We start from the raw sequence: 54,994 nt of genomic DNA, 5'->3' as shown, positions 1-54,994 counted from the left end.
CTGCGTCCTGGCCCCCCGGTAGTTCCCCGGAAGATCGATCGGATAGGTCGGCGCCCCCGGGGAGCGCTGGAACAGCCGCGACGGCTGGTCGATGGCGGGGAACAGATGCTCGAACCGGCCGATGCTTTCCGACGGGCCAAGGAACAGGAAGCCGTCCGGCCGGATCGCGTAATGGAACAATGGCAGGACCGCCTGCTGCAACTTGTCGTCGAAATAGATGAGGAGGTTGCGGCAGGACACCAGATCGACCCGTGAAAACGGCGGGTCCTTCACCAGGCTGTGGTGGGAAAACCGGATCGCGTCCCGGATCTCGGCATTGATCGTGAAATGGTCGGTGTGCGGCGTCGTGTAGCGTTCCCGCAGGTCCGGCGGAATGTTGATGATGGAGGACAAGGGATATTGCCCGTCCCGAGCGATCTGGAGCATCTGGTCGTCGATGTCGGTGGCGAAGATCTGCACCGCGAACGGCTCCCCCCGCTGGCGCATCATGTCGGCCAGCAACATGGCAATGGAATAGGCCTCCTCGCCGCTGGAACATCCCGCCACCCAGACCCGCAACTCCCCGTCCGGGGCGCGGGCGTCCAGAAGAGGCTCCAATGCGTGGCGTCGCAACACCTCGAACGCTTCGGGATCCCGGAAGAAGCGGGTCACGTTGATCAGCAGGTCGCGGAACAGCGCGTCGCATTCGTTCCGGTCCTTCTTGACCCGTGCAAGATAGGCCCGCCCCGTTTCCAGACCCAGAACATGCATCCGCCGCTCGATCCGGCGGATCAGCGTGCTGCGCTTGTAGCCCGAAAAGTCGTGTCCGATGACGGTTCGCAGCGTCCGACACAACTCGTCCACATGGTCCGCCACAACCTCGGCCTGTTCCGCATCCTCGCCGCCACGACGGGCGTAGAAGCTGCGGATACATTCGGCGATCTCGCCCGGGTCGCGCACGAAATCGACCAGCCCCGTGCCGACGGCAGACAAGGGCATCCCGTCATACTTGGCGGTTTCCGGCGTCTGGACGACGCAGATGCCCCCATTCTCCTTGATGGCGCGCAGTCCCATGGTCCCGTCCGCGCCCGTCCCGGAAAGAATGACGCAAGCGGCCTGCGCCTGCCGGTCCGCGGCGAGGGAGATGAAGAAGTCGTCGATGGGCCGCCGCATGCCCCGCGGCTGCGCGAAATCGGTCAGTTCCAGCAGCCCACCCCGGATGGCAAGGCCCCGTCCCGGCGGAATGATGAACACCTTGTCGGCTTCCACCTTCTCCCCGCCTTCGGCCTGCTGGACGTCAAGATCCGTGCACCGGTCCAGAAGCTGGGCCAGCATGCTTTCATGCGTGGGATCAAGATGCTGAACCACGACAAAGCACGCCTGCGACGGCACCTTCACCGCAGCCAGCATTTCCCGCAGCGCCTCCAGCCCTCCGGCAGACGCGCCGATGCCGATCACGGCGGGGATCGGGGCGGCGTCGGGATCGCGAACGGACATCGATATCTGGTCAGCCACAAGGCGGGCTTTCTTCCAAAGAGGCCAGAAGCATCTTGGCCTGCGCGATCATCGTCGCGCTGTTGGCCACGGTCACGAGCGATCCATCCAGAATGGCGCCCGTTTCCGAAAGCACCGGCCGCAGCGCCGCCAAGGTGCCGCCCAACTGAGCCTCATACGCCGCCAGCCGATCGGGACGTGCGCGGCTGATGTCGAACTGCGAGGCGAAGATGTAGCGGACGCTGTTGTCCCGGTTGCGAAGCTTCGACATGTAGAGAAGATTGATGAACGGCGTCCCGTCCTTGCGGAAGTTCACAAGATCGATGCGAACGGAAGGCTGCTCCGGCGTGTCGAAGAACGTGTGGATCCGCGCCTTCGCGACCGTGTTGCCGGCATCCCGCTGAAGGAAGCGGCAGTTGCGGCCGATCACCTCCTCCGCGCCGAACCCGGTCAGGGCACTGAACTTGTCGTTGACGAGCAACAGCGGGCAGTCCCCGTCTGGCGATGCAAGTGCAAGCGCAACCTGCGAATTCAGCAAGAAGGTCTTCAACTCGTTCGGCACGTCTCGGCTCATGCGGGCTCCACAGAAGGTAGACGTGATATATACGATCCCCGCCCCACGGAAAAGCGCTTCGCCTTCAGCAGACCGTGTCTGCCTGACGCATGCCCCAAGGTTGCAAAGCGGCTTGCAGACCCGCCGTTCTGCTCGGCTCACGGTATGGCCATACCAAGATGATGTGGTCTTATCAGCAGCAAGATCGATGACAACCTTTTGTCCATCAGACTTTCGGGGCGCATGTTCCCTGGCCCATGCTGTTCTCTCTCTTCGCCAACTCGCTGAGACTTGGGGGCGTGACCGGACCGCTCCTGCGCCCATATCTCTGTCATGCGGAGCGTCGGATCGGGTGCCGCGTTGCAGGGGGTCCACGCGGTCCGGGCCAACCTGTCGGCTAAAGCAATGGCGACCTCGTCGTGCGGCCTTCGGGCGGCAGCATCGTATCGGCGCCGGGGATCGTCATGACGGTCGCGCAGTTTCCGGATTTTCTGACCTTGACGATCTCGGCGGAGATCGCCTCGATCAAGCCAGTACCAGTCCTCGCGAAGGCCGTCAGCATGGCACGCATCCGTAACGACATCTTGCCCAAGCTCGCATTCGAATAAAGGTTTAAGATGATCGTTCCGGCGTTAACTCAATCTTAGAGAGAACTTTTGCCTTGATCGGTTAGGGATGTGCGGCGGCCGCTTGCTGTAAGGGTCGCTCCCTGATCAGTTTTTGCAAGAGTTGAGCCGCATGAAGTATCGTCCCGAGATCGACGGCCTGCGCACCATTGCCGTTCTGCCGGTCATCCTGTTCCATGCCGGTGTTCCCGGCCTTGACGGGGGCTTCATCGGGGTGGACATCTTCTTTGTCATCTCGGGCTTTCTGATCACCACCATTCTCGTGCAGGACATGGAGGCGGGGCGCCACTCCCTCCTGACCTTCTACGAACGGCGCGCGCGCCGGATCCTGCCCGCCCTGTTCACCGTGATCCTCGCCTGCCTGCCCTTTGCCTGGATGTGGATGTTCCCCACGCAGCTGCGCGATTTCGGCCAAAGCGTCATCGCCACCGCCCTGTTCGCCTCCAACATCCTGTTCTGGAAGGAAACCGGCTACTTCAGCGTCGGGGTCGACCTCAAGCCGCTGCTGCACACCTGGTCGCTGGCGATCGAGGAGCAGTATTACATCCTGTTCCCCGTCCTGCTGGCGCTGGCCTGGCGCCTGGGCCGCAAGGCGGTGTTCGGCATGGTGCTGGCCATCGCCGTGGTCAGCCTGGGGCTGACGCAGGTCCTGTCCCGCACCCACCCGGACTTTGCGTTCTACCTGCTGCCCACCCGCGCGTGGGAGCTGATGTGCGGCGCCCTTGGCGCCTTCTGGACGCTGTGGCGCCGGCCCGCGCCCTCGCAGGCGCTGGCGCTGGCCGGCGCGGCCTGCCTGCTGGTGGCGTTCGCCGCCTTCGACGCCCGCACACCGCATCCCTCCCTCTGGACGCTGCTGCCGGTCGCGGGCACCACGCTCGTGCTCGTCTTCGCCCGGCAGGGCACGGCCGTGGCCCGCGTCCTCAGCCTCCGGCCGCTGGTGGCCATCGGGCTGATCAGCTACAGCGCGTATCTATGGCATCAGCCCCTGTTCGCCTTCGCGCGCCTGCGCAGCATCACCGATCCCACGCTGGTCCTGATGCTGTCGCTCGCGGTTCTCAGCCTGATCCTGGCCGCGCTGACGTGGAAGTTCGTGGAGGAGCCCTTCCGCCGCCACCAAGGCCGCCCGCCCCGCCTGCTGCCCCGCCGCGCCCCCCTGCTGGGAGCGTCCACCCTGGCCATCGTCGCCACCATCGGCATTGGCGGCACGTTGCATGCGATCAATGGCGCACCATGGCGCACGCCGGAAGCCGCCATGCGCTACCTGGCAGCAAAGGATGACTACAACCCTTTGCGCGATGTGTGTCTCCAGAACATAATAAACACAGACAAGATTCGTCTTCCTCCGGATCCTGTCTGCACATCGACCGTCAATCTCGGTGGACCCCGCTCCATCATCATCGGGGACAGCCACGCCGACGTCTTCGCATCTCCATTGCGCGAGGCGCTGGAGGCGAAGGGATGGCAGGTGACCCAAGTGACGGCCGGTGCCTGCGGGCCGATCCCGGGGGTCCGAAAGGGTGTTCGTAACTGTGCGGCCATTTACGACGCCGTGCTGGAGTATCTGAAACAGGAAAAATTCGATCTCGTCATCGCGGGGATGCGCCACCAGCCTGATTTTGCCACCGGCATTTTCGACAACGGCCAAGGCGGGCAGGATCCGGATTGGACCGTGGGTGGCACGACCCCGGTTTATGATGCCAAGACTCTTGGACTGGCCGGTTCCCCGACCCAGGCGACCTTCGCCGCCGCAGCCCTGCGCCGGGGAATGTCGGATCTGCTGGCGCTCGGAACGCCCGTCATCGTTGTTCATGCGGTCCCGGAGGCGGGTTGGAACGTGCCAGAAGTGGCCGCCAAACGCGCCTTCCACCTCGGCGAGCAGACGCCAGACGTGTTTACCGACCGCAGCGCTTATGACCAACGGGCCAAGCCTGGAAACGACATACTGGACGCCATTGCGGACCCGAACCTGTTCCACGTGCGTCCGGCTGATCTGCTCTGCGACGACATCCGCTGCACGAACGCCCGGAACGGCAACATCTACTACTATGACGACGATCACCTTTCCCTCGCGGGGGGAGCGTTGATCGCGAACGCCATCCTCGCACAACTGCCCGCTGTTACCCGGATCGCCGAGGTCTTCAAAGGCGATGCACTTGGCCAGTGAGCTTGATAACCGCTTCCTGCAAAGAAGGAAGCTGACAATCGTCGCGCCCAGGCCCTGCAAGCTTGGCCGCGGATAAGAACGGCCCGCTGACCATCGCCCGCAGATCCACGGCACCTAGATCATCACGGGATCAGCATTGCAAAGGAGATCGCCTTGGGCCAGCTTGTGGACGGAACATGGCAGACCGCGCCCGTCATCCCGAAAGCGAAAGGCGGGGCGTTCCAGCGTGTCGACAGCCGCTTTCGCAACTGGATCACCCCGGACGGCGCCCCCGGACCCAGCGGGACGGGCGGATTTGCAGCCGAACCGGGGCGCTACCATCTGTATGTCAGCCTTGCCTGTCCCTGGGCGCACCGGACCACGATCCTGCGAACCCTGAAGGGGCTGGAAGGGATGATCGGCCTGTCCATCACCCACTGGCTGATGGGCGATCAGGGCTGGACCTTCGCGCCCGGCCCCGGCGTCACCGGCGATCCGCTTCTGGGGGCGGAGTTCCTGCACCAGATCTACACGGCCGCCGATCCGGGCTATACCGGCAAGGTCACGGTGCCGGTCCTGTGGGACAAGGTGCGCGGCACCATCGTGTCGAACGAGTCCTCGGAGATCCTGCGGATGTTCAACAGCGCCTTCGACGGGGTGGGCGCGCGCGACGGCGATTACTATCCCCCTGCCCTCCGGGCCGGGATCAACGCCCTGAACGACCGCATCTATCCCACGCTGAACAACGGCGTCTACCGTGCCGGCTTCGCCACCACGCAAGAGGCCTATGAGGACGCCGTCACGGACGTCTTCGCCACGCTGGACTGGCTGGAAGACCGGCTGGAGGGCCGCGACTGGCTGGCCGGCGGTCAGGTGACCGAGGCCGACATCCGCCTGTTCACGACGCTGCTCCGCTTTGATCCGGTCTATCACGGCCACTTCAAGTGCAACCTGCGCCGGATCGTGGATTATCCGAACCTTTCGCGCTTCGTGCAGGCGTTCCACGCGCTGCCGGGCGTGGCCGGAACGGTGAACCTCGACCACATCAAGCGGCACTATTACCAAAGCCACCGGCAGATCAATCCGACCGGGATCGTGCCCATCGGTCCGGACAGAACGGCGCTGTCGCGCTGAGGCCGGGCTTCACTCCTCGGCGTAGCCCGTCATCTCCAGATAGCCTCGCCCCGGATGGGTGCCGGTGGCCCGGATCGGCCCCTCCCAGTACGGCACCGACAGGGCGTTCCACGACTGGTCGTTCAGCGCGCGCGTGGTGATGTCCAGACCCTTTGCCGGCAGTTCCAGACGCCACTCCACCGGAACCTCCCGCTCCGCGACCTTAGCCATGCGGAGAGGCGTCAGGCGCAGCGCGCCGGGGGGCTGGGGTTCGGGACGCCCGTCGGGGTTGATCCAGGTGGCGCTGACGAAATCCTCCGCCCCGCGCAGGCGAAAGCCCATCAGCCGCGCCCCGTCGTCGAAGGACAGGCTGAACCAGTCCCATCCGGACTGATCCTCCGCCAGCGGCTGGGACGACCATTCGCGGTCCATCCACGCCGTTCCCGTCACCGGAACGCGTTGCCCGTCCAGCACCACCTCCCCCTGCGCCGCATAGAAGGGCTGGGAATAGTAACGGCTGGCCTGACCCGCCGCCGATTTCACGGAATATCCGCCCTCCCCCTGCGGGACGAGGGGGCCGTTGGCCGTCAAAGACAGGCCAAAGGCAAAGCCGTCGCCTTCGGCGGTCATCCGGTCCGACAATTGCCAGTCGTCGATCCAAGCAAGGAAGGGGGCCGCCGTGACCCCTGCCTGACCGATGCCGCCCCGCGCGCGTCTTTCTGCGGCCAGATGGCGGCTTTCGCTGGTCAGGGCGGCATGGGCCAGCCAGATCTGTGGGCTGGCCCAGCCTTCGGCCTCGAACGGGGCAAGGGCGCTGCGGAACAGCGTCCACTGCGCGCCGTATGCGGTGCCGTCGGCGGCGGTCAGGTTGGCGGTCACGTACCACCACTCGATCCGGAAGGCGGGATGTGCACCAAGATCGGCGGGAAACTGGAAGGCCCCCCGCTCTGGCGTGGCAAACCCCTGCACATCGGTGCCGAGGCCTGCAAACCCCTGCCCGAAGGCGGGCCCCGCCAGCAGGATCAGCGCCACAGCCTTAACGTTCATGCGCGAACACCTTCAAAAGATCCGTGGGCGCGATCCGCGCCAGCCGGCGCACCGGCAAGGCGGCCGCCACCGCCGCGGCCAGAAGCGACAGAGCGCCCAGCCGCGCCCAGTCGGACGGGAACATCCGCATCGGCAGACGCCAGCCGAACGCTTCCACATTGATGACCGTCAGCAGCACCCAGGCCAGCGCCAGCCCCATGGGCAGCGCCAGCACCCAGATCAGGACGGCCAGCGCGAGGGTCCGCACGAATTCCAGCCATGCCAGCCGCCCCCGCGTCAGCCCCATGGCCCAGACGGGCGCCACCTGCGGCAGGCGCAATGATGACAACGTCAGCAAGCTCGCGAAGATGGCCAGCGACGCCACGCCCAACGTCAGTACGTTCAGCGCGCCCGTCACGGCAAAGGTCCGTTCGAACACCGCGACCGAGGCGTCGCGGATCGCCGCGCGGTTCTGGACGGCAAGGCGCGGAAAGACGGCGCGGATTTCGTCGGCCGGGATATCGGTGATCAGCGCGTAACGCAGCAGCGGCAGGGGATACAGCGCACGGTGCCGCGGCATGGACAGGATGACCTGCGGCATCGGGTTGCCGTAATCGGGATAGATACCGGCGATGACGCCCTGATCCACCCGGTCGCCGGGGGACAGGCCGCGCCGTGCGGCCAGCTGCTCGTTCACGAAGACATCGCCCGCGTCTAGACGCCCCCACGGATTGGGCAGCGCGCGCAGCAAGGGCCAGGCGTGGCGGAACAGCGGGTGATCGACCATGCCCACGACCTCGGTCCCGTCGTCGGTGGTCTGGATCATCGGCAGCGCCGTGCCGCGCCCGTCCAGCCAGGCCAGCAGACGGTTCGCCTCGGCCTCGTCCGCGGCCTCCACATACAGGTCCGCGGCAAGGCGCTGGTCGATCCATGTGGTGAAGGTGCCGCGAAAGCTGCCGACCATGGTGCCGACGCCGATGTTCGCGGCCAAGGCCAGAAGCAGCGCCATCAGGGCCAGCGACAGGCCCGGAAGCTGCTGGCGCGTGTCGGCCCAGAACCATTGCGCCAGCACGCCGCGCGACAGGCGCTGCCCCGCATGGGTCAGCCCCGCCAGAAGCATCGGCAGGATCAGCGCGCCCCCCAGAAGCAGACCGCCCAACACGCCAAAGCCCGCCCACAGCCCCGGCACCAGCAGCAACCCGCCCGCCCCGCACAACAGCAGCGCCCCGGCCAGCGCCTGCCCCCGCATGGCCCGGGCCGAGGCGCGCGCCCATGCCCTTGGCTGCGCCGGGGCCAGCGGCGGCAGGCGCCACATCCGCCACAGGCTTTGGCTGGCCGACACCAGCACGCCCAGCACCGCGATCCCCAAGCCCGACAGCCACCAGACCGGCCGCAGCGTCAGCCCGGACCCGACATCCGCCCCGTAAAGCCCGCGCAAGGTGGCCGCCACATCCGGCAAAAGCACCCCCGCGATCAGCCAGCCCAGCGCCACCCCCACCGCCCCGGCGACCAGCGCGAAGACCAGCAGTTCCGCCAGCAGCAAACCCGTCAGCGCCCGCGCCGACAGGCCCAGCGCCCGCAACGTGCGGAACATGCCGCGGCGCTGCTCGAACGCAAGGCCGATGGCGGAATGGACGATGAACAGCCCCACCGCGAAGGCCAGGTATCCGAAGGCCGCAAGGTTCAGGTGAAAGCTTCGGGTCAATTGCGACAGGTCGGTGGTGGCGGGCTGGATCAGCGCATAGCCTTCCGGCGCGGTCCGATCCCCGGTCAGCAGCAGATAGGAGATGTCGGGCCCCAGCAGGCCCGCCGCCACGCCGATATCGGTCAGCGCGATGCCCGGCGGCAAATCCGCCGGACGGGCACGCGGATCGTCCAGCGGGGTGGCGGACAGGATGATCCCTTCCCCCGTCAGGAACTCCGCCGGATCGCCCGTGGGCGCGTCGCCTTCGGGCAGGGTCAGCGGTTCGATCCCGATCAGGCGCAGGCTTTGCCCGCCAATCGTCGCCTCCCCCTCGATCACGGGGGACACGGGCCATCCCGCGCGGCGCAGCGCCACATAATCGGCCAGCGTGATCCGGTCCGCCACCAGACGCGGCAACCGGTCCTGCGACAGGGCCGATGCGGCGCGGTCATAGCTGGACCGCGCCTCGGCGTTGATGGCCTGCACGCCGGTCCACAACGCGGTGGCCAAGGCAAGCCCCACCATCAGCAGCAGCGCCTGAACCTTGTGCCGCCGCCAATGCGACAAAAGCGCGGAGAAACCGGTCATGCCAGCCGCCCGCCGCGCAGATGCAGGCGGCGGTCCAGCAAACCCGCCAGCCGCGGGGAATGCGTCACCATCAGCAGGGCCGCGCCCGTGTCGGCCACCAGCCGCAGGATCAGCGCCATCACGCGATTCCCCGACCCTTCGTCCAGGTTGCCCGTCGGCTCATCGGCCAGCAGCAGCGCCGGCCGCGCGGCAAGGGCCCGCCCGATCGCCACGCGCTGCTGCTGCCCGCCCGACAGCTGTTCGGGAAAGCGGGCCAGAAGCGGGCCAAGGTCCAGCGCTTCGGTCAACACCGCCTGCCACTGCGGATCGTGCCGCCCCGACAGCCGCGCCTGGAACGCCAGATTGGCCGCCACGTCCAGCGAGGGGATGAGGTTGAACTGCTGGAACACCAGCCCGACCGTCCCGCGCCGCAGCGCCGCCCGCTCGGCATCGGTCCGCCCCATCGGACGGCCCGCCACCTCGATCCGGCCCGCATCCGGCGCGTCCAGACCGGCGCAAAGATGAAGGAGGGTGCTTTTGCCGCTTCCGGACTCCCCCGTCAGGGCCAGGGTTTCCCCGGCCGCCAGCGACAGGCTGACCCCGTCCAGCACCGTTACCGGCCCTTCGGAGCTGGCATGGCTTTTGCGAATGTCGGTCAAGGACAGCATGGGATTCCCCTTCACCCCCCAACCTAGCGGCCCTGACGATGGGTGCCAGAAAATGGTCATCCTTCCGCATCCTCCGGGTCCTCTGTCGGACGCCCCTTGCATGTCGCGCGGGATCAAGTTTCATGAACGGTGCCTTTCCCCGCATCCAGACGGAGATCCTGCAAGATGCCGACGAAGAAGACCCTTTTGGCCGCCTTCCTGCTCATGCTGTTCACGCCTGCCGCGTTTGCCCAGTCGCACGCGGACCATTCCGGCCACGCCGACGGCCCCATGGCCGATTACATGCGCCCCATGGACACGATGATGGAGTCCATGGACGGCATGACCTCCTCGGGCAATGCCGATGCCGACTTCCTGTTGATGATGATCCCGCATCACCAGTCCGCCATCGACATGGCCAAGGTGGAGCTGGAGCAGGGCAAGGACCCCGAAACCCGCGAGATCGCCGAAACCATCATCGTCACGCAGGAGCGGGAGATCGCGGAAATGAAGACCATGCTTCAGCGTTTGGGTGTCGAGGCGCCGGAATAAGCAGATGACCGTCGCCAAGCGGAACGGCAGCGACGCGCCGTAACGGCACAGCGCGGCCAAAGCAATATTATTACTGAAACTCGGGGTTGTGCAGACGGAAAGAGGGCCTTAGGGGTTCGTAGGACAAGAATAATTCGGGATCGGGCCGGAATGCAGTCTGCTGTCCAGCTGAAACAGGTCGATATCAGCTTCTCGGTCAGTGGGAGGCCGCCGTTCCGCGCGGTGGCCGGCGCCGATCTGAGCGTGGCGGCCGGGGAATTCGTGGCCATCGTCGGCCCGACGGGATCGGGCAAATCGACGCTGCTGAACGCCGCCGCCGGCCTGCTGCGCCCGTCCGCCGGAACCGTCCTGATCGAGGGGAAGCCGCTGGACGGGCTGAACCGCCGCGCGGGCTACCTCTTTCAGGCCGACGCGCTGATGCCGTGGAAAACGGCCCGCGACAACGTCGCCATTTCCTTGGAAATCGCCGGCACGCCCCGGCGCGAGGCGCTGGCGCAGGCCGACGCCTGGCTGACGCGCGTCGGGCTTCATGGTTTCGGCGACCGGTATCCGCACATGCTGTCGGGCGGGCAGCGCAAGCGCGTGGCGATGGCGCAGGTCCTGATCCGCGATCCGGCAATCCTGCTGATGGACGAACCCTTCGGCCCCTTGGACGCCCAGACCCGGCTGATCATGGGCGACCTGCTGCTGGACCTGTGGCAGCAGGATCGCAAGGCCGTGCTGTTCGTCACCCATGATCTGGAGGAAGCGATCTCGCTGTCCGACCGCGTCGTGATCCTGTCCACCGGCCCCGACGCGCGCATCATCGGCGATTTCCCGATCCCGCTGGAACGCCCCCGCGACGTGTCCGAAATCAAGCTGACGGCCGAGTTCCAGAACATCCACCGGGACATCTGGCATCTGCTGAAAGACCAGGTGCTGAAAGCCTATGCCGTGAAGGAGCCCGCCCGATGACCCGCAGCCGCCTTCTGGCGCTTCAGGCGCTTGTCGCGATCCTTGCCATCGCCTTCTGGTGGGTGCTGACCAACACGTCGCTGTTCGGGGATCCGGCGCGGACGCAGTTCTTCTTCTCCACCCCCCTCGACGTGGCGCGCCAGATCGTCACCTGGTTCTCCAGCGGAGAGATCTGGTATCACCTCTGGATCACGCTGGTGGAGGCGGCCCTGGCCTTCATCATCGGCACGGTGGCGGCGCTGATCCTCGGCTTCTGGCTGGCAAGGCGTCCGCGCACGGCCGCCGTCTTCGACCCCTACGTCAAGGCCGCCAACGCCCTGCCCCGCGTCGTGCTGGCGCCGATCTTCACGCTGTGGTTCGGGCTGGGCATCTGGTCCAAGGTCGCGCTGGGGGTAACGCTGGTCTTCTTCATCGTGTTCTTCAACGTCTATCAAGGCGTGAAGGAGGTGAACCGCACCGTGCTGCAGAACGCGCGCATGCTGGGCATGACGGAACGGCAGCTTCTGCGTCACGTCTACCTGCCCTCCGCGCTCAGCTGGGTGTTTTCGTCCCTGCACGTGTCGATCGGCTTCGCCGTCGTGGGCGCGGTGGTGGGCGAATATCTCGGATCCGCGGCCGGCCTTGGTTACCTGATCGCGCAGGCCGAGGGGATGTTCGACATCGCAGGCGTCTTCGCCGGCATGTTCGTGCTGTCGGCCTTCGTCCTGATCATCGACGGGCTGGTGACGCTGGTCGAACGACGGCTGCTGGTCTGGCAGCCCGATCACGACGGGCATCATTGATTTCAAACAAGGGGGGAGACACCATGAAACTGACGGGACCCATCCTGGCCGCATTGCTGGCCAGCGCGCTTCCGGCGGCGGCGGACACGGTCCGGATCGCGGTCGGGGGCAGCAGCTGCATCTGCTATCTGCCCACCGTTCTGGCGGCAGAGCTGGGCCATTTCGAAAAGCACGGCGTGGATGTGGAGCTGATCGACTTCAAGGGCGGTTCCGCCGCCTTGAAGGCCGTGGTCGGCGGCAGTGCCGACGTGGTGTCGGGCTATTACGAACACACGATCAGCCTCGCCGCGAAGCAGCAGGCGATGTCGGCCTTCGTGGTGCTGGACCGTCTGCCCGGCATTGCCCTGACCGTGGCGCCGGGCAAGGAGGGGGAGATCACGTCCGTCAAGGATCTGGAAGGCCGCACGGTCGGCGTGTCGGCGCCCGGATCCTCCACCGACTTCTTCCTGAAATACCTGCTGGCGCGCGAAGGGCTGAAGCCCGACGCGGCCTCCGTCGTGGGCGTGGGCGTGGGGGCGACGTCGGTCGCGGCGCTGGAACAGGGCCGCATCGACGCGGCGATGACGCTGGATCCCGCGATCACCCAACTGAAGAACCTGAACCCCGACCTGAAGCTGCTGATCGACACGCGGCAGGAAGCCGACACCCGCACCCTGTTCGGGGCCGATTATGCCGGCGGCGCGCTTTACACCCGTCAGGAATGGATCGACGAGCACCCCGGGGAAACACAGGCCCTGGCCGCGGCCATCGTGGACACGCTGCACTACATCCACGACACCGATCCTGCGGAGATCGCGGCCCAGATGCCCGAGAACCTGATCGGCGACCCCGAGCTTTACATCGAATCCCTGAAAGCCAGCATGGAGATGATCTCCACCGATGGCGTCATGGATCCGGCGGCGGCCGAAGCCGTGCTGAAGGTGATGCAGTTCAACTCTCCGGAAATCGCGGCGGCCGGGATCGACGTGTCCAAGACCTACACGAACGCCTTCGTCGAGAAGACGAGTCAATAATCCCGACGGGCCGCCATTCCAGGGGGGGCCCGTCCGTCCCGAAAAACAAGCACGTCCTTTCCCGGAGAAACGGAAACAACAAGGGGCGATCGCATCGCAGGATCTTTTCTGCCCGCGACCGCGGCCGCGCAAGCCGCCCTTCCGCCCGAAGCTTTGTCTTGCCCGAGTCCCGGCCACTCCATAAGCTTTCCGCAGGATCGCACCCACAACAGCGCGAGGAGGCGCGGGGTGCGGGGTCCGTCAGGGAGGGGACATGAGGATTCTATTGGCGCTGTCGCGGCGCATCGACCAGCTGAACACGATCATCGGCAAGGCGGCCTCGTGGCTGATCCTTGCGGCCGTGCTGATCAGCGCGATCAACGCGGTGATGCGGAAGGTGTTCTCCGTAAGCTCCAACGCCTGGCTGGAGGCGCAGTGGTACCTGTTTTCCGCCGTGTTCCTTCTGGCCGCCGGCTACACGCTTCTGGCGAACGAGCATGTGAAGGTCGACCTGCTTTACAGCACCCTGTCGCGCCGCAAGCAGCTGTGGGTGGAGGTGCTGGGCACGATCTTCTTCCTGTTCCCCTTCTGCCTCATCACCATCTGGCTGTCCTGGCCGGTCGTCGCGGCCAAGATCGCCTCGGGCGAGGTGTCGAACAACACCGGCGGCCTTATCCAGTGGCCCGTCTGGATCCTGATCCCCATCGGCTTCGGCCTTCTGGCGCTTCAGGGCCTGTCCGAACTGATCAAGCGCATCGCGATCCTGCGCGGGGTCATTCCCGATCCGGTCCTCGTGGCCGACGCCGAAGCGGCGAGGCTGTGACATGAGCTTCCTTGCGGACAACCTCGCCCCGATCATGTTCCTGTCGCTGATCGTGGTGCTTCTGATCGGCTATCCCGTGGCCTTTGCGCTGGCCTTCGTGGGCTTCGTCTTCGGCTTCATCGGGATCGAGATGGGGCTTCTGCCCATCAACCTGTTCCAGGCCATCCCCGACCGCATCTTCGGCCAGATGTCGAACGAGACATTGCTGGCCATCCCCTTCTTCACTTTCATGGGCCTGATCCTGGAACGGTCGGGCATGGCGGAAAAGCTGCTGGACACCGTGGGCCAGCTGTTCGGGCCGGTGCGGGGCGGGATCGCCTTTGCCGTGATCCTGGTGGGCGCGCTTCTGGCCGCCACCACGGGGGTCGTCGCGGCCTCCGTCATCTCCATGGGGCTGATCAGCCTGCCGATCATGCTGCGCTACGGCTATGACCGGCGGGTCGCGGCGGGCACCATCGCGGCCTCGGGCACGTTGGCGCAGATCATCCCGCCCAGCCTTGTGCTGATCATCCTCGCCGACCAGCTGGGCCGGTCGGTGGGCGACATGTACAAGGGCGCGCTGGTGCCCGGCCTGATGCTGGTGGCCGCCTATGCCGCCTTCATCGCCATCACCGCGATCGTCAGCCCGCAGAAGGTTCCCGCCCTGCCAGCCGAGGCGCGGACCCTGCGCGGCTGGAAGCTGGCGGGCCGCGTGCTCACCTCGCTCGTGCCGCCGCTGATCCTGATCTTCCTGGTGCTGGGCACGATCTTCTTCGGCATCGCCACACCCACCGAAGGGGGTGCCATGGGCGCCGTGGGCGCGCTGATCCTTGCCGCGATGAACGGCCGGCTGACAATGGACCTGCTGCGCCAGTCGCTCTATTCCACCGCGCGGCTGTCGGCCTTCGTGCTGTTCATCCTTCTGGGCGCGCGAGTCTTCTCGCTGACCTTCTACGGGGTGAACGGGCATGTGTGGGTCGAACACCTGATGACCTCCATCCCCGGGGGGGTGCTGGGCTTCCTGATTGTGGCCAACCTTCTGGTGTTCTTCCTGGCCTTCTTCCTCGACTATTTCGAACTGGCCTTCATCATCATCCCGCTGCTGGCCCCGGTGGCGGACGCACTGGGCATCGACCTGATCTGGTTCGGGGTGATGCTGGCGATCAACATGCAGACCTCGTTCATGCATCCGCCCTTCGGCTTCTCGCTGTATTTCCTGCGATCGGTGGCCCCGACGCGCGCCTACCGCGACAAGGTGACGGGGGCCACGATCCAGCCCGTCACCTCGGGGCAGATCTACATGGGGGCGATCCCGTTCCTCGTGATCCAGCTGGCGATGGTGGTGCTGGTCCTGGCCTTCCCGCAGATGGTCACCCACTACAAGTCCGGCGCGGCGGCGGTGGATCCGGCCACGATCCAGCTGAACGTGCCCATGCCCGGCGCGGTCAATCCCTACGGCCCGGCCCCCGCCCCCAGCTTCGGCGGGCCGGCCAGCCCCGCGCCCACCTTTGCCCCGCCCGCGCCGCCCAGTTTCGGTGCGCCACAACAATGACACTGTTTTTGGGAGGAAACACATGACCATCGACCGCCGCAAGTTCCTGACCCGCACGGGGGTGGCCGGGGTGGCCGCCGCCGGGCTCGCCAGCCCCGCCCTCGCCCAGGCCCTGCCCGAGGTGCGCTGGCGCCTGACCTCGGGCTTCCCCAACAACCTCGACACCATCTATGGCGGCGCCGTCGTCATGGCCGAGGCGGTGAAGGCCATGACGGGCGGGAAGTTCCAGATCCAGGTCTTCCAGGCGGGCGAACTGGTGCCCGGCCCGCAGGCCATCGACGCCGTGCAGTCCAACACGGTGGAGATCGCGCACACCTGCGGCTACTACTTCACCGGCAAGAACCCGACCTTCGCCATCGGGTCGGCCATCCCCTTCGGCCTGAATTCCCGCCTGCAGAACGCGTGGCTGTACCACGGCGGCGGGAACGAGGCCTATGACAACTTCCTGTCCGCCTATGGCATCCTCGGCAAGCCGGGCGGCGGCACCGGCGCGCAGATGGGCGGCTGGTACCGGAACGAGATCACGAGCCTGGCCGACCTGAAGGGCGTGAAGATGCGGATCGCCGGCGTCGCGGGCGAGGTGATGTCGCGTCTGGGCGTCGTGCCGCAGCAGCTTCCGGGCGGCGACATTTATCCCGCGCTGGAGCGCGGCACCATCGACGCCGCCGAATGGATCGGGCCCTATGACGACGAACGGCTCGGCTTCTACCAGATCGCGCCCTACTACTATTATCCGGCCTTCTGGGAGGGTGGGCTGACCATCCACTTCTTCATCAACAAGCAGCAGCACGAGGCGCTGCCCGAAGAATACAAGGCCGCGCTGGACACCGCCTGCAAGGCCGCGAACATCAACATGCAGTCGCTGTACGACGCCAAGAACATGGCGGCGATCCGGTCGCTGGTCGGCAAGGGCGCGCAGCTTCGCCCCCTGCCCGCCGACGTGATGCAGGCCGCCTACAAGGCCACGTTCGAGCTTTACGCCGAATATTCCGAACGCTTCCCCGAATGGGCCGCGATCTATCCCGGCTGGAAGACGTTCCGCGACCAGGGCTTCGAATGGTTCCGCGTGGCCGAATACAGCTATGACAGCTACGTCTTCGGTGCGCAGGCCGCCGGTCAGTGACCCCGCAGGGCTCCGGAGAGATCCGGAGCCTTCACAGCTTCCAGAAGAACCAGCCGGTCATCCCGATGCCATACAGGATGATCGCGATCCGCAGGGCCTTTGCCGGGATCAGATGCGCGATCTGCGTGGCGGCATAGCCCCCCAGCGTGACCCCCACCAAGCCGATCGTGCCGTAATACCATGCGATCACCCCGCCCAGCGCGAACTTGATCACCGCCACCAGCGCCACGAGCGCGGAGATCCACAGCTTCAGCCCGTTCATCGCGTTCAGGTCCGCCACCCCGGCCAAGGCCAGAAAGGCCAGCAGCAGGATCCCCAGCCCCGCGTTGAAGAATCCGCCATAGACGCAGACCGCCGCCAGAAACAGCCAGACCACCACATGCCCGCCGCGCACCCGCTGCATCGCGGCGCTGACCTGCTTGCCGAAGGCGAACAGCAGCACGGCCACCAGCATCAGCCACGGCACGATTTGCGCGAACTGTTCGTCCGACACGACCAGAAGCAGCTCCGCCCCCAGCCAACCGAACAGAATTGCCACCAGCGAATAAGGCAGCAGCCGTTTGCGATGCTGCCGGATCGCGGGCCAGAACCCCGCCGCCCCGCTGACATAGCCCGGAAGCGCGGCATAGGTGTTGGTGGCATTGGCCAGCAGCGGCGGCACGCCCGCCAGGATCAGCGTGGGCATCATGATGAACGATCCCCCACCGGCAAGCGTGTTCACGGCCCCGCTCAGCAGGCCCGCCATCAGAAGCAGCACTTCCGTCATCGTCGTCGCATCCTCCTCCACCCACCGTGGACGATAGGCGGGGGCGCGGCCGAAGTCGATCCGCTTAGAGGGCGTCGCCCTGCCGACGGCCTTCGCCGTCCACCCACCAGCACAGCACCCGATCTTCGGCACGTTGCCGCGCCACATCCTCCTCGGGCGGGGCCACACGGGTGCGGTGGCAGACAAGGCCCGCGATTTCCAGGCTGCCCGTCACCCCATGCCCCAGATGCGCGCCAAGGACGCGGTCGATCAGCTTGGGGGTCAACTCCTCGGGCCGCGCGCAGGCGGGGTCGGCGATGATGTCGGCCATGCGGCGGTTGCGCGCCTCCTCCACCTCCAGCAGGGCGGCCACTTCGGCGCGGAAGGCGGGTTCCGTGGCGACATAGGCCTCCAGCGCCGGCAGGCGGGGGGTGGGCGGCTTCTTCAGCTTCAGCCGCCCTTCGCGATATAGCGTCAGCAGCAGGCGCCCGCCGATGGGCGACACCAGCGCCACCGGCGCGTCATAGAAGGCCAGTTCCCGATCCTCGGCCGACAGGCGCAGCGTGTGGGTGCGCCCGTCCAGCGCGGCCTTGCGCAAGGCGGCCAGCGCCGGGGTGCGGTGGATGTTGGGGATCAGGTCGATCACCGACAGGGCCGGCCTCATTCGGTCGCGGATCATCCAAAGCATCGTGCCATGTCCTTGCGTGCGGGGAAGGACGGTCTTACCCCCTCGGGCACCCGCCGTCCACCGCGCCTAGACCGGCAGGGCCATGACCATCAGCGGGATCGCGGCCATCGCGATCACCGTCTGCACCGCCGTGATCCCCGCCATCAGCGGCGCGTCCCCGCCCAGTTGCCGCGCAAGGATATAGGCCGAGGACGCGGTCGGCAGCACCTGGAACAGCAGCGCCACCGTCAGCGCCGGTCCTTCCAGCCCCATGGCGCGGGCCACCAGAAGCGTCACCACCGGCATCACCAGGAACTTGAACACCGACGACGACGCCACCGGACCGGCCCAGCACCCCGCCGTTCCGAAGTTCAGCGCCGCACCCACGCATAACAGCCCCAAGGGAAGCGAGGCACCGCCCAGCGCGCGTAACGCAGGCTCTACCCCAGGCGGGACGGGGAAGGACAGCGCCTGGAACGCGATCCCCGCGAAGGAGGACAGCACGAGGGGGTTCGTGATCATCTGTTTCAGGATGCCCTTCGCCGTCAGCCGCGCCGAGCCGAAGCGCGCGAAGACCAGCACGCACAGGATGTTGACGGTGGGAACGATGGCCGCGTTGCACACGGCCGCCAGCGCCACCCCTTGCGCCCCGAACAGCCCGCCGGCCAGCGTGACGCCCACATAGTTGTTGAACCGAACGCAGCCCTGGAAGACCGAGGTGAAGGCCGGACCGTCGATCCGCATCAGCGGCCGGCAGCACAGGACCGCGCCCGCCACCGCCACCGTGGACAGCACAAGCGACAGGGCCAGCGCCCCCACGGGAAGGCCGCCCAGATCGGCGGTGGCAAGGCTGTCGAAGAACAGGCAGGGCAGCAGGACGTAATAGCCCAGCCGTTCCGCCTGCGGCCAGAAGTCCGCCTTCACGAAATCCCGCCGCCGAAGGATCGCGCCCAGCCCGATCAGCAGGATGACCGGTATCAGGGCCAGCAACACATTCAGCGTCATCCGGCGACTCTCCCCCTCAAGACCTCATGGCCCTTCCCCCCGCCGACGACCGCCCGCGTCTGGTGACGTGCGACGCGCCGGGCCGCAACATCAAGTTCACGATCGTAAGGGCCTTCTGAGCGTTCCTGTTCTTTTCCTTGCCGCAGCCTACCTTTGGTCCTCGCCATGGCTGCGACGAGGTCCGTCATGAACGTGTATCTTGAAAAGATCGACCCGCAGCGCAACTGCTGCCGCTTCTACCTTCTGCGCATCGAGGCGGACCTGTTCGCGGGCCACCAGCTGATCGCGCAATGGGGACGGATCGGATCGCAGGGGCGCAGCACGATCAAGGGATCGGGGTCCATGGAGGCCTGCCGCGACCTGCAGACCCGCATCGCGCGGTTGCGCCAAAGGCGAGGCTATGCCCTGCCCTGAGGTCACAGCATCTGCCATATCAGCCGCAGCGCCATCGCGGTGGAGGTGACGACCAGCAGCGGCTTGATGACGTTGGCACCGATCCGCATCGCCAGCATCGCGCCCAGACGCGCGCCGGCGATCGCCGCCACGGCCATGGCCAACCCCGTCGCCCACAGGGGCGCACCAAAGGCCGCGAAAACCAGCAGCCCGCCCAGGTTCGACGCGAAGTTCAGCAGCTTCGTGTGCGCCGTGGCCTTCAGGATGCCGTAGCCCGCCAGCAGGACGAAGCCCATCATGTAGAAGGACCCCGCCCCCGGCCCGATCAGGCCGTCATAGCCCGCGATGATCGGCACGAAGAAGGTGGTGAAGGCCAAAGGCGTCACCCGCTGCACGCGATCCGTGTCCGAAAGGCCCGGCTTCAGCGCGAAGAACAGCGCGATCCCGATCAGGATCACCGGCAGGATCAGGCGCAGGGCGTCGGTCGGGATCCACCCCGCCACCGCCGCCCCCAATCCGCCGCAGATCAGCGCCACCAAGGCCCCCAAACCCTGCCGCCGCAGATCCACATGCCCCGCCCGCGCATAGCTGAGCGCCGAGGTCGCCGACCCGAAGACCCCCTGAAGCTTGTTCGTGGACAGCGCCGTGAATGGATCCACCCCCGCCATCAGGAACGCGGGAAGCGTGATCAGACCCCCGCCGCCCGCGATGGCGTCGATGAAGGCGCCCAGAAAGGCCGCCGCCAGCAAAAAGGCGACCAGTTCAGCCGAAAGTTCGAACATGTCATTCCCGCCAAGCGTCGCGCACCCAGGCGGTGGGCTTCATGTAGTGGCGCAGATACCGCCAGCGCGAACCGTCCTTGTGCTTGCGGTTCAGGCCACGCAGATGCTGCCACAGGCTCCACCCCTCGCGCCCGACCCAGCCGCCCTGGATGGCGTGTTCGGGATGCACGCCGCCGGGGAAGATGACGATCTTGGTGCCCTTGGGCAGGCGCGGCGTCAGGAACAGGTTCAGCGGGAAGGTGTGCATGCACTGATAGCGGAAATGCTGCACCCAGCGTTTGGGAAACAGATCGACGCCCCCCGGCGCGTTGCGCGTCACGAAGCGCTGTTCATAGCGGTATTCGTCGGCCACCGCCTGCGGATTGGCTAGGAACGTTTTTTGCAGCGACACAAGCTTGCCCACCGGGAACCGGAAGACCGAGGTCTGGCCCACACGCTCGAACGGCTTGGCGGGGTTGCGCGACAGGATGACCTCGTCCGGGCCGCCATAGGTGAAGAACTCGTCGAGGTTGCCGGTGATCACCAGATCGAGGTCCAGGAACAGCACGGGGCCTTCCAGGGTGCCCAGACGCTCGCTCCACAATCGGGCCTTGGGCCACTTGCCCTTGGTGTTCACGGGCATCACGAAGTCGAGTTCGGGCAGCGGCTGGCAATCCACCTCGGGGCGGACGCCTTCGGTGCTGTCGGTGAAGCAGGTGAAGGCGAAGGGCGGCGTGATGTTGCGGGCCACCATGGCGTAAAGGCGGTTGATGAACCGGGGGCCATACTTCGTGCCCCAGTTGATGCAAATGACCTGCTTGATCATGGGACGCTCCGTTTCGCCTTTTTGCGGTGGTTAGCACGGGCACCGGGGGCGGTCTACTCTCTGCCGTTCGCCCGTGCTCTGGCGGCATGCCGGCGGGCCGTGCTATGGCGGGGCGGATGTTCTGCGGAGGCTTGCCATGACACCGTCCCTCGGCCTGTGGTCGCTGTTCAACCGCATCGCCCCGCCCCCGCCGCGCGGCGTGGTGGAAGGCGACCGGTTCCATGCGGGCGGCGACATCGACGCCGATGTCTGCATCGTCACGAACTGCGCCTTCGTGGGCGGGAACGCCATGACCACCCTGACCGAATACCAGACGCTGACGGCGGCGGGGATGACTGTTGTGATCGTGCACTGCCCGGTCAAGCGGTCGCCCTGGAAGCGGCACCGGATCGCGGAACGCTTCATGCCCTATCAGCACGCCATCGTGCCGGCGCACGCCGTGGGGCAGATCCGCTGCAAGACGTTGATCGCCCGCGGCCCCCGCATGGTGATGACACCGAACTTCGCCCGGCTGATCCCCCGCATCCAGGCGGACCGCGCGCTCTACATCGTCAACAACTCCGCCTGGAACGAGGACGGCAAACCCCTGTTCGACTGGCCCGCCCTGCACCGCCGCGTGGCGGAGATCGGGCTGCCGCGTTCGCGGATCCATCCCATCAGCCCGATCATCCGCGCGGAATCCGACAAGGCGCTGCAAGGGACCGGCATCCCCGACCGGCTCAGCTCCGAAGACTGGCCGCCCGCCTTCCGCACCGACCTGTTCCAGTTCCGCCCGCGCGCGCAACTGACCGCGCCCATCGTGATTGGCCGCCACGCGCGCGACCACGCCAGCAAGTGGCTGGAGGACCCGACCGAACTGGCCGCCGCCTATCCCGACCGGCCCGACATCCGCGTGTCCATCATGGGCGGAGCCGACACGGCGCAGCGGCGGCTGGGCACCCTGCCCGCGAACTGGACGGTCCTGCCCTTCGGCACGACGGGGGTGGAGGCGTATCTGGCGGCGCTGGACGTCTTCGTCTACTTCCCCGCACGCACCAGGGACGAGGCCTTCGGCCGCACCGTGATCGAGGCGGTGATGTCCGGCCTGCCCGTCGTCCTGCCCCCGTTCTTCGAGCCGACCTTCGGAGATCTCGCGCTCTACTGCGAACCGCACGAGGTAGAGGGCGTGATCGACCGTCTGACGGCGGACGATGCTGGACGGCTGCACTACCTCGCCGCCTGCCGCGATGACGCGGCGGCGCGCTTCAGCACCGACACGCTGCTGCGCCGCATGGGGGGCGAGGTCGTCCATCCGCCGGGACTTGATGCCCGCGCCCGCGCCTTCCGTCAGGCGGTGCTGCCCGCGGCCACCCAAGCGTCCAGTTCGGCCACGACCGCGTCCTGATCGGCGGGCGCCATGGCATCCAGGCTCTGGATGCAGATCGTGTCCAGACGCCCCTGCCGCAACGCTTCCAGCACGGCCGCACGTCTGTCCGGTCGGCTGGTCGGTTTCAGATAGCCCGAGGGGCTGGGCGGAACGACCTGCGCCCCGGCCAGAAGCTCCAGATGATGGGCCAGCCCGATCGGGGAAAACTGGTCGGCGCTGCGGAAACGCGGCGCGGCCTGCGCGCGCAGCAGGTCGGGGCGCGCGTCGAAGAACCCCTCCATCGTGGAGCGGCGCATCGGGTGGGGTCGGTGTTCGGCCAGAAAATAACGATCCGTCACCCCCACCAGACGGGCCGCCCGCTGCTGCGCGTCCTTGAACCCGGCCCGCGCGGGTCCCGGCTTCAGCCACGCCTTCAGCCGCGCCAGAACCGGGTTGGGGAAACGGTGCAGGCGCCCGTGCAGCACCGGACGCCCGTCGCGGAAGAACAGATACTCCGCCACCGGCCGCCCGATGAAGATGTCGTCGTTCAGATAGATGAAATGCTCCGCCAGATCCGGGATGCGGAACAGCATCGTCTCGATGGAGCGGGAGCTGAACACCGGCAGAAGGTCCGCATGTTCGCGGTAAAGGTCGCGGTGATCGACGATCCGCACACGGTCGCGCCAGTCGGGACGGTTGGCGAACAAAGCCTCCACCGCTTGCGGCCTCTGGTCGTCGGTGACGATGAAGACGCGGTCCACGAAGGGACAGAAGGTCAGGATCGACCAGACGCCGTACCCGATCTCCCCCCGGCTGGCGAAGCGGGTCGCGGAGCGGGCGTTCGGATGCACCGTGCCGCCCGCGAAGCGCTGACGCTTCGCCGCGTGCGCCGGATCGTCCCCGTCAACCCATGTGATGACCGCGTCCACCATTCCCGTTCCTTCCGGCTGCAAGCGGGGAAACTTGACATTCGGACGCGGGTTTATCAAGTCAAAGCCCGCCGGGTCGCGGCCCTGCACCCCTTGCGCAAAGGACCGCCCGCCATGCCCCCCACCCTGACCCGCCGGCTGGATCTGGCGCAAAGGCGGCTTCGGTTCGCCCTGTCGGCCTCGCCCCTCAACCCCTGGCGCATCCCGACGCTGGCGCGCGAGCCCTTTGCCGGACGGCGTGTCATCATCATCGGCCCGGCCCAGACGGTGACGGACGATCTTCAGGGCGTGGACATGGACGGGCATGACGTGATCGTCCGCCTGAACAGCGGACTGTTTCTGGCCGAACGCGACCCCGCCCGGCTGGGGTCGCGCACCGATGTCCTGTTCCACAACCTGAACGAGGACGGCCCCCGCAGCGCCGGCGCCGTCCCGCCCGAGGTGTTGAAGCGGCACGGGGTACGCACGGTCGTCTTCCCGCATTGGAGCTTCAAGGGCAGCAAGGCCCGCGTCCACCGTAAACGGCGAGAGCTGGAGGGCACCGGCATCGCGCTGAACGTGCCCTCCACCCGCTTCTGCGCGCAGCTTCGGCAGGACCTGACGGGGTTCCAGCCGACCGTGGGCACCAGCGCCATCGCCTGGTTCCTCGGCTGCGATCTGGCGGAACTGGCGATCCACGGCTTCACCTTCTTTTCCACCCCCTATGCGCCCAGCTACAACGATCAGGTCCGCACGGGGGCCGAGGCGATGGCTTGGGCCGCGGCCTCCGACGTGCACAATCCCGCGCTGGAAAAGCCCCTGATCGCCCGCCGGATGCGGGAGGCCGAGGCCCGCGGGATGACCGTCACCCTTGGCCCGAACGTGCGCCCCCACCTGACCTGAGGACGCCTGCGCGAACGGGCTTGCCACGCGCCACCGGATGGTGAACCTTCCGCCTGTCCGCAAGGACATAGGGGAGGAAACACATGACCATCCGACTGGCCCTCGTGGGCCTTGGCAAGATCGCGCGGGACCAGCATCTGCCGGCCATCGAACAGACCGAGGGGGTGCGCCTGACGGCCATCGCCAGCCGCCACGCCGGCCATCCGGACCTGCCATCCTATCCGGAGATCGACGCCCTTCTGGCGGCCGAGGAGGCGGAGGCCATCACCCTGTGCACGCCGCCGCAGGGCCGCCACGCGCAGGCCCGCGCCGCCATCGCCGCCGGTCGGCACGTGATGCTGGAAAAACCGCCCGGCGCCACCGTGACCGAGGTGCAGGACCTGGCCCGACAGGCAAAGGCCGCGGGCGTGACCCTGTTTGCCACCTGGCATTCGCGCGAAGCGGCGGCGGTGGACGCGGCCCGCGACTGGCTGGCCACGCGCCCCATCCGCCATGTGCGCATCACGTGGAAAGAGGATGTGCGCCACTGGCATCCCGGTCAGGAATGGATCTGGCAGGCGGGGGGCCTAGGCGTCTTCGATCCGGGCATCAATGCCCTGTCCATCGCGACCGCCATCCTGCCCGCGCCCCTGTTCGTGACGGCGGCCGAACTGTCCTTCCCGTCCAACCGCGCGGCCCCCATCGCGGCCCGCGTCGCGATGGAATGCGGCGGCGCGCCGGTGGAGGCGGAGTTCGACTGGCGCCAGACCGGCCCCCAGACCTGGGACATCGAGGTGGAAACGGAGAACGGCACCCTGCGCCTGTCGCATGGCGGCAGCCGCCTGCATCTGGACGGGGTCGAACAGATGGCCGCGCCCGACCGCGAATACGCCCGCCTTTACGCCCGCTTCGCCGACCTGATCCGCGCCGGACAGTCCGACGTTGACCTGGCGCCCCTGCAATTGGTGGCCGACGCCTTCCTTCTGGCCAACCGCCACCAGGTGGAGGCGTTCGAGGAATGAGCGTCCTGCGCGAAGCCTTCGGCCCGCAGATGGAGCGGGTCACCCTGCGCCTGCCCTCGGGCGTCGAGGCGCGGATCATCACCTTCGGCGCCGCCCTTCAGGCCCTGATCCTGCCCGACCGCGAGGGGCGGCTGGACGACGTGGTTCTGGGCCATGACGATCCCGACGGCTATCTGGCGCATCGCAGCATGTATGGCGCCACGGTCGGCCGCTATGCCAACCGGCTGGCGGGCGGGCGCATCCCCGGCGGGCAGGTGACCCCGAATCAGAACGGCAACGCCCTGCATGGCGGGCCGGACGGGTTCGACCGCCGCCCCTGGACGATCGAGCATTGCGACGACACCTCCGTTACCCTGTCGCTGGTCAGCCCCGACGGCGATCAGGGATTTCCCGGCAACCTGACCGCCCGCGTGACCTATGCGCTGACCGACATGGACGGCCCCGAGCTGCGCCTTCTGTTCGAGGCGGAAACGGACGCCGACACGTTCGTGAACCTGACGAACCATTCGTTCTTCAACCTTGGCGGCCATCTGCGCGACGCGGCCCGGATGCGGGACGTGATGGGGCATGTGATGCAGATCGATGCGGACCGCTATCTGCCGGTGGACACGACCATGATCCCGGAAGGCCCGCCTGCACCTGTCGAAGGCACCCCCTTCGACTTCCGCACGCCGCGCCCCTTGGGCGAGGCCATCCGGGCCGATGACGAACAGCTTCGGCGCGGTCAGGGCTATGACCACAACTTCTGCCTGAACGGCAAACGCGCGGCCGTGGTGCACGATCCCGCCTCGGGCCGGTGGATGGAGATGTGGACCGATCAGCCGGGGGTGCAGCTGTATTCCGGCAACCTCCTGTCGCCCACCCGTCCGGGCAAGGGCGGCCTGTCGCCGCGCGTGGGCGACGCCTTCTGCCTGGAACCCCAGCGTTGGCCCGATAGCCCGAACCGTCCGGACTTCCCGCTCTCCCTCCTCCGGGCGGGCGAGGTGTACCGGCACGAAACGCGGTTGCGCTTCGGGGTGAAGTGACCCCGACGGCGCGGTTTAGCCGAACAGCGCCGTCATCCCCAGCACCTCGTGCAGCAGATCCTCCGTGGCGGCGACAACCACGGGGGGCACCGGCCGGGCGGGATCATATCCCATCCGGCCGTTCGACCAGCCCACACCCCCGCATTCGGCCACGACCAGCATTCCCGCCGCGTGATCCCAGGGCTTCGCCATGGGCGACACGATCACCTCGGCATGGCCCAGCGCGAACTGGCGGTATTCGTGGCAGGAACAGCGCAGGTCCGACGCGCGGGCAAAGGCGGGCAGCGTTCCGGCCACCGCGGCCCGACGTTCCGGCGGATAAAGGAACAGCGGCACGAAGGCCCGCGCCCCCGCCAGCGGAACAGCTTCAGAGCCCGTCAGGCGCAGGGGCGGATGGCCGGGGCGGCAGTACCACGCCCCCTCCCCCTTGGTGGCCATGATCCAGTCATCCCCCACCGGATCGTAAAGCAGGCCGAACACCGTCTCGCCCGCCTTCGTGACCGCAAGGATCGTGCCGAAGGTGGCCATCCCGTTGACGAAGTTTCCCGTCCCGTCGATCGGATCGATGATGACCGCGTGATCCGCGCCGGCCAGCCGGTCCAGCAGGGACGGATCGGCTTCCACCGCCTCCTCCCCCACCACCAGCGCGCCGGGGCACAGGCGTTCGGCGGCGGCCGCGATGGACCGTTCGGCGGCCTTGTCGGCCACGGTCACCAGATCCTGCGGGCCGGTCTTCACCTCGATCGCGTCGGGGGACAGGTTGCGGAAACGCGGCAGGATGTCTTCCCGTGCCGCGTGGCGGACCGCCTCGATCAGGCCGTCCCGTGTGCTGTGGTCCATTGCCGGCTCCCTGCCGCTGTCATGCCCCCAAGGCGTAGCGGGCCGCCGCCCCGACCTCAAGCCGTCGCAAGGTTTTCAGGAACGGATCGGGCATCCGGCTGTTCCTTCCCCATGCGCAGCTTGCGTAAGGACGACCAGAACAGCAGGATTTCCCATGACCAACTATCCCAAGCCCCCCTATCCCGAACAGCAGCAGGACATGCCCGGCCAGACCGAGAAGATGACCCCGCGCCCCGACCATGGCGAGGAAAGCTATGTCGGGTCCGGCCGTCTGGCGGGACTGAAGGCGCTGATCACGGGGGCCGACAGCGGCATCGGCCGCGCCGTCGCGCTTGCCTATGCGCGCGAAGGCGCGGATGTGGCGATCTCCTACCTGAACGAGGATGACGACGCCGAGGAAACGGCCCGTCTGGTGCGCGAAGCCGGTCGCAAGGCCCTTCTTCTGCCGGGCAACATTGCCAAGGCCGAGCATTGCCGCCAGATCGTGGACCGGACCATTTCGGAACTGGGCGGGATCGACATCCTGGTCAACAATGCCGCGCACCAGGCGACGTTCGACAAGCTGACCGACATCCCGGACGAGGAGTGGGAGATCACCTTCCAGATCAACCTCCACGCCATGTTCTACCTGATCAAGGCCGCGACGCCGCACATGAAGCCGGGCTCGGCCATCGTGAACACCACCTCCATCAACGCGGACAAGCCGAACCCGGGTCTGTTGGCCTATGCCACGACGAAGGGCGCGATCCAGACGCTGACGGCGGCGCTGGCGCAGGGTCTGGCCGAGGACGGCATCCGCGTGAACTGCGTGGCACCGGGCCCGATCTGGACGCCGCTGATCCCCTCGACCATGCCCGCCGACAAGGTGGCGAATTTCGGCAAGCAGGTGCCGTTCCAGCGCGCCGGTCAGCCGGCCGAACTCGCCTCGGCCTATGTGATGCTGGCGGAACCGCGCTCCAGCTACACCTCGGGGGCGACCATCGCCGTCACGGGCGGCCAGCCGATCCTGTAAGCAAGAAGGGCCCGCATTTGCGGGCCCTTTCCCTGTCAACCGACGCTGACACCGCGCGACATGCGCAGGGGCGCCGGGACGGCCGGCGTCACCTCGGCCGCGAACCATGCCACCGTCTGCGGCAGCCCTTCCGACAGCAGCACCTTCGGCTGCCAGCCCAGCCATTCCCGCGCGCGCGAAATGTCGGGACGGCGGCGCTTCGGATCGTCCTGCGGCAAGGCGCTGAACACGAGGGGGGAGCTTGTCGGCACCAGGTCCCGCACCATCTTGGCCAGTTCGCGGATCTCGAACTCCTCGGGGTTGCCAAGGTTGACGGGCGTCGCGGGGGCCTGTGCCGTTTCCATCAGCGCGATCAGCCCCGCCACGAGGTCCGAGACATAGCAGAAGCTGCGCGTCTGAAGCCCGTCGCCATAAACGGTCATCGGATCGCCGCGCAAAGCCTGCACGATCATGTTCGACACGATACGCCCGTCATCCGCCCGCATCCGGGGGCCATAGGTGTTGAAGATCCGCGCCACCCGCACATCCGCACGCTGCCCGCGCATGAAATCGAAGCACAGCGTTTCCGCCGCACGCTTGCCTTCGTCATAACAGGCGCGCGGTCCGGTGCAGTTCACGTGACCGACGTAATCCTCCTGCTGGGGATGCACCTCTGGATCGCCATAAACCTCGCTGGTGGAGGCTTGCAGAAGCCGCGCGCCGTTGCGTTCGGCCAGTTCCAGCATGTTCAGCGTGCCAACGACGTTGGTCATCATCGTTCCCACCGGATCCGCCTGGTAATGGGGCGGCGAGGCGGGGCTGGCGAGGTTGTAGACCCGGTCCAGCTTTTCCGACAGGACCAGCGGACGCGCCACGTCGTGCCGGATCAGCCGGAAGGTCGGGAAGTTGCACAAGGGCAGGACGTTCTCCTCCCGCCCCGTCTGGAAGCTGTCCAGGCAGATGACGCGGTGCCCCTGCTGCAACAGCGTCTCGCACAGGTGGGAGCCGACGAAGCCGGCGCCGCCGGCAACAAGGATGGTAAGTGCGGTGGTCGACATGCCGATCTCCTCCTCAGCGGGTCGCAGGTTGGGTGGTCATCGCGTCCATCATGTCCCGCGCGCGGGCTTGGCCGGTGTGGCTTTCCAGCACGATGCGGCGGGCGGCCTCCCCGATGCGGCGGGCGTCCTTTTCAAGTCCCCGCACCACGTCTTCGGTTCCCCCGGCGATCAGGATGGCCTGCCCGTTCGGGAACAACTCGTCCAGCCCGCGCCAGTCGTCGCTGATGACGGGCACGCCGCAGGATCCCGCCTCGAACAGGCGGACGCTGGGGGACCAGCCCATCCGCCGCATCGCCGCCCGCGTCACGTTCAGGGTGAAGCGTTGCGCGTTGTAGAAGTCGGGATGGTCGGCGGGGGGCAGATGCTCGATCCGTTCCACGTTCGCGGGCCAGTCGATGTCGTCGGGGTATTGCGGACCGGCCACGACGAAACGCATGTCGGGCAGACGGCGCGCAGGTTCCAGCAGCAGCGCCTCCAGCGTGGGCTGACGGTCGGGGGAATAGGTGCCAAGATAGCCCAGATCCCACCGTTTCGCCTTGTCGGGCTGCGAGGGGTACAGCGCCTCGTCCACCGAACAATACAGCGCCTCGGCCCGCTTCGCACCGCGCATATCGTGCAGATGGGTCAACACTTCGCCGCCGGCAAAGCTGAAATAGATGTCGAACAGCGGGATCTGACGCGCGGCCAGGTATTCACAGGTGCCCTCGTCCAGCGCCTGAAGCGTCACCGGCGTGTCGATGTCATAGAAGGTGAACTGCCGCAGCCCCATCCCCGCCAGCCGGTCGATCAGCGCGATCCCGTCCGGCACATACGATCCGATCATCACGCTGTCCGCCCCCCGCAGCCGGTCGCCAAATTCGGTCAGCATCGCATCGGGATCGGAGTACAGGACCAGTTCGCAGAAGTCCGGGTCCGGCAGGTCGCGATGCGGCGCATACCACGGCACGTCGCGTTCCAGAAACAGGACGCGGTGGCCTTCGGCGGCCAGCCCCTTGATCAGCGCCCGGAACGTCGTCGCATGCCCGTTCCCCCAGGCCGAGGACAGCGAGAGGCCAAGGATCACGATTTCCATTGGGCGGCGGGGGGCGGCCATGTTCATCACACCCTCTCCTCGGCATGGGCGCGGAACAGGGCATGCGCCTGTTCGGCCCGGTTGGCATAGGTGTGATCGGCCAGCACCCGCCGCAGCGCCGCGCGCCCGATGGCTTGCGCCCGTTCGCGCGAGACGGAGGTCAGGATGTCCGCCACCTCCTGCCCGTCGCGGGCGACCAGCACCTCCTCGTCGGGTTTCAGGAACAGGTCGATCCCTTCCCAGTAATCGGTGATCAGGCAGGCGCCGGCGCCCGCGGCCTCGAACACGCGGGTGGCGGGGGAAAAGCCGTTCACGGCCATGCTGTCGCGCGCCACGTTCAGCACCATGCGCGGCGTGCAGTTCAGCGCGTTGTGATCGGCGGTGCGGACATGGCCCAGCTTGCGGATGTTGCCGGGCATGTCCACGTCGCCCCAGCCCGATCCGCCGATCAGGAAGCTTTGCTCCGGCGCCAGCTTCGCGGGATGCAGGAAGAATTCCGCCACCCGCGCGTCACGGTCGGGCAAACGGTTTCCAAGGAAGGCCAGATCGCAGGCAAAGCGCGGGTCGGGATCGACGGGATGGTGTGTGTCCGGGTCCAGCGCGTTGTAGACGGGAACGCAGCGCCCGACGCCCAGTTCGCGATAGGCCGCCACCACCGGATCGCCACCGCCATAGGTCAGCACCATGTCCAGGTCGGGCAGCACGCGGCGCATCGGGTGATCCGCCGCCGCGCGCAACTCGGCCAGCGTCGCGGGCGCATCCACGTCCCAGAAGATGCGCAGCGCCCTCGGCTTCGCCGCCGCCATGACGGAGGCCAGAAGCCGGTCATCCTCGAACCCCACGCCGGAGGCCTTGACCACGATGTCGTAGCGCGCGGCTTCGGCCGCCACGCGCTCCAGCGCCTCCACCGTGCCGTCATAGACGACGACGCGGCACCAGTCCGGCGGGTCGATGTCGCGGTTGGCCTGACGGTCGTAGACGTCGGGTTCATAGAAGGTGATGTCGTAGCCCTTGGCCGCCAGCGCCCGCAGCATCCCGCGATAATAGGTCGCCGCGCCATTCCAATAGGCGGACAGCAGGCTGGAACCATAGAAGGCGATCGAGGTCATGCGGTCTTCCTTTCGGCGGCGGTGCGGTCGTTCAGGATGGTCAGAAGCTCCTGCACGCGATGGGCGCAGGTGTGGCGGGCGCGGATCGTTTCCAGCCCCCGCGCGGCCTGTTCGGCACGGGCGGCGGGGTCGTTGACCAGTTCACGCAGGTGGCGGCGCATCTCCTCGCCGTCCTTGGCCCAGCGGAAATCGCCGTCGCGGAACAGGCCCTCGGCGTCGGACCACGGGGCAGAGACGAGGGGGATGCCGCAGGCCAGCGCCTCGAACGGGCGGATGGTGGGGATGCCGGGCAGTTCGCGCACGTAAGGCCCGCGCGGCACATGCACGGTCACGCGGTGGCGGGCAAAGGCGCGGGGCACCTCGGCATTGGCGATCCAGCCCTTGAAGGCGATGTTCGCCTGCTGCAACCGCTGAAGCGCCTCGTCTGGGTAACGTACGCCGCGCACGGTGGCGCGCAGGCCCAGATCGTGGACGGGGTTCATCAGGAACTCCGACAACTCGGCGCTGCGTTCGTCATCGCCCCAGTTGCCGATCCAGATGAGGTCGCCTTCCTCCTCCGCCTCCATCGGGTGGAACAAGGCCGCGTCCGCCGCCTCGTGCCAAGTGTAGACCTGACGGCCCCAGCCGGCCTTCAGATACCGTTCGCGCAACGCCTCGCCGAACGCGAGGATGCCGTCATAGCCCGACAGATCCAGACCCGCGATCTCCCCCTCGCGGCTGACGGCGCGGTGGTGGGTGTCGTGGAACAGGAGCGTGAAGCGCCCGCCCGCCTGGCGCAGCGCCCCGATCTGCGCGACCAGCGCGGGATCGGTCCATTCGTGCACCACCACCACGTCCGCACGTTCCACCTCGGCCGCGTGGTCGAAGTCGGGGCCGTAGACCTGCGCGTTCAGCATCGGGAAGGTGGCGTGGAAGGCGTCCACCGCATGGTCGCCCTGATCTGCGATCAGGTTGTCGCGGCTCCAGCTTTCCTCGGGCTCCAGCGCAAGGGCGTCGTGGCCCAGCGCCAGCAGTTCGCGCATGACGCCGCGCAGGAAATGCGCGTTGCCGTGGTTCCAATCGGATATCAGCGAATGGGTGTAGAACAGAAAGCGCATGTCACCTCGTGGCGGCTTGTCGTTGCGGTTCGAACAGTCGCGAATAGATCGCCAGCATGGCGTCGGCCTGCGCCTGCGGGACAAAGCGCAGGGAACGGCGCTGCGCCGCCTGCCCCATCCGGCGGCGCAAGTCGGGATCGCCGGCCAGCCCGTTGACGGCCTGCGCCAGCGCGGAAGCATCGGTTGGCGGGAAGAAGATCGCGGCGCCGTCCCAAAGCTCCCGGAAGGTCGGGATGTCGGCCAGTACCAGCGGGATCGCGGCGCGCGCGGCTTCCGCCACGGCCAGACCGAACGGTTCGTAAAGCGAGGGGGACACGAAGATCCCCGCATCCCGCATCAAGTCCAGCGCGTCCCCATGCGGCAGGTTGCCGGCGGCGGTGGCGTGGCGGGGGGTGAAGCGCTGCCCCGTGGGCCCCTCCAACGGCCCCAGAAGGGTCACGGGCCAGGTCATCTGCGCCGCCGCCTGATCCAGCATGGTGCCATTCTTGCCATCGTCCCACCAGCGACCGGAGGCCGCGACCCTCGGCCGGTCGGCCGTCTGGGTGGGCGGGGCCAGCGTGGCGTTCGGCACCACGGTCACATCCAACGCTCCATAGACCTGCCGCAAAAGCGCCGCGTGCGAGGCCGAGGGTGCCACCACCGCATCGGCCCGCCGCAACCCGGCCATGTTCAGGTCGCGTTGCCATTCCCAACCGTCAGGCAGCCCGCTGTTGCGAACCACGCGGAACCATGTGGACACGCAGGAATGGCTGACCGCCACCACCGGCACGTTCACCTGCAAGCCTGCGGCATGGGTTGGCAGGTTCAGGTGGATCAGATCCACCTTATGCCGCGCCGCCGCCTGCGCCACGGCGTCCGGCACCCCCGTCAGCGCCGCAGCGTCGGTCACGGTCCAGTCCAGCGGCAGGTCCGCCCAGTCCAGAGCGCCCAGCGCCTCCGCTTCCTTCCGGCGGTCGGGGGATGGCGGCGGGCCGAAACCCAGAAACACCACCTCCATCCCCGGCAACGCACGCGCCAGATCCATGGCGTAGCGCCACACCCCCCCTGCCGCGTCCAGCGTCATGAGGAGGCGAAACCTCATGCGCGGACCCGCGTCGGCTCGATGTCCGGGAAGGTGCGGTTCTCGCGCAGCCAGCGGGCCAGGTCGGCCACGCCCTCGCGCCAGCCGACCTTGGCCTGCCAGCCGATTTCCCGCTGCAGAAGGCCCGTGTCCGCCACGAAATAGAACTGGTCCCCCTGCCGCCAGTCGGAAAAGCCCAGCGGCACCGGATGGTTCACCACGCGTTCGATCTCGTGCAGGACGGTCTTCAGGCTGACGGAGTTCGCGACCCCGCCGCCAAGGTTGAACGCCCGCCCCTTCAGCTTGCCGATGTTGTCCAGCACGCCGCGATAGGCCGCGACCGCGTCCGAGACGTGCAGGATGTCGCGCACCTGCTTGCCGTTGCCATAGACCGAAATCGCCTCTCCCATTAGGGCGCGGATCAGGAAGTGGGCGACCCAGCCCTGATCCTCGGTCCCAAACTGGCGGGGGCCATAGATGCAGGACATCCGCAGCACGGCCGAAGGGATGCCGTAGCTTTTGGCGTAATCCAGCACGTACTGGTCCGCCACGCCCTTGGAGCAGCCGTAGGGCGTGCAGAAGTCCAGCGGACGATCCTCGGCAATGCCGTTTTCGCGCACCCGCGCGTCGGCGGGGACGTAGCGGTCGTCGGTTTCCAGCATCCGCAGATCGTCCAGCGCGCCATACACCTTGTTGGTGGAGGCGAAGACGATCGGCACCGGCCGCCCCGTGGCGCGAATGGCTTCCAACACGTTGACGGTGCCGCGGGCGTTGATCTCGAAGTCGTCGATGGGCGCGGTCAGGCTGGTCGTGACGGCCGTCTGGCCGGCCAGATGGATCACGGCCTGCGCGTCGCGGATGGCGTCGCGCATCGCGGCTTCGTCCCGCAGGTCGGCGGGCATGGGATGCACCCGGTCGCCGTGACGGTCCGCCAGCCAGCGCAGGTTCTGGTCCACCCCGGGCCGCGACAGGTTGTCCACGACGATCACGTCATGCCCGTCGTTCAGGAAGCTGTCGGCCAGATTGGACCCGATGAACCCGCTGCCGCCGGTGATCACCACCGGCTTCACCGCCTTGGCCAGCGACGGCGCGGCCAGATGCGTCACCTCGCGCACGCGGGCAAGGCCGCCATCGGTCAGCAGGCGCGCCAGCAGCTTCGGCTGGCCCTCGGCCTCCACCGCGCCCATGTGGTAATGGCGCGGGTCGAACCAGAAGCCTTCCTGCACGGCCACCGTCTTGGGCAGGTCGCGCCACGCGTACCAGTAGAGGCGATCGGCTGGCGCCTCCATCACCTTGGCAAAGCGGCGCGCCTGTTCCATCTGGTCGCCGCGCCAGGTGGAATAGCCGGCTTCGGTGATCCACAGCTCCGGCGCGCCATAGCGGGCGAGGATGGCCCGCATCTCGCCCAGATGCATATCCCAGCCGCGCCAGGCGCCTTCCTCGCTGTCCCATGTGCCGGGGAAGCCGTGGAAGCCCACCGCGTCGCATTGTTCCAGCACGCCGCGCTGGCCCATCAGGTCCAGCCACAGCGGGTCGAACGGGCACGGCCCGCCCAGAACGGTTTTCCAGCCGCGCTGCTTGATCCAGTAGGCCGCGCCGCCCACCATCTCGCAGAACAGCTGGTAGTCGTGATCGGCTCGCCAGTCCCAGTCGAGGAGGTTGTTCGGCTCGTTCCACAGCTCCACATGCGAAAAGTGCCGACCGTGACGGGTCAGCACGTGATCGATGAAATCGGCGTAATCCTTCAGCACCTTCGGCGCGCCCGTTGTCCGCCCGTTCCGCGACAGCGACGGGGGCGTGTAATGGATGCAGGGCAGCAGGTCGATCTGGCCACCCAGCTTGGGGATCAGCCAGTCGAACCAGTCCTTGCCGCCGGGGGCGAGGTATTCGGCCCAGCTGACATGGGTGCGAAGGTGGGACGCGCCGGACGCGAGGATTTCTGGCAGCACCGCCTCCACCCGGTCATGTTCGCCGGGGCGGAACCATTCGGCAAAGCCGTAGCCCCTCATGAAACGAGCCTCCGCTCCTCCAGATGGCGCCGCATCTCGGCGCCGCGATCGACGACCACCTCGCCGCCGACCCAGGCCACGAACTCATCCAGCGAATTCTCCAGCTTCTCCTTCGGTTCGAACCCGAGAAGGTCACGGGCCTTGGAGATATCGGCAAAGCAGTTGCGGATGTCGCCCGAACGGTACTTGCCCGTGATCTCGGGCGTCAGGTGCGGCAGGTTCATCGCCTCGGCCAGAAGGGTCGCCACCTGCGTCACGGTATAGGCGCTGCCCGACCCGATGTTGAACAGCTCCCCCGCCGCTTCGGGCTTTTCATAGGCCAGGCGGAACGCGCGGGCCACGTCGCGCACATGGACGAAGTCGCGGCGCTGTTCGCCATCCTCGAAGATCGTGGGCCGTTCGCCCGACGCCAGACGCGAGGCGAAGTTTGCCAGAACGCCCGTGTAGGGGTTGGACAGCGCCTGCCCCGCGCCGAAGACGTTGAACAGGCGCAGCGCCACGGCGTCGACGTCATAGGCCTCGCCGAAGATCATGACCTCCCGCTCCTGCGCGTATTTCGTCAGCGCGTAGATGGAGGCGAGGTCGACGCGCTTGTGTTCGTTCGTGGCGGTGGGCACCAGCGGCCGGCCGTCGGGGGCCACGGCGTTCCACTGGCCGGCCCGCACCTCGGCCGGCTTGCGGCGCACGTTTTCCAGAAGGGTGCCGTCGGGCAGCGCGTAATAGCCTTCGCCGTACACGCTCATGGACGAGGCGACGACGATGCGCTGGACGGGATGGGCCAGCATCGCCTCCAGCAGGACGGCGGTGCCAAGGTCGTTGGCGCCGACATAGCGGGCGATCTCGTACATGGACTGGCCAACGCCGACTTCGGCCGCAAGGTGGATGACGCCGTCGCAGCCGTTCAGGGCCGCGCGCACGCCGCTGGCGTCCTGCATGTCGCCGCGGACAAGTTCTGCCCCCTGGGGAAGGTCCGGCGTCGCGTCGCCGTGGACCTGGGCGATCATCGCGTCGTACAGACGGACCTCATGCCCATGTGCCAGCATCTCCTCGGCCACGTGCCGACCGATGAATCCGCACCCGCCCGTAATGAGCACCTTCGCCATCCGCAATTCCCTCACTATGTCGTGACCTGCGGGAACAACGGCTGACTTGCGGATGCGGTTCCGTCGGATTTCACACCCCAAACCGGGCTTCCTCCGGCGAAGCCCTTGTTTTTGCAAACGGCGCGACATCTTCCTCAACAGGATCAACATCTTCCGGCACCGCCATCCGCTTGGGAGGAACCCGCCAGAAGATGAACCGTTGGACCCCTGTCCGCCGAATATGATGAGGTCGCCGATGAACCAGCCGCCCGCCTTCGCCCCCGACACCACCGCCATGCGCGCGATGCGCGTGATCGCGCCCGGCCAGGTCCGGATGGAGGAGATGCCCCTTCCGGTTCCGGCCGACGGGCAGGTTCTGGTGCGGCTGGAAGGTTGCGGCGTGTGCGCGTCGAACCTGGAACCCTGGGCGGGGCCGGACTGGATGAACTACCCCACCGATCCCGGCGGCATGGGCCATGAAGGCTGGGGCCGGGTCGAACGTCTGGGCGCGGGCGTCACGGGCCTTTCCGTGGGCCAGCGGGTAACCTTCCTTGGCCAATGCGGATACGCCACGCATGAGGTGGTGGACGCCGGCCGCGTGATCCCCTTGCCCGACCGCATCGCGGGCCCCTTCCCCGGCGAGGCCTTCGGCTGTGCGATGAACATCTTCCTGCGGTCGGGCATCCGCGCGGGGGACCGCGTGGCGATCATCGGTGTCGGCTTCCTTGGCGCGGCGCTGACGCGGCTGGCATCGAATGTGGGGGCAGACGTGATCGCCATCTCGCGCCGCGACACCTCGCTGGCGCTGGCGCGGCAGATGGGCGCCGCCCGCACCATCCCGATGGAGGATCATCACGCCATCATCCACGAGGTCGCCGAATTGACCGACCACCGCTTCTGCGACGTGGTGATCGAAGCGGTGGGCAAGCAATGGCCGCTGGATCTGGCCGGAGAGATCGTGGCCGAAGGCGGGCGTCTGGTGATCGCGGGCTATCATCAGGACGGGCCGCGCCAAGTGAACATGCAGAACTGGAACTGGCGCGGGATCGACGTGATCAACGCCCACGAACGCAGCCTCGACAAATGCCTGAACGGCGTGCACGAGGCGATCAAGGCGATCGAGGCCGGCCGTCTGGACCCCGGCCCGCTGCTGACGCACATGTTCCCGCTGGAAGCGCTGGATCAGGCGCTGGACGCGACACGGGACAAGCCCGACGGGCTGGTGAAGGCCTGGGTGGCCTGCGCATGAGCCGGCCACGCGTGGCCTTCGTGGGTCTGGGCTGGATCGGCCGTCACCGCATGGAAGGCATCCTCGATCTGGTGGAGCCTGTCGCTTTGGCCGACCCGTTCCCGGAGTCGCGCGAGGAAGCCTCCCCCCTCGCCCCGCAGGCGCTGGTGTGCGAGACGCTGGAGGAGGCGCTGGCCACCAAACCCGACGGCGTGGTGATCGCCACGCCTTCCGCGCTGCACGCCGAACAGTCCATTGCGGCGTTGAAGGCCGGTTGCGCCGTCTTCTGCCAGAAGCCTCTTGGCCGCAGCGCCGCCGAAGTGCGCGAAGTGGTGGATACGGCCCGCGCCGGAAACCGCCTGCTGCATGTGGATCTGTCCTATCGCGGCACGGCGGCCCTGCGCGCCATCCGCGCCGCCTTGCAGCGGGGCGAGATCGGGAAGGTCTTTGCCGTCGATCTGGTCTTCCACAACGCCTATGGCCCCGGCAAGCCGTGGTTCTACGACAAGGCGCAATCGGGGGGCGGGCCGCTGATGGATCTGGGGGTCCACCTTGTGGACTCCGCGCTCTGGTGCCTGGACTTCCCGAAGGTGACCTGCACCACCGCGGAAATCTATGGCAAGGGCGCGGCGGGCGTGTCCCCGGACGCGGTGGAGGATTATGCCAGCGCCACCCTGCGGACCGAAGACGGCACCACGCTGCGGCTGGCCTGTTCCTGGAACCTGCATGCCGGGCGCGAGGCGGTGATCGAGGCGCATTTCCACGGCACCGAAGGCGGCCTGTCCCTGACCAATCCGGGCGGCGACTTCTACGACTTCGAAGCGCGGCGGCATCGCGGCACGACCAGCGAGCGCATTGCCGCCCCGCCCGACCCGTGGGGCATTGCCATGATCCGCGACTGGGCCACGCGCCTTGGGCAGGACACGTCCTTCGATCCGGCGGCGGAACACTATGTCGAACTGTCCCGCGTCATCGACGACATCTACGCCACCGGCGCCCGCTAGGGGCGCAGGGGCTGGCCGTCCGCGCCGAAGCGCCGGACGGCAGCCGGATCGGGGGTCAGGAACACCCGCGCCCCCGTTTCGAACGTCGCGTCGCGTCCCAGCTTCACGATGACGCGGCCGATGCCGTCCGCCTGAAGATGCACCAGCGTTTCCGAACCGAGGTTTTCCACCAGATCCACCGTGGCGGGCCAGTCGCCATGGGTGGTGGAAATCTCCAGATGCTCCGGCCGGATGCCCCAAGTGGGAACCGAAGGCTCGCCCAGCGCGGCGCCGTTCAGGAAGTTCATGCGCGGTGATCCGATGAAGCTCGCGACGAAAGCCGTCTGCGGATCGCGATACAGGTCCATGGGCCGGCCCGCCTGCTCGATCCGCCCGCCGTTCAGGACGACGATCTTGTCGGCCATGGTCATAGCCTCCACCTGGTCGTGGGTGACGTAAACCATGGTCACGCCCAGTTCCTTGTGCAGGCGGGCGATCTCCACCCGCATCTCGTTGCGCAACTCGGCATCAAGGTTGGACAGGGGTTCGTCCAGAAGGAACAGGTCGGGCTGGCGCACAATGGCGCGGCCGATGGCCACGCGCTGCCGCTGCCCACCCGACAGGGCCTTGGGCTTGCGGTCCATGTAGTCGGTCATGCGCAGGATGTCGGCGGCTGCGTCCACCTTGGCGCGGATCTCGGCCTTGGGGCGGCCGGCCAGCTCCAGCCCAAAGCCCATGTTCTGCCGCACCGTCAGATGCGGATACAGGGCATAGGACTGGAAGACCATCGCCACGCCCCGCTGGGCGGATTCCGCACGGGTCACGTCCCGGCCGTTGATCTCGATGGTGCCCGCCGTCGTCTCCTCCAGCCCCGCGATCATGCGCAGAAGGGTGGACTTGCCGCAGCCGGAAGGGCCGACAAGAACGCAAAGCTCCCCCGGCTCCACCACCAGGTCCAGGGCGTGGATCACCTCGGTCGGGCCGAAGCGCTTGACCACCCCGTTCAGGGCAAGGCCCGCGGGTTTCATCTGGATCGTCATTTCATCCCCGTGGTTGCGATGCCGCCCGTGATCGACTTCTGCAGGAAGGCGAAGATCAGCGTGACGGGCAGAAGCGACAGAACCGCCATGGCCAGCAGGTAATGCCATTGCACCTCGAACTCCCCCTGAAAGGCGTTGAGGCCGAGTTGCAGCGTGTAGTTTTCCGACCGTTGCAGCACGATCAGCGGCCAGAGGAAGTCGTTCCACCGCCAGATGACCGACAGGATCGCCAGCACCGCGATGGCGGGCATCGACAGCGGCACGGCGATGCGCCAGAACAGCTGCCATTCCGATCCGCCGTCGATGCGCGCAGCCTCGAACAGGTCCTCGGGCAGGGTCAGCATGTATTGCCGCATCAGGAAGATGCCGACGGGCGTGGCCGCCACCGGCAGGATCGCGCCCCAAAGGCTGTCGTAAAGACCGACGCTGTTCACCACCAGGAACAGCGGCACCAGAATCACCGTCTGCGGGATCATCAGCGCGGCCACGACCAGCAGCAGGAAGCCCATCCGGCTGCGGAACTTGTAGCGGCTGAGCGCGTAGCCCGCCATGGAGTTCATCACCACCGACAGGATCGTGGCGATGATCGTCACGAAGGCGCTGTTGTAAAGGAACCGCGGGAAATCGAAGGCCGACAGGCGCGCCGTCAGCGGCTCGGTGTAGTTGGAGGTTTCCAGATGCGGTTCGGACAGGCGGGTGATCGCCGTCGCCTCCACCCGCACCTGTTCGTGGGGCGGGTCGGGGTCGATCAGCACGGCGATGCGGCCCACCTGCGCGCGCAGGCCGAACACGCCCTCCCGCCCCTCGACCGTATAGGCGGGCAGCGGGCGGGGCTGGCCCTCGATCTCCAGCAGGATGGGGGCGTTGGGCAGGATGGTAGGCGGATACTGCGTCAGCTCGCTTTCCGGCTTGAACGAGGACAGCACCAGCCAGATCACCGGCAACGCGATCGTCAGGAACGCCACCGTCAGATAGGCGTAGCAGACCCAGTCGGTGAAGCCGGCCTTCCGCCCGCCTGCGCGGCGGCCCAGGAACGTGACGATGCCCATCAGCGATCCTCCATCCGGCGATTCGAAAGAACAAGTTGCAACCCTGTCAGCAGGAAGATGATCAGGGCGAGGAGGATCGACATGGCCGCGGCCAGCCCGTATTCGCGGGGCGCCGTGGTGAAGCCGGTCTCGTAGATCGATTGCAGCACGAAGGTGGTGGCGGTGCCGGGGCCGCCGCGCGTCAGGACCCACACCTCGTCAAACACCTGGAAGGCCTTGGTTACGGCGATGACCGACACCGACAGCAGCGTCGGCATCAGCAGCGGCAGCGTCACCTTGCGGAAGATGCGTCCGTTCGTGAAGGGGCGGTCGGATTCCAGGCTCGCCGCCTCGTACAGGTCCTTCGGAATGGCCTGAAGACCGGCGAGGATGATGAGGGTGTAGAACCCCGCATGGGCCCAGACATAGATGAAGATCGACCAGAACATCGCCCAATGCGCGTCCAGAAGCCAGGGCAGCCCGTCCAGACCCAGCCGGTCCAGCGTGCCGTTCAAAAGGCCCTGCCGGTCGAGGATCCACTTCCAGATCAGCGCCACCACCACGGGCGACAGCATCACCGGATAGAAGAACACCGCCCGCCAGAACCCCTGTGCCCGCACCAGCCGGTTCAGGACCAAAGCCGTGGCGAGCGAGAAGCCAACCATGCACACCACCTCGATCACGACGAAGAAGACGGTGTTGTAAAGGCCGCGCCAGAAGAAGAACACCTCGGGCGCGCAGGTGGCGGGATCTAGGTAGTTGGCGCAGGAAAACAGCGTGCGGAAGTGCTGGAGGCCCACGAAGGCCCGTTCCGTCGGCAGGACGCGGTTGCCGTCCGTCACCGCATAGACGACGTTCAGCAGCATCGGCAGGAAGACGAAGACGGCCAGCGCCAGGAAGTTCGGCAAAAGGAACAGGAAGGCCATCCGCCGGACGCCCACGCGCGATTGCAGCCACCGCATGGGGCGGTCCGTCAGATCGACCGTCCATCGTCCGACCGCGTTCAGGGGGTTCATGGCCATCCGTCGTCTTTCCGGTTCAATTGATAGCGCTGTCGATTTCGCGGGTCATGCGATCGAGCGCGGCCTCGACACCGATCTCCCCGCTGGTGGCAAGGCCAAGGTTCGCCGTGCCGGAATCGAGGATGCGGCGTTGCAGCGGCTCCACCTCCAGCTTCTGGATCACGGGGGAGACGCGAGCCACCTCGCCCTCGATTACCTCCAGCGAACGGGCCACGGCGGGATCGTCGGTCTGATAGGGAACGCCCGCCTTCAGCAGGTCCAGTTGTCCCGGCACCTGAAGGGTGCGGGCGGCGAAGGCCGCCAGCACCGGAGGGCTGGCAAGATAGTCCAGCATGCGGGCCACTTCGCGCGGATGGGCGGTGTGACGGAAGCCGACGATGGCCGAACCGCCCGCCATGCCACCAAGGCAGCCCGCATCGCCGCAAGGGTTGGGCACGGCGCGCCAGTCGAAGATCCCGCTGACATTGCGCGACAAGCGCGGCAGCAGCCACGACCCGGACAAAAGGAAGGCCGTTTCCGAATTCTCGAACAGGTCGGCGCCCGGCACGACCTGCGAACCCGAGGCGGCGGGCCAGATGTCCAGCGGCATCAGGCGTTCGCGGTGCCAGTCCACCAGACGCCGCGCGAAGGCGCGCACGCCGTCATCCACCACCTGAAGATGGCCCGCGTCATCGTAATACCGCGCGCCATAGGCCACGGTGCCGGGAATGGCGCGATGAAAGGCCCGGTCCATCGTCATGCCGGAATACAGGTCCAGCCTGTCCTTCACCTGCCGCGTGGCTTCGGCCCAGTCGTCCCATGTGGCGGAGGCGTCCGGCACCGGCACGCCCGCCTGTTCGAACAGGGACACGTTGACATAGCCGATGGTCATCGTGATCTGGTTCGGAAAGCCGAAGATGCCCTGCGGGTCGTTGTGCAACCGCATCCGCACAAGGGCCGACGGGTAGAAGTCGTCTTCCCAGTAGGCCGGATCGGCCAGATAAGGGCGGATGTCCAGAAGGTGGCGGGACAGGCCGGTGATATCGGTCACGCGGGCCACGTCCGGGCCCTCCCCCGCCTCCAGCGTGACGGGCAGGCCTTCCAGGATGCCGGAGCGATAGGGCACCACGTCCACCAGCACCGAGATGTCGGGATTGGCCTTTTCGAACCCGTCCAGAAGGTCGCGGTAAACCTCACATTCGTTGCCATCGGCATAGCAGGCAAAGCGCAGTTCCGTCTGCGCCTGCGCCACCGTGGCCGCGCCAAGGAAGAGTGCCGCAAGAAGGGTTGTCCGAACGTTCATGATCCCCCGCATGGGCCGCCTCGTGTCGCTGGGCCGGAAGATAGCCCGCCATGGGGAAAGGTCTTGTTCATGCCGTGCCAGATACCGATCCCTTGGGCGGAAAGAAAGCCTGTCTTCGGGCAAGGGTCCTTTGGACGACCTCTGTCCCGACCGCACATCCCAACCTGCGCCAGAGCAGATTGACGCCCCGCCCCGCAGACGTCACCTCTGGACGCAGCCGGAATACATGAGGATGCCATGACCAACCCGACGATCCAATCCCTGCGCAACCGCCGCACGCAATACGCGCTGGGCAAGTCGCTGCCCTTGTCCAAGGACGAGGTGGACGCCCTTGTGCGCGAAGCGGTGCGCCAGGCGCCGTCCTCGTTCAACTCGCAAAGCTCCCGCGCCGTGATCCTGTTCGGGGACGAGCATGTGAAGCTCTGGACCCTCGTGAAGGACACGCTGCGGGCCATCGTGCCGGCGGACGCCTTTGCCAGCACGGACGCCAAGATCGACAGCTTTGCCGCCGGGGCGGGCACCGTCCTGTTCTTCGAGGATCAGGCCACGATCCAGTCGCTGCAGCAGAAGTTCCCGCTTTACGCCGACAACTTCCCGGGCTTTGCCGAACAATCGGGCGGCATGGCGCAACTGGCCGTCTGGAACACGCTGGCCGATGCCGGCATCGGCGCCAGCCTTCAGCACTACAACCCGCTGATCGACGCGGCCGTCACCAGCACCTGGGGCCTTCCGGAAAGCTGGAAGCTGCGCGCGCAGATGCCCTTCGGATCGAACGAGAAGCCCTTCGGCGACAAAACGTTCATGGACGACGCCGACCGCTTCCGCACCTTCGGCTGATCCGGGCTGCGCCCCTTCGCGGGGCGCACCCCATCCTCAGGGGTCTTACCCATGGAACCGGGCCCGTGCCACGCCGGTTGTCTCTCGCAATCCGAAACCCGGTCCGGATCCTTCCGGTGCCGCGACATGATGGAGATGACCGATGGCTGACAAGACCCTCGACACGCTGTTTCACGAAACGCTGAAAGACGTCTACTACGCCGAGAAGAAGCTGACGACGAACCTGCGCAAGATGGCGAAGGCCGCGCAGAACCCCGAGCTGAAGGCCGCGTTCGAGCAGCACGAGGAAGAAACCCAAGGCCAGGTGGAACGCCTGAACCAGGTGTTCGAGCTGATCGGCAAGCGCCCCCGCGGCAAGACCTGCGACGCGATCGAGGGCATCATCTCGGAAGCGTCCGAGATCATGGACGAGTTCAAGGGCAGCCCGGCGCATGACGCGGGCCTTCTGGCTGCGGCGCAGGCGGTCGAGCATTACGAGATCAGCCGCTACGGCACGCTGAAGGCCTGGGCCGAGAAGCTGGGCATGGACGAGGCGGTGACGCTTCTGGACCAGACGCTGCAGGAAGAAACCGCCACGGACGAGAAGCTGACCATGCTGGCCGAGTCCGTGATCAACTCCGCCGCCACCGGCGAAGCCGCCTGATTGCCCAAGGGGCCCGCCTCGCGGGCCCCCGCCGCATGGGGCGACCCGGCCGGATCCTTGTGGACATTGGGGAGGTGGCTGCGATGGCCCTCTGGCATGGCAACCTGTTGCGGCGATGGGCGGACAACCTGCGCACCAGCCTTTGGCCGCTTCCCGCCCTGATGACGGGGATCGCAGCGGTCCTCTATATGCTTTCCGTCTTGATCGATCCCCATGTCGCGGCGGCGCAATTGGGCCCGCTGCGTCACATCACCTATGTGGGCGCGCCCGATCAGGCGCGCGAACTTCTGGCGACGCTGCTGACCTCGATGATCACGATGGCGAGCCTCGTCTTCTCCATCACGATGGTGGTCCTGACGCTGGCGGCCAGCCAGTTCGGGCCTCGCCTGATCCGCAACTTCATGGCCAGCTTCCAGACGCAGACCGTGCTGGGCACGTTCATGATGACGAGCGTCTATTGCCTGCTTGTGCTGACCTCCCTCGGGGATCGGCCCAGCAGCGATCCGGCTTCGGCCTACATGTCCGTGTCGCTGGCCGTCGCGATGTCGGTGGTCAGCCTTGCCCTTCTTGTGGTCTACATCCACGCGCTGGCCACCTCGATCGTGTCGGAGTCGCTGGTCCAGACGGTAGGGAACGAACTGGACAACAGCGTGGTGGCGCTGAAGCGGGCGGATGTGGCGCATGCCCCCCCGGCCGCCCTTCCCAAAGGCCTGATCGAACACGCGGCCACGGTCCGGCTGGAGCGGGCCGGCTATGTGCAGGTGATCGAGTTCGGCACCATGCTGGCCGCCGCGCAACAGGCCGACGCGCTGATCCTCCTGCCGTTCCAGACGGGGGATTTCGCGGTGCCCGATGCCGACCCGATCCGCGTCCATCCGCCGGAACGGCTGACGCCCGAACTGGCCCGCATCCTGCAGGATTCCGTGTCCCTTGGGGTGCATCGGACGCCGGTGCAGGATCTGGAATATTCCATCCGGCATCTGGTGGAGATCGCGATGAGGGCCATGTCGCCCGCGATCAACGACCCCTACACGGCCGTGGCCGTCGTTCAGCGGCTGACCTCGTCCTGGTCGCAGCTTTTCGCCTGCGAACTCCCCTCCGGCGCCTTGCGGGACAACCAAGGCACCCTGAGGATCCTCTTTCCGCCGCTGAGCTTCCGGAGCCTTCTGAAAGCCTCGTTCAGCCAGATCCGCCAGACGGCGGCGGCCAAGCCCTTCGTGCTGATCCACCTGCTGAAGGCCTTGGAGCAGATGGCCCACAGCGCGGTCACGGACGAACAGCGTGGGTATCTGGAAGAACAGGTCCAGGCCGTGCTGGAGGATGCGGAGCGGGAGGTGGCCAACAGCCAGGATCTGCAGGATGTCCGCGCGCAGGCCGGCCGCGCGCTGGAACGGCTGGCCTGCCCTAGTGCGGGCGGAAATCCGTGAAGGGCGTGATCCGGCGGCAATAGGCGGCCATCAGGCGGGCCGTCGCCTCCACGTCCTTCAGGCTGATCACCTCGCTGGGTGTGTGCATGTAGCGGAGCGGGACGCTCAGCAGGCCCGTTGCCATGCCGCCGCGGTTGGTTTGCAATGCCTGCGCGTCGGTCGGGGTGGTGCTGCCGGTGGCGTGGATCTGGTAGGCGATTTTCTCCTCGGCCGCCGCTTCGGACAAAAGGCGGAACACCTCGTGGTTGGTGTTCGCGCCGCGGTCGATGGCCGGCCCCATCCCGATGTCGAACCGGCCATAGCGCGAGGTCAGGGCGTCGCGGTAATCGGTCGCCTGCCCCATGTCCACCGCCAGTCCCGATTGAGGCGCGATGGCATAGGCCGCCGTTTCCGCCCCCCGCGACCCGATCTCCTCCTGCACCGTCGCCACGGCATAGACGCCGACGTTCAGGTCCAGACCGCCCTCTTGGCGCAGCATCCGCAGCGCTTCCGCGATGATCAGCAGGCCAGCCTTGTTGTCGAAAGCGCGGCCGGTCACGCGGTCCCCCATCAAGGGCTGGAATTCGTACTGGAAGGTCACGACGTCCCCCAGCGTGATAAGAGCCTCCACCTCCTCACGCGTGCTGGCGCCGATGTCGATCCAGAGGTCCTCCATCGCCGGCTTCTGCCCGACCTCGGTCGGGTCCAGAAGGTGGATGGCCTCGCGCCCCACCACGCCCGGAATGCGCGACCGGCCATGCACCCAGACGCGCTGGCCCAAGGGAGTCGTCGCGTCGTGGCCGCCGATGGGGCTGAAATACAAGAGCCCATCCGATCCGATGTGGTGGATGATGAACCCGATCTCGTCCATGTGGGCGGCCAGCATGATCTTCATCGTCGCCTGCGGGTTCAGGATGGCTGTGACGTTGCCCATGACGTCCGTCCGCACCTCGTCGGCAAAGGGGGTGACATAGTCGCGGTACAGCCGCGCCACAAACTTTTCATAGCCGCTGGGCGACGGGGCGGCGATCAGGTCCTTGAGGAAGTCGAGGGAGAGACAGGTCATGTCGATCATACCTTCATGGGTACAGAGGGGGATGTTCGGACGGTCAGTCCGGGCGCATAGCCAGCGCCCGGAGGAGGTCGGGCAGGTTCCGGTCCCGCATCCCGCAGTTGCAGACATTGGCCACGGGCGAAAATCAAAGGTCGGGGGCAAGAACGCCGTCGCCCAGAAGCACGATCCCGATATGGGGGGCCTTGAAGCGGACATAAGACGCGAGATCCCAGGCCTGCGGCTCGTCCCCCGGCCTTGTGGGGATGCAGACGATCCGTGCGGCGGGGAAGTGCTTCAGAAGAAGGAACGCGCAGTCCACGCCGGGGGCGGCAAGGACCGAAAGGCCTGTGCCGTCCAGACGGGTCCAGACGTCCGCAGGCAGGTGCGCCATCTCTTCCACCACCACGATGTCGGGAGGGAAGTCCGGAAGGCCCTGCGACGGCGAGGGACTGGCGGGCGCCGTTCCGGACGGTCGCGGGCGCTTGTCCGGGAGGGAGTCGGGGCGAAGGAACAGGGTTCGTTGCACAGGGTCCGTCATGACAACAAGGTTAGCACCGGGGGTGCGGGTGCCCAGCTTCCGTGCGTTAGCGTACGGGGTTGCCCGCGGCTGCATCATCGGCAAGATCGGCGGGCCTGCGCCCGCCCCCAGGCCACGGCCCTTTCCAGACGATCCGCCGCCGGTTGGTACGGTGGCAACCCATTGCCTTTCCAGCGTTTCCGTGACCAAATGGACCTGAAATCTGGTGTGGCTGACGAAAGTGGCTCAGGAAGAAACGATCATGTTGGCGTCCCGCTCCTTCCTGGATCTCAACGTTCCCATGGCGCGGCGCGTGGCGGAACATGACTGGTCCTGCACGCCCCTTGGCCCGATCGACGGCTGGCCGCCCGCGCTGAAGATCGCGGTGGGGCTGACGCTGGGATCGGGGTTTGCCAAGTGCCTGTGCTGGGGTCCGCAGCACATCGCCATCTACAACGACGCCTTCGTGCCGATCCTGGGCGACAAGGGCGACTGCCTCGGCCTGCCCTTCTCCCTCATATGGGAGGAGGCGTGGCCCTCCATCGGGCCCATCGCCGCCAAGGCGCTGTCGGGGCAGACCACCTTCATCAAGGACTTCCCCCTGACCGTCCGCCGCGACGCCTCGGGACTGAGCGAGGCGTTCTTCACCTTCTCCTACAGCCCGGTGCGGGATGAGGATGGAACCGTCTGCGGCTTCATTGACACGGTCATGGAAACGACAGAGCGGGTGCGGTTCGAGCGCAAGGCCGCCATCAGCAACCGCGAGCTGGTGCACCGCATGAAGAACTCCTACACCCTGGTGACGGCCATCGTGCGCCAGATCGCGCGCCAGGCCACCTCGGTGGAGGATCTGCGCGACCGGCTGGTGATGCGCCTGACCGACATGGGCCACGCGCAGGAGATCCTGTCCCTGCGCGTCAACGCGCAGGCCACGGTGGACGAAGTGGTGGGCCATCTGCGCGACCGGATGGACGGGATGGGGCGGCGCTTCGACATCTCGGGCCCCCGCATTCCGCTGAACGACAACGAAACCTTTGCGCTGACGCTGGCGCTGTATGAACTGGCCACCAATTCCACGAAATACGGCGCCCTGTCCGTCGACACCGGCCGCGTTCTGGTTCACTGGTCACTGGAGGAGGAGAGCGCCGACAAGCGCTTCACCTTCTGCTGGCGAGAGGTGGGCGGCCCGCGGGTGGAGCCGCCGCAGAAGCGGGGCTTCGGAAGCTTTCTTGTGAAGCAGCTTCTGGCGGCAGAGTTTCATGGCGACATGGCGGTGCACTACCCGCCTGAAGGCGTGATCTGCCAGCTGACGGCGCGCCACGCGGGCTGACCTCAGCGACGCTCCTCCAGCATCCGAAGGAAGTTCTCCAACTCCAGCCGCCGCTGCGCGTCTTCCGTCACGTCCTTGTCCAGCCCCAGTTGCCAAGCCAGATCGCGCCGATCCGGATCGTCATGCAGCGCTTGCAGCTTTCGCACATGATCGTCGATGGCGGCCTTGTCCCGCGCCAGACCTTCCTCGATCAGGTCGGGCGCCTGGCGCTGCAAGGCGGTGCCGATTTCGGCCAAGGTCAGTTCGGGATGATATTGCACGCCCCAGAAGGTCCCGTTGCGGTGCCGGATTTCCGCCGCCTCCACCGGCGTGTCGGCGTTGGAGGCGAGGACGGTGGCGTCTGGCGGCAGCGTCTTCACGACGCTGGAATGCATCGCGGGGGCGGTCCAGACGGTGGGGCGGCCCCGCAGCAGGGGATGGGACAGGCCGGCATCAGTCTTCGTGATATTGCGGGCAAAGCCGGCTTCCATGTGCGGACCGCGGGGGCCCGTCTTCCCCCCTGCGGCGGCCACGGCGATCTGAAGGCCCGCGCAGGACCCGAAGGCCGGCGTCCCCGCCTCGAACACGGAGGTCATGAAGCGGACCGCCTCATCGGCTTCGGCCGTGTCCTGATGCATCTGGATGGGCGATCCGGCAAAGAAGATGCCGTCAAAGGCGCGCAACTCCTCCACCGTCAGGGGATCCTCCCTCTCCACGCAGGACACGGTGGCGACCTGAAGGTCCGGACGCAGTTGCCGAAGCGCGTCCACATAGCTTTCATGGGAGGCAGCGCCGGAGGATTCGCGTCGGGTCTGACGTTGATCGGCGGTTTCGCTGGCGACGACGAGGACGCGGAGTGTCACGTGGGGATGGGTCCGTTGTGAAGGGATGCCGGGGACAACGTTCGAATGGCGGTTCTGTTCAAGCCGATCGTGGAATGTCGCGTGATCGTGTTCTGGAACGGTATGGCCCCGTGGGACCATGATATTTCTGTCGCCGGAAGGTTCCGCGACCTTTACAAATTGGCGGGTTCCTGCTGAAGACACGAGCGGCTTCTTTGTGCGGCCGCCGGTTCGTGACAATGAACGTTCAACAACAGCGGAGCGGCCGCGATTCGCAGGACCGCCTTTTAGCAGGAGCAGTTTCGACGTGTCAGACCGATACGCCCGGACCCGTCGTGACCCCGGGCCGGCAACGGTCGCCGCCTTCCAGGTGCGCGGCCGCTTCCTGACGGCGCTTGCGCTTCGCATCGACACCGAAAGCGCGGACGGCCCCTTCTATGCCCAACTGGACGATCAGCTGAGCCGGTCGCCGCAACTCTTCCTTGGCGCGCCGATCGTGCTGGACTTCGTCAACGCCCCCGGCTTTGGCGCGGCCGACCGGATGCGCGATCTGGTGGACAATCTGCGCCGGCGCGACCTGCGTGTCTTCGGCGTGCAGAACGCGGCGGGCTTCGATGCGTCGCTGCTGCAGACGCTGGGCCTGATCGCCCTCCCCTCGGGGCGCGAAGCGCCGATTGCCCGCGACGCGGACCCGGCGCCCGTTGCGGCGGCGGCAGCCGATGCCCCCCGGCCGGTGGAAAACAAGGTCATCCGGTCGCCGATACGGTCGGGCCAGATGGTCGTGGCGGAACATGGAGATCTTACGGTGATCGGGTCCGTCGCCTCGGGCGCGGAACTGGTGGCTGCGGGAAACATCCACGTCTATGGTTCGCTGCGGGGCCGCGCCATGGCCGGCTGCCACGGGAACGAGGATGCGCACATCTTCTGCCAAAGCCTGAACGCCGAACTGGTGGCCATCGCCGGCCTTTACCAGACCAGCGAGACGCTGGAAGATGCAGCCCGCCAACGCTGCACGCACATATATCTGGAGGATGAAAAACTTTGCATGGAGGTGATATCATGACGACGGAACCCAAGGACAAGCCGCCCCTCGGGCGGGTCATCGTGATCACCTCGGGCAAGGGGGGCGTGGGCAAGACGACTTCCTCCGCGGCCATTTCGGCGGCGCTGGCCAAGAAGGGCTTCAAGACGGTCGTGGTCGATTTCGACGTCGGCCTGCGCAACCTGGACATGATCATGGGCTGCGAACGCCGGGTCGTCTTCGACTTCATCAACGTCATCCAGGGCGATGCGAAGCTGAAGCAGGCGCTGATCAAGGACAAGCGGCTGGACACCCTGTCGATCCTGCCCACCTCGCAGACGCGCGACAAGGACGCCCTGACGAAAGAGGGCGTGGAGCAGATCCTGAACGAGCTGAAGAGCGAGTTCGACTACATCGTGTGCGACAGCCCTGCGGGCATCGAGCGCGGCGCCCAGCTGGCGATGTATTTCGCCGACGAGGCGGTGGTGGTGACGAACCCCGAAGTGTCGTCGGTGCGCGACAGCGACCGCGTTCTGGGCCTGCTGAGCAGCCAGACGAAGCGGGCCGAAACCGCGGGCGCCGAGCCGATCAAGGCGCAGGTGCTGATCACGCGCTACGACCAGGCGCGCGTCGAGATCGGCGAGATGATGACCGTCGAGGACGTGCTGGAGATCCTCGCCGTGCCGCTGCTGGGCGTCATCCCGGAAAGCAAGGCGATCCTGCGGGCATCGAACGTGGGCACTCCGGTCGTGCTGGACGGTCCTTCCGCCGCAGCCCAAGCTTATGAGGACGCCGTGACCCGCCTGACGGGAACCGAGTTGGAAATGCGCATCGTGGAAGAGCCGCGCCCCGGCCTGTTCAAGCGCCTGTTCGGACGGTCGTCATGAGCCTGTTCAGCTTCGGCCGCAAGAAGCGGCAGCCCAAGAGCGCGCAAACCGCAAAGGACCGCCTGCAGATCCTTCTGGCGCATGAACGCAGCAGCGGCAGCACCGGCGGCGCGGATTATCTGCCCATGCTGCAGCGCGACATCGTCGCCGCCATCCGCAAATACGTCGAGATCGGCGACAAGGATGTCGAAGTCCGCATGGAACGCGGCGACCAGATGTCGAGCTTGGAGATCAACATCGAGTTGCCGAAGGCCGCTTCGAAGGCGGGCTGAGGGATTGCCTTGGCAGGCCCGGAACGATCCGGGCCTGCGCTGCCTCCGACGCGCGCCTGAAGCGTCGGATAGCTGTCGTTATAACGGAGCAGGCCTCCAGATCTCGTCCCCCGTGCCGGCACGCCGAATATTTCGCCGGCACATGTTCGCAAAAGGACCGGCTGCCGCATTTGCTTCCAACCTCCTCTGCTCACGATCGACATTCCTGCTAACCGTTGAAAGTCGCGCCATGGCTGCAAAGAAGCCTTGGGCACACAGGTCATAATCGGGCGTTGTTTTACAATTCTCGCTGGGATCATGTCCCGCAGGACCATCTTGTCCGGGCCATCGCCCGCTCTGTTGATCTGGATTGCACTCGCCAGCAGCATCTTGCGCCGTTCTACAGCAGCCGGCCCGACCTTCGTGGGATCCTGAGCTGATGATCCGCATGCTGTTTTTCGGCCGCGGTTTTGGCATCCGGTGCTGGCGGCGGATCTGCGAGTAGGTCTTGTGGACCTGCCCTATCGGTGGTCATGCCGCTCCACCTGAACACGGCGGTACCATTCGACGTTCTATAAGAACTGGCACAGCCGCATCCGCAACAGCGACCGCTGGACCAAGTGTGCGTGCCGGTCGTCCCCCGCGGAAATGCCGGGTTGGCGGCCGCGCCTTCGCCACCCGTGCCAGCCTGATCCGCGCCGATGCCGGCAAGATGTATGCCAAGTCGCAAGAACCGTCTGATCGTCTAGTGCGCCATCTTGTTCCATTGGACTGCCTTGATGGCTTGCGTTTACTCGCTCACCTTCTGCAAGAACAAGGACACCCGGCTACCGGTTTATGACCCTGCAACATGTGCCTCGGAGTAGAGACAGCGTTCATGCCCCTTCAGAAGACATCTTTCCAATCTTCCTTGACCCCAAGTTTCGGGGAGACATACTTGTGGCCTTTGAGTGAGAACAAGCGAGTGGGCGCTTCTTACCGACAGTTATCAAGAGGCTGGTGAAGAGACCCCGACGATCAGGAACTTGAAGCCTTGTACAATATGTTCACTTTCGTTTCTAGAAATCGTTGCCACGCCTAAACCGATTGGTTTCAAAGCCCATTCACCCGCCAGCAAGCAGAGCATTATGACAAAGCGCAATATCCGGATCGCCTACGGTACCAACATGGGCCTTGTAGGGCCAACCGGGTTCTCCCTCGCCTCGGCCCTATCAGCTACTCCGGGGGTAGGCCATGTGGATATCCTTAGCGTATCCCTTACCGGCGAAGCGGTCAACTTTCTGCAGCGCATCGCCGATGATGCAGAAGTTTCGATTCAGTTTCACCCATTGACGGACGCTCATTTTCGTTCCGCAAAGCCCCAAGGCAATCATGTTCCGAAGGCGGCATTATCTCGGCTTCTTCTTCCGGATTACGTGGAAGGTCGGGTTATCTACCTTGATGGCGACACGTGGGTCCGCCGTGACCTCGCTCCCCTGTTCGACATGGAACTGGACGGCGCCCTCATCGGAGGCGTGCGCGACTACGGCCGCCTCAGAGGTGCCAGCCTTCTTCACGCAGGCCGGGAATCGGATAAAGGGCATGACGTAGCGAAGATCGTCTCCCCTTACCCTGCTGACAGTTACATCAATTCGGGCGTGCTGCTCTTGGACTGCGCTGCAATCCGGAGGGAAGCCGGGATATATGAGGCAATGCATCAATTCCAGCGGGCGATAAAGTACACGACGGTGGACCAAGATTATCTGAACGAACTTTTCCGGGGACGGATCAAGCATCTCAATCCCGCCTGGAACGCATCTTGGGGCCGCGACGCGCGTCAACGGAAATGGATTTCTGCCCATGGCTATTCAGGCGAGGAAGTCCAACACCAGAAGACGAGTGTGTATCACTTCCATGGCGCGGAAAAGCCTTGGCAGCCGCTATCGAAAGACAAGTGGCGTCGCAGACGATATGCTATCCTCGTTTACAAACTACGGCTAGAGATCTTCAAAAAACGCCATCCAAGCAAATTCTTCGCCTAGGGTCAGGATTCATGACCAGTAGATGACGGTTGCGGCGAGGGCGATGGCGGACAGGAAGACCTGTGGACAGCGGTCATAGCGGGTTGCGACGTGCCGTCTTGTCTGGAACCGGCAGCGCTTCGTGAAGGACCCGTCGAGCGGCAAGCGTCAGGCTCGGCCCAATCCGCCCGAGGAATGGATCATCGAGGACGTCGAGCACCTGCGGATCATCGGGGATGACCTGTGGCACCGGGTGAAGGCACGACAAGACGACGTGCGGGAGATGATGAACTTCGCCGCTTCGGACGACACGCCGCTGCGGCGCGATCTCGCACGCCGCCCGAAGTTCCTGCTGTCCGGCCTGATCAAGTGCGGCGGCGGCGCCACCTACACTCTGATCAACAAGACCCTTTACGGCTGCTCCGGCTCCCGCAACAAGGGTCTCGCGATCTGCACCAACCGCGCGACCTATCGAACGCGACGAGGTCGAAGACCGTGTGCTGGGCGGTCTGAAGGACCGCCTGATGCATCCGGACCTTGTGGCGGTGTTCATTGAAGAACACCGCCGCGCCTGGAACGACGCGCAGGCCGGTCAGGTCGCACAACGCGCCAAGACCGAACGTGACCTCACGCTGGTGGAGCGGAAGATCGCGGAGATCCTGTCGGCGATCGAAGACGGGATGTATGACCCGTCGATGAAGACACGGATGGAAGAGCTGAAGGTCGAGAAGGCGCAACTGTCTTCCGAACTTGCACAGACACCCGACCCCCCTGCTCTGCGGCTGCATCCCGGGATGACAGATAGCTACCGTGAGAAGATCGCGAACCTGGCGGCGTCCTTGTCGGATCCGGCAATCCAGCTTCAGGCGACGGAGCCTTGCGAGGCCTGATTTCCGAGGCCCGTCTGGTTCCAGACGCGAACGCACCGGACGGTCACCACATCGAGTTGGTCGGCGAACTGGCCGCCATTCTGTCCCTGACCGACGGCGGGCATGTTCCGGACAGCCACCTGCGGAACAACAAAAAGCCCCGCGGTTTGCGGGGCGTGGTGTCGGAGGTGAGGCCTCTTTGCAAGTTAGAGTGGTTGCGGGAGCAGGATTTGAACCTGCGACCTTCAGGTTATGAGCCTGACGAGCTACCGGGCTGCTCCATCCCGCG

At 66.5% G+C, this 54,994-nt stretch carries 54 protein-coding genes, 1 tRNA gene and 1 pseudogene (1 of these 56 cut by a window edge); 27 read left to right on the top strand and 29 right to left on the bottom strand.

Going from position 1 to position 54,994, the window contains the following annotated elements; translation table 11 throughout:
- The 3 genes from ACSHZY_RS06520 to ACSHZY_RS06510 all read right to left on the bottom strand — a co-directional run.
- Window positions 1–1,476 carry the 5' portion of a CheR family methyltransferase gene (locus tag ACSHZY_RS06520; RefSeq protein WP_435167097.1) on the bottom strand. It extends 1,944 nt beyond the left edge of the window, so 1,476 of the gene's 3,420 nt are visible here — the first part of the coding sequence; its start codon is at window positions 1,474–1,476; its stop codon lies beyond the left edge, outside the window.
- 10 nt (window positions 1,477–1,486) lie between these two features.
- A complete protein-coding gene (locus tag ACSHZY_RS06515; RefSeq protein WP_435167095.1) occupies window positions 1,487–2,047 on the bottom strand; it encodes a PAS domain-containing protein in 561 nt (186 codons plus the stop codon).
- 376 nt (window positions 2,048–2,423) lie between these two features.
- Entirely contained in the window at window positions 2,424–2,588 is a 165-nt protein-coding gene (locus ACSHZY_RS06510) for a hypothetical protein (RefSeq protein WP_435167093.1), read from the bottom strand.
- Between the two features lie 176 nt (window positions 2,589–2,764).
- Here ACSHZY_RS06510 and ACSHZY_RS06505 point away from each other — a divergent pair, with 176 nt between their 5' ends.
- Window positions 2,765–4,816: an acyltransferase family protein gene (locus ACSHZY_RS06505; protein ID WP_435167090.1), complete on the top strand. Its 2,052-nt coding sequence runs from the start codon at window positions 2,765–2,767 to the stop codon at window positions 4,814–4,816.
- Window positions 4,817–4,969: 153 nt separating this feature from the next.
- Complete coding sequence (locus tag ACSHZY_RS06500; RefSeq protein ID WP_435167087.1) at window positions 4,970–5,929, top strand: glutathione S-transferase family protein; 960 nt, start codon at window positions 4,970–4,972, stop codon at window positions 5,927–5,929.
- Window positions 5,930–5,938: 9 nt separating this feature from the next.
- On the opposite strand, the gene ACSHZY_RS06495 is transcribed toward ACSHZY_RS06500, so the two are convergent.
- The 3 genes from ACSHZY_RS06495 to ACSHZY_RS06485 are packed head-to-tail and all read right to left on the bottom strand — an operon-like array spanning window position 5,939 to window position 9,853.
- Complete coding sequence (locus tag ACSHZY_RS06495; RefSeq protein ID WP_435167084.1) at window positions 5,939–6,955, bottom strand: lipocalin-like domain-containing protein; 1,017 nt, start codon at window positions 6,953–6,955, stop codon at window positions 5,939–5,941.
- On the bottom strand, window positions 6,945–9,206 hold the full coding sequence (locus ACSHZY_RS06490; RefSeq protein ID WP_435167081.1) for an FtsX-like permease family protein: 2,262 nt from the start codon (window positions 9,204–9,206) through the stop codon (window positions 6,945–6,947). Before ACSHZY_RS06490 ends, ACSHZY_RS06495 begins: the two co-directional genes overlap by 11 nt.
- Entirely contained in the window at window positions 9,203–9,853 is a 651-nt protein-coding gene (locus ACSHZY_RS06485; RefSeq protein ID WP_435167078.1) for an ABC transporter ATP-binding protein, read from the bottom strand. Before ACSHZY_RS06485 ends, ACSHZY_RS06490 begins: the two co-directional genes overlap by 4 nt.
- 165 nt (window positions 9,854–10,018) lie before the next feature.
- Between ACSHZY_RS06485 and ACSHZY_RS06480 the strand changes: the two genes are divergently transcribed.
- From ACSHZY_RS06480 to ACSHZY_RS06450, 7 genes are all read left to right on the top strand, one after another.
- Window positions 10,019–10,384 carry a DUF305 domain-containing protein gene (locus ACSHZY_RS06480; RefSeq protein WP_435167075.1) on the top strand — a complete coding sequence of 122 codons (366 nt, stop codon included), beginning with the start codon at window positions 10,019–10,021 and terminating at the stop codon, window positions 10,382–10,384.
- A gap of 150 nt (window positions 10,385–10,534) precedes the next feature.
- Complete coding sequence (locus ACSHZY_RS06475) at window positions 10,535–11,338, top strand: ABC transporter ATP-binding protein (RefSeq protein WP_435167072.1); 804 nt, start codon at window positions 10,535–10,537, stop codon at window positions 11,336–11,338.
- Window positions 11,335–12,120: an ABC transporter permease gene (locus ACSHZY_RS06470; protein WP_435167069.1), complete on the top strand. Its 786-nt coding sequence runs from the start codon at window positions 11,335–11,337 to the stop codon at window positions 12,118–12,120. The genes ACSHZY_RS06475 and ACSHZY_RS06470 overlap by 4 nt, the downstream gene beginning before the upstream one ends.
- A 23-nt stretch (window positions 12,121–12,143) precedes the next feature.
- The gene (locus tag ACSHZY_RS06465) at window positions 12,144–13,133 is read left to right on the top strand and encodes an ABC transporter substrate-binding protein (RefSeq protein WP_435167067.1); all 990 of its coding nucleotides are present in this window, start codon (window positions 12,144–12,146) and stop codon (window positions 13,131–13,133) included.
- Between the two features lie 253 nt (window positions 13,134–13,386).
- Window positions 13,387–13,935, top strand: coding sequence for a TRAP transporter small permease subunit (locus tag ACSHZY_RS06460; protein ID WP_435167064.1), 549 nt, complete (start codon window positions 13,387–13,389; stop codon window positions 13,933–13,935).
- Window position 13,936: 1 nt separating this feature from the next.
- Window positions 13,937–15,466: a TRAP transporter large permease gene (locus ACSHZY_RS06455; RefSeq protein ID WP_435167061.1), complete on the top strand. Its 1,530-nt coding sequence runs from the start codon at window positions 13,937–13,939 to the stop codon at window positions 15,464–15,466.
- Between the two features lie 28 nt (window positions 15,467–15,494).
- Window positions 15,495–16,589, top strand: coding sequence for a TRAP transporter substrate-binding protein (locus ACSHZY_RS06450; RefSeq protein ID WP_435167856.1), 1,095 nt, complete (start codon window positions 15,495–15,497; stop codon window positions 16,587–16,589).
- 31 nt (window positions 16,590–16,620) lie between these two features.
- Here the strand turns inward: ACSHZY_RS06450 and ACSHZY_RS06445 are convergent, their stop codons facing one another.
- From ACSHZY_RS06445 to ACSHZY_RS06435, 3 genes are all read right to left on the bottom strand, one after another.
- Complete coding sequence (locus ACSHZY_RS06445) at window positions 16,621–17,355, bottom strand: sulfite exporter TauE/SafE family protein (RefSeq protein WP_435167058.1); 735 nt, start codon at window positions 17,353–17,355, stop codon at window positions 16,621–16,623.
- Between the two features lie 64 nt (window positions 17,356–17,419).
- Window positions 17,420–18,013, bottom strand: a complete 594-nt coding sequence (locus ACSHZY_RS06440; RefSeq protein ID WP_435167055.1) for a hypothetical protein — start codon at window positions 18,011–18,013, stop codon at window positions 17,420–17,422.
- Between the two features lie 75 nt (window positions 18,014–18,088).
- The gene (locus ACSHZY_RS06435) at window positions 18,089–19,006 is read right to left on the bottom strand and encodes an AEC family transporter (RefSeq protein ID WP_435167052.1); all 918 of its coding nucleotides are present in this window, start codon (window positions 19,004–19,006) and stop codon (window positions 18,089–18,091) included.
- A gap of 186 nt (window positions 19,007–19,192) precedes the next feature.
- Here ACSHZY_RS06435 and ACSHZY_RS06430 point away from each other — a divergent pair, with 186 nt between their 5' ends.
- Window positions 19,193–19,420, top strand: coding sequence for a WGR domain-containing protein (locus tag ACSHZY_RS06430; protein ID WP_435167050.1), 228 nt, complete (start codon window positions 19,193–19,195; stop codon window positions 19,418–19,420).
- A gap of 2 nt (window positions 19,421–19,422) precedes the next feature.
- On the opposite strand, the gene ACSHZY_RS06425 is transcribed toward ACSHZY_RS06430, so the two are convergent.
- The gene (locus tag ACSHZY_RS06425) at window positions 19,423–20,181 is read right to left on the bottom strand and encodes a TSUP family transporter (protein ID WP_435167047.1); all 759 of its coding nucleotides are present in this window, start codon (window positions 20,179–20,181) and stop codon (window positions 19,423–19,425) included.
- 1 nt (window position 20,182) lies between these two features.
- Window positions 20,183–20,986: a glycosyl transferase gene (locus tag ACSHZY_RS06420; RefSeq protein ID WP_435167044.1), complete on the bottom strand. Its 804-nt coding sequence runs from the start codon at window positions 20,984–20,986 to the stop codon at window positions 20,183–20,185.
- A 136-nt stretch (window positions 20,987–21,122) separates the two neighbouring features.
- Between ACSHZY_RS06420 and ACSHZY_RS06415 the strand changes: the two genes are divergently transcribed.
- Complete coding sequence (locus ACSHZY_RS06415) at window positions 21,123–22,370, top strand: glycosyltransferase (RefSeq protein ID WP_435167042.1); 1,248 nt, start codon at window positions 21,123–21,125, stop codon at window positions 22,368–22,370.
- Here the strand turns inward: ACSHZY_RS06415 and ACSHZY_RS06410 are convergent.
- Entirely contained in the window at window positions 22,313–23,263 is a 951-nt protein-coding gene (locus tag ACSHZY_RS06410) for a Stealth CR1 domain-containing protein (protein ID WP_435167039.1), read from the bottom strand. The two genes, ACSHZY_RS06415 and ACSHZY_RS06410, sit on opposite strands and share 58 nt — an antisense overlap.
- A 111-nt stretch (window positions 23,264–23,374) precedes the next feature.
- Here ACSHZY_RS06410 and ACSHZY_RS06405 point away from each other — a divergent pair, with 111 nt between their 5' ends.
- The 3 genes from ACSHZY_RS06405 to ACSHZY_RS06395 all read left to right on the top strand — a co-directional run bounded on the left by ACSHZY_RS06405 (window position 23,375) and on the right by ACSHZY_RS06395 (window position 26,168).
- Window positions 23,375–24,142, top strand: coding sequence for a hypothetical protein (locus ACSHZY_RS06405; protein ID WP_435167035.1), 768 nt, complete (start codon window positions 23,375–23,377; stop codon window positions 24,140–24,142).
- Between the two features lie 83 nt (window positions 24,143–24,225).
- Window positions 24,226–25,143, top strand: a complete 918-nt coding sequence (locus ACSHZY_RS06400; RefSeq protein ID WP_435167033.1) for a Gfo/Idh/MocA family protein — start codon at window positions 24,226–24,228, stop codon at window positions 25,141–25,143.
- Window positions 25,140–26,168: an aldose epimerase family protein gene (locus ACSHZY_RS06395; protein ID WP_435167030.1), complete on the top strand. Its 1,029-nt coding sequence runs from the start codon at window positions 25,140–25,142 to the stop codon at window positions 26,166–26,168. The genes ACSHZY_RS06400 and ACSHZY_RS06395 overlap by 4 nt, the downstream gene beginning before the upstream one ends.
- A gap of 15 nt (window positions 26,169–26,183) precedes the next feature.
- On the opposite strand, the gene ACSHZY_RS06390 is transcribed toward ACSHZY_RS06395, so the two are convergent.
- Window positions 26,184–27,008 (bottom strand): inositol monophosphatase family protein, encoded by an 825-nt coding sequence (locus ACSHZY_RS06390; protein ID WP_435167027.1) that lies wholly within the window; start codon window positions 27,006–27,008, stop codon window positions 26,184–26,186.
- A 154-nt stretch (window positions 27,009–27,162) separates the two neighbouring features.
- Between ACSHZY_RS06390 and ACSHZY_RS06385 the strand changes: the two genes are divergently transcribed.
- Complete coding sequence (locus ACSHZY_RS06385) at window positions 27,163–28,020, top strand: SDR family oxidoreductase (RefSeq protein WP_435167024.1); 858 nt, start codon at window positions 27,163–27,165, stop codon at window positions 28,018–28,020.
- Between the two features lie 35 nt (window positions 28,021–28,055).
- On the opposite strand, the gene ACSHZY_RS06380 is transcribed toward ACSHZY_RS06385, so the two are convergent.
- The 7 genes from ACSHZY_RS06380 to ACSHZY_RS06350 are packed head-to-tail and all read right to left on the bottom strand — an operon-like array spanning window position 28,056 to window position 36,507.
- Window positions 28,056–29,057, bottom strand: coding sequence for a UDP-glucuronic acid decarboxylase family protein (locus tag ACSHZY_RS06380; protein WP_435167021.1), 1,002 nt, complete (start codon window positions 29,055–29,057; stop codon window positions 28,056–28,058).
- 13 nt (window positions 29,058–29,070) lie between these two features.
- Entirely contained in the window at window positions 29,071–30,156 is a 1,086-nt protein-coding gene (locus tag ACSHZY_RS06375; protein ID WP_435167018.1) for a CgeB family protein, read from the bottom strand.
- Window positions 30,156–31,238 (bottom strand): CgeB family protein, encoded by a 1,083-nt coding sequence (locus ACSHZY_RS06370; protein WP_435167016.1) that lies wholly within the window; start codon window positions 31,236–31,238, stop codon window positions 30,156–30,158. Before ACSHZY_RS06370 ends, ACSHZY_RS06375 begins: the two co-directional genes overlap by 1 nt.
- Window positions 31,235–32,335 (bottom strand): CgeB family protein, encoded by a 1,101-nt coding sequence (locus ACSHZY_RS06365; protein WP_435167014.1) that lies wholly within the window; start codon window positions 32,333–32,335, stop codon window positions 31,235–31,237. The genes ACSHZY_RS06370 and ACSHZY_RS06365 overlap by 4 nt, the downstream gene beginning before the upstream one ends.
- A 1-nt stretch (window position 32,336) precedes the next feature.
- Window positions 32,337–33,416: a glycosyltransferase family 4 protein gene (locus ACSHZY_RS06360; RefSeq protein ID WP_435167012.1), complete on the bottom strand. Its 1,080-nt coding sequence runs from the start codon at window positions 33,414–33,416 to the stop codon at window positions 32,337–32,339.
- Window positions 33,413–35,404, bottom strand: coding sequence for an SDR family NAD(P)-dependent oxidoreductase (locus ACSHZY_RS06355; protein ID WP_435167010.1), 1,992 nt, complete (start codon window positions 35,402–35,404; stop codon window positions 33,413–33,415). The genes ACSHZY_RS06360 and ACSHZY_RS06355 overlap by 4 nt, the downstream gene beginning before the upstream one ends.
- Window positions 35,401–36,507 (bottom strand): NAD-dependent epimerase/dehydratase family protein, encoded by a 1,107-nt coding sequence (locus ACSHZY_RS06350; RefSeq protein ID WP_435167007.1) that lies wholly within the window; start codon window positions 36,505–36,507, stop codon window positions 35,401–35,403. Before ACSHZY_RS06350 ends, ACSHZY_RS06355 begins: the two co-directional genes overlap by 4 nt.
- A gap of 235 nt (window positions 36,508–36,742) precedes the next feature.
- Between ACSHZY_RS06350 and ACSHZY_RS06345 the strand changes: the two genes are divergently transcribed.
- Both ACSHZY_RS06345 and ACSHZY_RS06340 read left to right on the top strand, forming a co-directional pair.
- Window positions 36,743–37,735: an MDR/zinc-dependent alcohol dehydrogenase-like family protein gene (locus ACSHZY_RS06345; RefSeq protein ID WP_435167005.1), complete on the top strand. Its 993-nt coding sequence runs from the start codon at window positions 36,743–36,745 to the stop codon at window positions 37,733–37,735.
- Window positions 37,732–38,718: a Gfo/Idh/MocA family protein gene (locus ACSHZY_RS06340; protein WP_435167003.1), complete on the top strand. Its 987-nt coding sequence runs from the start codon at window positions 37,732–37,734 to the stop codon at window positions 38,716–38,718. Before ACSHZY_RS06345 ends, ACSHZY_RS06340 begins: the two co-directional genes overlap by 4 nt.
- Here the strand turns inward: ACSHZY_RS06340 and ACSHZY_RS06335 are convergent.
- The 4 genes from ACSHZY_RS06335 to ACSHZY_RS06320 are packed head-to-tail and all read right to left on the bottom strand — an operon-like array spanning window position 38,715 to window position 43,069.
- A complete protein-coding gene (locus tag ACSHZY_RS06335; protein ID WP_435167001.1) occupies window positions 38,715–39,737 on the bottom strand; it encodes an ABC transporter ATP-binding protein in 1,023 nt (340 codons plus the stop codon). The two genes, ACSHZY_RS06340 and ACSHZY_RS06335, sit on opposite strands and share 4 nt — an antisense overlap.
- Window positions 39,734–40,786, bottom strand: a complete 1,053-nt coding sequence (locus tag ACSHZY_RS06330) for a carbohydrate ABC transporter permease (RefSeq protein WP_435166999.1) — start codon at window positions 40,784–40,786, stop codon at window positions 39,734–39,736. Before ACSHZY_RS06330 ends, ACSHZY_RS06335 begins: the two co-directional genes overlap by 4 nt.
- Window positions 40,786–41,781 carry a carbohydrate ABC transporter permease gene (locus ACSHZY_RS06325; protein ID WP_435166997.1) on the bottom strand — a complete coding sequence of 332 codons (996 nt, stop codon included), beginning with the start codon at window positions 41,779–41,781 and terminating at the stop codon, window positions 40,786–40,788. The genes ACSHZY_RS06330 and ACSHZY_RS06325 overlap by 1 nt, the downstream gene beginning before the upstream one ends.
- A 22-nt stretch (window positions 41,782–41,803) precedes the next feature.
- Window positions 41,804–43,069 (bottom strand): ABC transporter substrate-binding protein, encoded by a 1,266-nt coding sequence (locus ACSHZY_RS06320; protein ID WP_435166995.1) that lies wholly within the window; start codon window positions 43,067–43,069, stop codon window positions 41,804–41,806.
- A 237-nt stretch (window positions 43,070–43,306) separates the two neighbouring features.
- On the opposite strand from ACSHZY_RS06320, the gene ACSHZY_RS06315 reads away from it, so the two are divergent.
- The 3 genes from ACSHZY_RS06315 to ACSHZY_RS06305 all read left to right on the top strand — a co-directional run bounded on the left by ACSHZY_RS06315 (window position 43,307) and on the right by ACSHZY_RS06305 (window position 45,976).
- Window positions 43,307–43,906 (top strand): nitroreductase family protein, encoded by a 600-nt coding sequence (locus tag ACSHZY_RS06315; RefSeq protein WP_435166993.1) that lies wholly within the window; start codon window positions 43,307–43,309, stop codon window positions 43,904–43,906.
- A 142-nt stretch (window positions 43,907–44,048) separates the two neighbouring features.
- Window positions 44,049–44,549 (top strand): ferritin-like domain-containing protein, encoded by a 501-nt coding sequence (locus tag ACSHZY_RS06310; protein ID WP_435166991.1) that lies wholly within the window; start codon window positions 44,049–44,051, stop codon window positions 44,547–44,549.
- A gap of 35 nt (window positions 44,550–44,584) precedes the next feature.
- Window positions 44,585–45,976 carry a DUF2254 domain-containing protein gene (locus ACSHZY_RS06305; RefSeq protein WP_435166989.1) on the top strand — a complete coding sequence of 464 codons (1,392 nt, stop codon included), beginning with the start codon at window positions 44,585–44,587 and terminating at the stop codon, window positions 45,974–45,976.
- Here ACSHZY_RS06305 and ACSHZY_RS06300 read toward each other — a convergent pair.
- Window positions 45,954–47,021, bottom strand: a complete 1,068-nt coding sequence (locus tag ACSHZY_RS06300; protein ID WP_435166987.1) for a M42 family metallopeptidase — start codon at window positions 47,019–47,021, stop codon at window positions 45,954–45,956. The genes ACSHZY_RS06305 and ACSHZY_RS06300 overlap by 23 nt on opposite strands.
- Window positions 47,022–47,154: 133 nt before the next feature.
- Window positions 47,155–47,547: a hypothetical protein gene (locus tag ACSHZY_RS06295; protein WP_435166985.1), complete on the bottom strand. Its 393-nt coding sequence runs from the start codon at window positions 47,545–47,547 to the stop codon at window positions 47,155–47,157.
- Between the two features lie 241 nt (window positions 47,548–47,788).
- Here ACSHZY_RS06295 and ACSHZY_RS06290 point away from each other — a divergent pair, with 241 nt between their 5' ends.
- Window positions 47,789–48,856, top strand: a complete 1,068-nt coding sequence (locus ACSHZY_RS06290; protein WP_435166983.1) for a sensor histidine kinase — start codon at window positions 47,789–47,791, stop codon at window positions 48,854–48,856.
- A 2-nt stretch (window positions 48,857–48,858) separates the two neighbouring features.
- Here ACSHZY_RS06290 and ACSHZY_RS06285 read toward each other — a convergent pair whose 3' ends face one another.
- Window positions 48,859–49,698 (bottom strand): type 1 glutamine amidotransferase, encoded by an 840-nt coding sequence (locus tag ACSHZY_RS06285; RefSeq protein ID WP_435166981.1) that lies wholly within the window; start codon window positions 49,696–49,698, stop codon window positions 48,859–48,861.
- A gap of 286 nt (window positions 49,699–49,984) precedes the next feature.
- Between ACSHZY_RS06285 and minC the strand changes: the two genes are divergently transcribed.
- The 4 genes from minC (at window position 49,985) to ACSHZY_RS06265 (ending at window position 53,857) form a co-directional block, all read left to right on the top strand.
- Window positions 49,985–50,740 (top strand): septum site-determining protein MinC, encoded by a 756-nt coding sequence (gene minC / locus ACSHZY_RS06280; protein ID WP_435166979.1) that lies wholly within the window; start codon window positions 49,985–49,987, stop codon window positions 50,738–50,740.
- Entirely contained in the window at window positions 50,737–51,585 is an 849-nt protein-coding gene (gene minD / locus ACSHZY_RS06275) for a septum site-determining protein MinD (RefSeq protein WP_435166977.1), read from the top strand. Before minC ends, minD begins: the two co-directional genes overlap by 4 nt.
- Complete coding sequence (gene minE / locus ACSHZY_RS06270; protein ID WP_435166975.1) at window positions 51,582–51,857, top strand: cell division topological specificity factor MinE; 276 nt, start codon at window positions 51,582–51,584, stop codon at window positions 51,855–51,857. The genes minD and minE overlap by 4 nt, the downstream gene beginning before the upstream one ends.
- A gap of 1,106 nt (window positions 51,858–52,963) precedes the next feature.
- Complete coding sequence (locus ACSHZY_RS06265; protein WP_435166973.1) at window positions 52,964–53,857, top strand: glycosyltransferase family 8 protein; 894 nt, start codon at window positions 52,964–52,966, stop codon at window positions 53,855–53,857.
- A 9-nt stretch (window positions 53,858–53,866) separates the two neighbouring features.
- Here the strand turns inward: ACSHZY_RS06265 and ACSHZY_RS06260 are convergent.
- Window positions 53,867–53,953, bottom strand: a pseudogene (locus tag ACSHZY_RS06260) (IS5/IS1182 family transposase); the annotation flags it as partial.
- Between the two features lie 25 nt (window positions 53,954–53,978).
- On the opposite strand from ACSHZY_RS06260, the gene ACSHZY_RS06255 reads away from it, so the two are divergent.
- Together ACSHZY_RS06255 and ACSHZY_RS06250 are read left to right on the top strand one after the other, a co-directional pair.
- Window positions 53,979–54,392 (top strand): hypothetical protein, encoded by a 414-nt coding sequence (locus tag ACSHZY_RS06255; protein WP_435166971.1) that lies wholly within the window; start codon window positions 53,979–53,981, stop codon window positions 54,390–54,392.
- A complete protein-coding gene (locus ACSHZY_RS06250; protein WP_435166969.1) occupies window positions 54,361–54,726 on the top strand; it encodes a hypothetical protein in 366 nt (121 codons plus the stop codon). The genes ACSHZY_RS06255 and ACSHZY_RS06250 overlap by 32 nt, the downstream gene beginning before the upstream one ends.
- 191 nt (window positions 54,727–54,917) lie before the next feature.
- Here the strand turns inward: ACSHZY_RS06250 and ACSHZY_RS06245 are convergent.
- Window positions 54,918–54,994, bottom strand: a tRNA-Met gene (locus ACSHZY_RS06245).

It is taken from the genome of Falsirhodobacter sp. 1013, from assembly GCF_051195255.1.
Lineage (GTDB): Bacteria > Pseudomonadota > Alphaproteobacteria > Rhodobacterales > Rhodobacteraceae > Falsirhodobacter.
This window is presented reverse-complemented; position numbering and strand designations above follow the sequence as displayed.

Excerpts from the sequence above, each read along its gene's own strand:
- ACSHZY_RS06335 (WP_435167001.1), bottom strand. The coding sequence starts at position 39,737 with ATGACGATCCAGATGAAACCCGCGGGCCTTGCCCTGAACGGGGTGGTC.
- ACSHZY_RS06425 (WP_435167047.1), bottom strand. The coding sequence starts at position 20,181 with ATGTTCGAACTTTCGGCTGAACTGGTCGCCTTTTTGCTGGCGGCGGCC.
- ACSHZY_RS06320 (WP_435166995.1), bottom strand. The coding sequence starts at position 43,069 with ATGAACGTTCGGACAACCCTTCTTGCGGCACTCTTCCTTGGCGCGGCC.
- ACSHZY_RS06380 (WP_435167021.1), bottom strand. The coding sequence starts at position 29,057 with ATGTCGACCACCGCACTTACCATCCTTGTTGCCGGCGGCGCCGGCTTC.
- ACSHZY_RS06360 (WP_435167012.1), bottom strand. The coding sequence starts at position 33,416 with ATGAGGTTTCGCCTCCTCATGACGCTGGACGCGGCAGGGGGGGTGTGG.
- ACSHZY_RS06440 (WP_435167055.1), bottom strand. The coding sequence starts at position 18,013 with ATGATCCGCGACCGAATGAGGCCGGCCCTGTCGGTGATCGACCTGATC.
- ACSHZY_RS06355 (WP_435167010.1), bottom strand. The coding sequence starts at position 35,404 with ATGAGGGGCTACGGCTTTGCCGAATGGTTCCGCCCCGGCGAACATGAC.
- ACSHZY_RS06405 (WP_435167035.1), top strand. The coding sequence starts at position 23,375 with ATGCCCCCCACCCTGACCCGCCGGCTGGATCTGGCGCAAAGGCGGCTT.
- ACSHZY_RS06410 (WP_435167039.1), bottom strand. The coding sequence starts at position 23,263 with ATGGTGGACGCGGTCATCACATGGGTTGACGGGGACGATCCGGCGCAC.
- ACSHZY_RS06455 (WP_435167061.1), top strand. The coding sequence starts at position 13,937 with ATGAGCTTCCTTGCGGACAACCTCGCCCCGATCATGTTCCTGTCGCTG.
- ACSHZY_RS06490 (WP_435167081.1), bottom strand. The coding sequence starts at position 9,206 with ATGACCGGTTTCTCCGCGCTTTTGTCGCATTGGCGGCGGCACAAGGTT.
- ACSHZY_RS06370 (WP_435167016.1), bottom strand. The coding sequence starts at position 31,238 with ATGACCTCGATCGCCTTCTATGGTTCCAGCCTGCTGTCCGCCTATTGG.
- ACSHZY_RS06390 (WP_435167027.1), bottom strand. The coding sequence starts at position 27,008 with ATGGACCACAGCACACGGGACGGCCTGATCGAGGCGGTCCGCCACGCG.
- ACSHZY_RS06470 (WP_435167069.1), top strand. The coding sequence starts at position 11,335 with ATGACCCGCAGCCGCCTTCTGGCGCTTCAGGCGCTTGTCGCGATCCTT.
- ACSHZY_RS06350 (WP_435167007.1), bottom strand. The coding sequence starts at position 36,507 with ATGGCGAAGGTGCTCATTACGGGCGGGTGCGGATTCATCGGTCGGCAC.
- ACSHZY_RS06340 (WP_435167003.1), top strand. The coding sequence starts at position 37,732 with ATGAGCCGGCCACGCGTGGCCTTCGTGGGTCTGGGCTGGATCGGCCGT.
- ACSHZY_RS06485 (WP_435167078.1), bottom strand. The coding sequence starts at position 9,853 with ATGCTGTCCTTGACCGACATTCGCAAAAGCCATGCCAGCTCCGAAGGG.
- ACSHZY_RS06495 (WP_435167084.1), bottom strand. The coding sequence starts at position 6,955 with ATGAACGTTAAGGCTGTGGCGCTGATCCTGCTGGCGGGGCCCGCCTTC.
- ACSHZY_RS06515 (WP_435167095.1), bottom strand. The coding sequence starts at position 2,047 with ATGAGCCGAGACGTGCCGAACGAGTTGAAGACCTTCTTGCTGAATTCG.
- ACSHZY_RS06345 (WP_435167005.1), top strand. The coding sequence starts at position 36,743 with ATGAACCAGCCGCCCGCCTTCGCCCCCGACACCACCGCCATGCGCGCG.
- ACSHZY_RS06365 (WP_435167014.1), bottom strand. The coding sequence starts at position 32,335 with ATGCGCTTTCTGTTCTACACCCATTCGCTGATATCCGATTGGAACCAC.
- ACSHZY_RS06430 (WP_435167050.1), top strand. The coding sequence starts at position 19,193 with ATGAACGTGTATCTTGAAAAGATCGACCCGCAGCGCAACTGCTGCCGC.
- ACSHZY_RS06290 (WP_435166983.1), top strand. The coding sequence starts at position 47,789 with ATGTTGGCGTCCCGCTCCTTCCTGGATCTCAACGTTCCCATGGCGCGG.
- ACSHZY_RS06310 (WP_435166991.1), top strand. The coding sequence starts at position 44,049 with ATGGCTGACAAGACCCTCGACACGCTGTTTCACGAAACGCTGAAAGAC.
- minE (WP_435166975.1), top strand. The coding sequence starts at position 51,582 with ATGAGCCTGTTCAGCTTCGGCCGCAAGAAGCGGCAGCCCAAGAGCGCG.
- ACSHZY_RS06400 (WP_435167033.1), top strand. The coding sequence starts at position 24,226 with ATGACCATCCGACTGGCCCTCGTGGGCCTTGGCAAGATCGCGCGGGAC.
- ACSHZY_RS06465 (WP_435167067.1), top strand. The coding sequence starts at position 12,144 with ATGAAACTGACGGGACCCATCCTGGCCGCATTGCTGGCCAGCGCGCTT.
- ACSHZY_RS06325 (WP_435166997.1), bottom strand. The coding sequence starts at position 41,781 with ATGAACCCCCTGAACGCGGTCGGACGATGGACGGTCGATCTGACGGAC.
- ACSHZY_RS06305 (WP_435166989.1), top strand. The coding sequence starts at position 44,585 with ATGGGGCGACCCGGCCGGATCCTTGTGGACATTGGGGAGGTGGCTGCG.
- ACSHZY_RS06300 (WP_435166987.1), bottom strand. The coding sequence starts at position 47,021 with ATGACCTGTCTCTCCCTCGACTTCCTCAAGGACCTGATCGCCGCCCCG.
- ACSHZY_RS06385 (WP_435167024.1), top strand. The coding sequence starts at position 27,163 with ATGACCAACTATCCCAAGCCCCCCTATCCCGAACAGCAGCAGGACATG.
- minD (WP_435166977.1), top strand. The coding sequence starts at position 50,737 with ATGACGACGGAACCCAAGGACAAGCCGCCCCTCGGGCGGGTCATCGTG.
- ACSHZY_RS06445 (WP_435167058.1), bottom strand. The coding sequence starts at position 17,355 with ATGACGGAAGTGCTGCTTCTGATGGCGGGCCTGCTGAGCGGGGCCGTG.
- ACSHZY_RS06420 (WP_435167044.1), bottom strand. The coding sequence starts at position 20,986 with ATGATCAAGCAGGTCATTTGCATCAACTGGGGCACGAAGTATGGCCCC.
- ACSHZY_RS06475 (WP_435167072.1), top strand. The coding sequence starts at position 10,535 with ATGCAGTCTGCTGTCCAGCTGAAACAGGTCGATATCAGCTTCTCGGTC.
- ACSHZY_RS06460 (WP_435167064.1), top strand. The coding sequence starts at position 13,387 with ATGAGGATTCTATTGGCGCTGTCGCGGCGCATCGACCAGCTGAACACG.
- ACSHZY_RS06330 (WP_435166999.1), bottom strand. The coding sequence starts at position 40,786 with ATGGGCATCGTCACGTTCCTGGGCCGCCGCGCAGGCGGGCGGAAGGCC.
- ACSHZY_RS06505 (WP_435167090.1), top strand. The coding sequence starts at position 2,765 with ATGAAGTATCGTCCCGAGATCGACGGCCTGCGCACCATTGCCGTTCTG.
- ACSHZY_RS06435 (WP_435167052.1), bottom strand. The coding sequence starts at position 19,006 with ATGACGCTGAATGTGTTGCTGGCCCTGATACCGGTCATCCTGCTGATC.
- ACSHZY_RS06480 (WP_435167075.1), top strand. The coding sequence starts at position 10,019 with ATGCCGACGAAGAAGACCCTTTTGGCCGCCTTCCTGCTCATGCTGTTC.
- ACSHZY_RS06395 (WP_435167030.1), top strand. The coding sequence starts at position 25,140 with ATGAGCGTCCTGCGCGAAGCCTTCGGCCCGCAGATGGAGCGGGTCACC.
- ACSHZY_RS06510 (WP_435167093.1), bottom strand. The coding sequence starts at position 2,588 with ATGCTGACGGCCTTCGCGAGGACTGGTACTGGCTTGATCGAGGCGATC.
- ACSHZY_RS06250 (WP_435166969.1), top strand. The coding sequence starts at position 54,361 with ATGCATCCGGACCTTGTGGCGGTGTTCATTGAAGAACACCGCCGCGCC.
- ACSHZY_RS06295 (WP_435166985.1), bottom strand. The coding sequence starts at position 47,547 with ATGACGGACCCTGTGCAACGAACCCTGTTCCTTCGCCCCGACTCCCTC.
- ACSHZY_RS06265 (WP_435166973.1), top strand. The coding sequence starts at position 52,964 with ATGACAAAGCGCAATATCCGGATCGCCTACGGTACCAACATGGGCCTT.
- ACSHZY_RS06415 (WP_435167042.1), top strand. The coding sequence starts at position 21,123 with ATGACACCGTCCCTCGGCCTGTGGTCGCTGTTCAACCGCATCGCCCCG.
- ACSHZY_RS06315 (WP_435166993.1), top strand. The coding sequence starts at position 43,307 with ATGACCAACCCGACGATCCAATCCCTGCGCAACCGCCGCACGCAATAC.
- ACSHZY_RS06375 (WP_435167018.1), bottom strand. The coding sequence starts at position 30,156 with ATGAACATGGCCGCCCCCCGCCGCCCAATGGAAATCGTGATCCTTGGC.